The 56,028-nt window shown below is 53.1% G+C and carries 59 protein-coding genes, 1 tRNA gene and 2 pseudogenes (2 of these 62 running past the window's edge); 31 read left to right on the top strand and 31 right to left on the bottom strand.

Translation table 11 applies throughout. The features are described from left to right. The 4 genes from purS to ABKW30_RS24980 all read left to right on the top strand — a co-directional run. Positions 1-104, top strand: the end of a protein-coding gene (purS, locus tag ABKW30_RS24995) for a phosphoribosylformylglycinamidine synthase subunit PurS (protein WP_348601660.1). The gene continues 136 nt to the left of window position 1, outside the view; only the last 104 of its 240 coding nucleotides appear in the window; its start codon lies beyond the left edge, outside the window; it ends in the stop codon at positions 102-104. After that, positions 104-772 carry a phosphoribosylformylglycinamidine synthase subunit PurQ gene (gene purQ, locus ABKW30_RS24990; RefSeq protein WP_348601659.1) on the top strand — a complete coding sequence of 223 codons (669 nt, stop codon included), beginning with the start codon at positions 104-106 and terminating at the stop codon, positions 770-772. The genes purS and purQ overlap by 1 nt, the downstream gene beginning before the upstream one ends. A gap of 79 nt (positions 773-851) precedes the next feature. Further along, positions 852-1,511, top strand: coding sequence for a glutathione S-transferase family protein (locus tag ABKW30_RS24985; RefSeq protein ID WP_348601658.1), 660 nt, complete (start codon positions 852-854; stop codon positions 1,509-1,511). 64 nt (positions 1,512-1,575) lie between these two features. Further along, positions 1,576-1,992: a hypothetical protein gene (locus ABKW30_RS24980; protein WP_348601657.1), complete on the top strand. Its 417-nt coding sequence runs from the start codon at positions 1,576-1,578 to the stop codon at positions 1,990-1,992. Positions 1,993-1,997: 5 nt separating this feature from the next. Here the strand turns inward: ABKW30_RS24980 and panB are convergent, their stop codons facing one another. The 18 genes from panB to rpoZ all read right to left on the bottom strand — a co-directional run bounded on the left by panB (position 1,998) and on the right by rpoZ (position 18,600). Further along, a complete protein-coding gene (panB, locus tag ABKW30_RS24975) occupies positions 1,998-2,813 on the bottom strand; it encodes a 3-methyl-2-oxobutanoate hydroxymethyltransferase (RefSeq protein ID WP_348601656.1) in 816 nt (271 codons plus the stop codon). 19 nt (positions 2,814-2,832) lie between these two features. Further along, on the bottom strand, positions 2,833-3,678 hold the full coding sequence (gene panC, locus ABKW30_RS24970; protein ID WP_348601654.1) for a pantoate--beta-alanine ligase: 846 nt from the start codon (positions 3,676-3,678) through the stop codon (positions 2,833-2,835). Continuing rightward, a complete protein-coding gene (gene nadC, locus ABKW30_RS24965) occupies positions 3,675-4,544 on the bottom strand; it encodes a carboxylating nicotinate-nucleotide diphosphorylase (protein ID WP_348601653.1) in 870 nt (289 codons plus the stop codon). The genes panC and nadC overlap by 4 nt, the downstream gene beginning before the upstream one ends. Next, positions 4,544-6,103 (bottom strand): L-aspartate oxidase, encoded by a 1,560-nt coding sequence (locus tag ABKW30_RS24960; RefSeq protein ID WP_348601652.1) that lies wholly within the window; start codon positions 6,101-6,103, stop codon positions 4,544-4,546. Before ABKW30_RS24960 ends, nadC begins: the two co-directional genes overlap by 1 nt. A 17-nt stretch (positions 6,104-6,120) precedes the next feature. Beyond that, positions 6,121-7,203 (bottom strand): quinolinate synthase NadA, encoded by a 1,083-nt coding sequence (nadA, locus tag ABKW30_RS24955; protein WP_348601651.1) that lies wholly within the window; start codon positions 7,201-7,203, stop codon positions 6,121-6,123. A 792-nt stretch (positions 7,204-7,995) separates the two neighbouring features. Further along, positions 7,996-8,283: a PTS sugar transporter subunit IIB gene (locus ABKW30_RS24950; RefSeq protein ID WP_348601650.1), complete on the bottom strand. Its 288-nt coding sequence runs from the start codon at positions 8,281-8,283 to the stop codon at positions 7,996-7,998. Positions 8,284-8,311: 28 nt separating this feature from the next. Beyond that, positions 8,312-8,773 carry a PTS sugar transporter subunit IIA gene (locus ABKW30_RS24945; protein ID WP_348601649.1) on the bottom strand — a complete coding sequence of 154 codons (462 nt, stop codon included), beginning with the start codon at positions 8,771-8,773 and terminating at the stop codon, positions 8,312-8,314. A gap of 23 nt (positions 8,774-8,796) precedes the next feature. Continuing rightward, the gene (locus ABKW30_RS24940) at positions 8,797-10,200 is read right to left on the bottom strand and encodes a PTS transporter subunit IIC (RefSeq protein ID WP_348601648.1); all 1,404 of its coding nucleotides are present in this window, start codon (positions 10,198-10,200) and stop codon (positions 8,797-8,799) included. 180 nt (positions 10,201-10,380) lie between these two features. Further along, the gene (locus ABKW30_RS24935) at positions 10,381-10,899 is read right to left on the bottom strand and encodes a PaaI family thioesterase (RefSeq protein ID WP_348601647.1); all 519 of its coding nucleotides are present in this window, start codon (positions 10,897-10,899) and stop codon (positions 10,381-10,383) included. Further along, positions 10,889-11,668 carry a DNA repair protein RecO gene (gene recO, locus ABKW30_RS24930; protein ID WP_348601646.1) on the bottom strand — a complete coding sequence of 260 codons (780 nt, stop codon included), beginning with the start codon at positions 11,666-11,668 and terminating at the stop codon, positions 10,889-10,891. Before recO ends, ABKW30_RS24935 begins: the two co-directional genes overlap by 11 nt. Positions 11,669-11,686: 18 nt before the next feature. Further along, positions 11,687-12,625, bottom strand: a complete 939-nt coding sequence (gene era / locus ABKW30_RS24925; RefSeq protein ID WP_348601645.1) for a GTPase Era — start codon at positions 12,623-12,625, stop codon at positions 11,687-11,689. Continuing rightward, positions 12,618-13,334: a ribonuclease III gene (gene rnc, locus ABKW30_RS24920; RefSeq protein WP_348601644.1), complete on the bottom strand. Its 717-nt coding sequence runs from the start codon at positions 13,332-13,334 to the stop codon at positions 12,618-12,620. Before rnc ends, era begins: the two co-directional genes overlap by 8 nt. A gap of 7 nt (positions 13,335-13,341) precedes the next feature. Next, complete coding sequence (lepB, locus tag ABKW30_RS24915; RefSeq protein ID WP_348601643.1) at positions 13,342-14,115, bottom strand: signal peptidase I; 774 nt, start codon at positions 14,113-14,115, stop codon at positions 13,342-13,344. Positions 14,116-14,202: 87 nt separating this feature from the next. Then, positions 14,203-14,607, bottom strand: coding sequence for a holo-ACP synthase (gene acpS / locus ABKW30_RS24910; RefSeq protein WP_348601642.1), 405 nt, complete (start codon positions 14,605-14,607; stop codon positions 14,203-14,205). Beyond that, entirely contained in the window at positions 14,604-15,161 is a 558-nt protein-coding gene (locus tag ABKW30_RS24905) for a DUF2062 domain-containing protein (protein ID WP_348601641.1), read from the bottom strand. The genes acpS and ABKW30_RS24905 overlap by 4 nt, the downstream gene beginning before the upstream one ends. Positions 15,162-15,221: 60 nt before the next feature. Further along, positions 15,222-15,800 carry an orotate phosphoribosyltransferase gene (gene pyrE, locus ABKW30_RS24900; RefSeq protein ID WP_348601640.1) on the bottom strand — a complete coding sequence of 193 codons (579 nt, stop codon included), beginning with the start codon at positions 15,798-15,800 and terminating at the stop codon, positions 15,222-15,224. 39 nt (positions 15,801-15,839) lie between these two features. Further along, positions 15,840-18,044: a bifunctional (p)ppGpp synthetase/guanosine-3',5'-bis(diphosphate) 3'-pyrophosphohydrolase gene (locus ABKW30_RS24895; protein WP_008128658.1), complete on the bottom strand. Its 2,205-nt coding sequence runs from the start codon at positions 18,042-18,044 to the stop codon at positions 15,840-15,842. A gap of 157 nt (positions 18,045-18,201) precedes the next feature. After that, positions 18,202-18,600, bottom strand: coding sequence for a DNA-directed RNA polymerase subunit omega (gene rpoZ, locus ABKW30_RS24890; protein ID WP_348601639.1), 399 nt, complete (start codon positions 18,598-18,600; stop codon positions 18,202-18,204). A 301-nt stretch (positions 18,601-18,901) separates the two neighbouring features. Here rpoZ and ABKW30_RS24885 point away from each other — a divergent pair, with 301 nt between their 5' ends. After that, complete coding sequence (locus tag ABKW30_RS24885) at positions 18,902-19,477, top strand: NYN domain-containing protein (RefSeq protein ID WP_348601638.1); 576 nt, start codon at positions 18,902-18,904, stop codon at positions 19,475-19,477. Between the two features lie 66 nt (positions 19,478-19,543). After that, positions 19,544-20,197, top strand: a complete 654-nt coding sequence (locus tag ABKW30_RS24880; RefSeq protein ID WP_348601637.1) for a uracil-DNA glycosylase — start codon at positions 19,544-19,546, stop codon at positions 20,195-20,197. A gap of 13 nt (positions 20,198-20,210) precedes the next feature. Here the strand turns inward: ABKW30_RS24880 and smpB are convergent, their stop codons facing one another. Together smpB and dapA are read right to left on the bottom strand one after the other, a co-directional pair. Next, a complete protein-coding gene (gene smpB / locus ABKW30_RS24875; protein WP_348601636.1) occupies positions 20,211-20,699 on the bottom strand; it encodes an SsrA-binding protein SmpB in 489 nt (162 codons plus the stop codon). Positions 20,700-20,723: 24 nt separating this feature from the next. Beyond that, positions 20,724-21,605 carry a 4-hydroxy-tetrahydrodipicolinate synthase gene (gene dapA, locus ABKW30_RS24870; RefSeq protein WP_348601635.1) on the bottom strand — a complete coding sequence of 294 codons (882 nt, stop codon included), beginning with the start codon at positions 21,603-21,605 and terminating at the stop codon, positions 20,724-20,726. Between the two features lie 651 nt (positions 21,606-22,256). On the opposite strand from dapA, the gene ABKW30_RS24865 reads away from it, so the two are divergent. Both ABKW30_RS24865 and ABKW30_RS24860 read left to right on the top strand, forming a co-directional pair. After that, positions 22,257-24,299, top strand: a complete 2,043-nt coding sequence (locus tag ABKW30_RS24865) for a lytic transglycosylase domain-containing protein (protein ID WP_348601743.1) — start codon at positions 22,257-22,259, stop codon at positions 24,297-24,299. Between the two features lie 212 nt (positions 24,300-24,511). Continuing rightward, entirely contained in the window at positions 24,512-25,402 is an 891-nt protein-coding gene (locus ABKW30_RS24860; RefSeq protein WP_348601634.1) for an alpha/beta hydrolase, read from the top strand. A 67-nt stretch (positions 25,403-25,469) separates the two neighbouring features. Here ABKW30_RS24860 and ABKW30_RS24855 read toward each other — a convergent pair whose 3' ends face one another. The 3 genes from ABKW30_RS24855 to ABKW30_RS24845 form a co-directional block, all read right to left on the bottom strand. Next, the gene (locus ABKW30_RS24855) at positions 25,470-26,063 is read right to left on the bottom strand and encodes a hypothetical protein (protein WP_348601633.1); all 594 of its coding nucleotides are present in this window, start codon (positions 26,061-26,063) and stop codon (positions 25,470-25,472) included. 155 nt (positions 26,064-26,218) lie between these two features. Continuing rightward, positions 26,219-26,881 carry a BON domain-containing protein gene (locus ABKW30_RS24850; protein ID WP_348601632.1) on the bottom strand — a complete coding sequence of 221 codons (663 nt, stop codon included), beginning with the start codon at positions 26,879-26,881 and terminating at the stop codon, positions 26,219-26,221. A gap of 155 nt (positions 26,882-27,036) precedes the next feature. Then, entirely contained in the window at positions 27,037-28,086 is a 1,050-nt protein-coding gene (locus ABKW30_RS24845; RefSeq protein WP_348601631.1) for a porin, read from the bottom strand. 462 nt (positions 28,087-28,548) lie between these two features. Between ABKW30_RS24845 and ABKW30_RS24840 the strand changes: the two genes are divergently transcribed. The 7 genes and pseudogenes from ABKW30_RS24840 (at position 28,549) to ABKW30_RS24810 (ending at position 34,203) form a co-directional block, all read left to right on the top strand. After that, positions 28,549-28,878 carry a multidrug efflux SMR transporter gene (locus ABKW30_RS24840; protein WP_348601630.1) on the top strand — a complete coding sequence of 110 codons (330 nt, stop codon included), beginning with the start codon at positions 28,549-28,551 and terminating at the stop codon, positions 28,876-28,878. Positions 28,879-28,938: 60 nt separating this feature from the next. Next, complete coding sequence (locus tag ABKW30_RS24835; RefSeq protein WP_348601629.1) at positions 28,939-29,955, top strand: porin; 1,017 nt, start codon at positions 28,939-28,941, stop codon at positions 29,953-29,955. Positions 29,956-30,342: 387 nt separating this feature from the next. Then, positions 30,343-31,299: a site-specific integrase gene (locus ABKW30_RS24830; protein WP_348601628.1), complete on the top strand. Its 957-nt coding sequence runs from the start codon at positions 30,343-30,345 to the stop codon at positions 31,297-31,299. 80 nt (positions 31,300-31,379) lie between these two features. Beyond that, a pseudogene (locus ABKW30_RS24825) lies at positions 31,380-31,649 on the top strand (tyrosine-type recombinase/integrase); the annotation flags it as partial. A gap of 80 nt (positions 31,650-31,729) precedes the next feature. Then, positions 31,730-31,998 (top strand): annotated as a pseudogene (locus ABKW30_RS24820) (tyrosine-type recombinase/integrase); the annotation flags it as partial. Between the two features lie 394 nt (positions 31,999-32,392). Further along, entirely contained in the window at positions 32,393-33,055 is a 663-nt protein-coding gene (locus ABKW30_RS24815) for a hypothetical protein (protein ID WP_348601627.1), read from the top strand. A 239-nt stretch (positions 33,056-33,294) separates the two neighbouring features. Beyond that, positions 33,295-34,203: a LysR family transcriptional regulator gene (locus ABKW30_RS24810; protein ID WP_348601626.1), complete on the top strand. Its 909-nt coding sequence runs from the start codon at positions 33,295-33,297 to the stop codon at positions 34,201-34,203. 81 nt (positions 34,204-34,284) lie between these two features. Here ABKW30_RS24810 and ABKW30_RS24805 read toward each other — a convergent pair whose 3' ends face one another. Next, positions 34,285-35,034 carry a L,D-transpeptidase gene (locus ABKW30_RS24805; protein WP_348601625.1) on the bottom strand — a complete coding sequence of 250 codons (750 nt, stop codon included), beginning with the start codon at positions 35,032-35,034 and terminating at the stop codon, positions 34,285-34,287. Positions 35,035-35,219: 185 nt separating this feature from the next. Between ABKW30_RS24805 and ABKW30_RS24800 the strand changes: the two genes are divergently transcribed. Together ABKW30_RS24800 and ABKW30_RS24795 are read left to right on the top strand one after the other, a co-directional pair. Beyond that, positions 35,220-35,627, top strand: a complete 408-nt coding sequence (locus ABKW30_RS24800) for a VOC family protein (protein WP_348601624.1) — start codon at positions 35,220-35,222, stop codon at positions 35,625-35,627. A 24-nt stretch (positions 35,628-35,651) separates the two neighbouring features. After that, entirely contained in the window at positions 35,652-36,035 is a 384-nt protein-coding gene (locus ABKW30_RS24795; protein WP_348601623.1) for a RidA family protein, read from the top strand. 12 nt (positions 36,036-36,047) lie between these two features. Here the strand turns inward: ABKW30_RS24795 and ABKW30_RS24790 are convergent, their stop codons facing one another. Beyond that, positions 36,048-37,256 carry a GAF domain-containing sensor histidine kinase gene (locus ABKW30_RS24790; protein WP_348601622.1) on the bottom strand — a complete coding sequence of 403 codons (1,209 nt, stop codon included), beginning with the start codon at positions 37,254-37,256 and terminating at the stop codon, positions 36,048-36,050. Positions 37,257-37,458: 202 nt separating this feature from the next. On the opposite strand from ABKW30_RS24790, the gene ABKW30_RS24785 reads away from it, so the two are divergent. Beyond that, positions 37,459-38,016 (top strand): AAA family ATPase, encoded by a 558-nt coding sequence (locus tag ABKW30_RS24785; RefSeq protein ID WP_348601621.1) that lies wholly within the window; start codon positions 37,459-37,461, stop codon positions 38,014-38,016. Here ABKW30_RS24785 and ampC read toward each other — a convergent pair. Next, positions 37,983-39,146, bottom strand: coding sequence for a class C beta-lactamase (ampC, locus tag ABKW30_RS24780; protein WP_348601620.1), 1,164 nt, complete (start codon positions 39,144-39,146; stop codon positions 37,983-37,985). The two genes, ABKW30_RS24785 and ampC, sit on opposite strands and share 34 nt — an antisense overlap. Before the next feature lie 126 nt (positions 39,147-39,272). On the opposite strand from ampC, the gene ABKW30_RS24775 reads away from it, so the two are divergent. Then, positions 39,273-40,142, top strand: a complete 870-nt coding sequence (locus ABKW30_RS24775) for a LysR family transcriptional regulator (RefSeq protein ID WP_348601619.1) — start codon at positions 39,273-39,275, stop codon at positions 40,140-40,142. Between the two features lie 87 nt (positions 40,143-40,229). Continuing rightward, positions 40,230-41,168 carry a type II CAAX endopeptidase family protein gene (locus ABKW30_RS24770; protein WP_348601618.1) on the top strand — a complete coding sequence of 313 codons (939 nt, stop codon included), beginning with the start codon at positions 40,230-40,232 and terminating at the stop codon, positions 41,166-41,168. A 521-nt stretch (positions 41,169-41,689) separates the two neighbouring features. Here the strand turns inward: ABKW30_RS24770 and ABKW30_RS24765 are convergent. Further along, positions 41,690-41,781: transfer RNA gene (locus ABKW30_RS24765), tRNA-Ser, on the bottom strand. Positions 41,782-42,135: 354 nt separating this feature from the next. On the opposite strand from ABKW30_RS24765, the gene ABKW30_RS24760 reads away from it, so the two are divergent. The 3 genes from ABKW30_RS24760 to ABKW30_RS24750 all read left to right on the top strand — a co-directional run bounded on the left by ABKW30_RS24760 (position 42,136) and on the right by ABKW30_RS24750 (position 43,603). Beyond that, positions 42,136-42,822: a hypothetical protein gene (locus ABKW30_RS24760; RefSeq protein ID WP_348601617.1), complete on the top strand. Its 687-nt coding sequence runs from the start codon at positions 42,136-42,138 to the stop codon at positions 42,820-42,822. Between the two features lie 73 nt (positions 42,823-42,895). Further along, on the top strand, positions 42,896-43,264 hold the full coding sequence (locus ABKW30_RS24755; protein ID WP_348601616.1) for a hypothetical protein: 369 nt from the start codon (positions 42,896-42,898) through the stop codon (positions 43,262-43,264). 174 nt (positions 43,265-43,438) lie between these two features. After that, positions 43,439-43,603: a hypothetical protein gene (locus ABKW30_RS24750; RefSeq protein WP_348601615.1), complete on the top strand. Its 165-nt coding sequence runs from the start codon at positions 43,439-43,441 to the stop codon at positions 43,601-43,603. A gap of 267 nt (positions 43,604-43,870) precedes the next feature. On the opposite strand, the gene ABKW30_RS24745 is transcribed toward ABKW30_RS24750, so the two are convergent. After that, positions 43,871-44,458 (bottom strand): TetR/AcrR family transcriptional regulator, encoded by a 588-nt coding sequence (locus ABKW30_RS24745; RefSeq protein WP_348601614.1) that lies wholly within the window; start codon positions 44,456-44,458, stop codon positions 43,871-43,873. A 181-nt stretch (positions 44,459-44,639) separates the two neighbouring features. Between ABKW30_RS24745 and ABKW30_RS24740 the strand changes: the two genes are divergently transcribed. From ABKW30_RS24740 to ABKW30_RS24730, 3 genes are all read left to right on the top strand, one after another. Next, positions 44,640-45,860 (top strand): efflux RND transporter periplasmic adaptor subunit, encoded by a 1,221-nt coding sequence (locus tag ABKW30_RS24740; protein ID WP_348601613.1) that lies wholly within the window; start codon positions 44,640-44,642, stop codon positions 45,858-45,860. A 124-nt stretch (positions 45,861-45,984) separates the two neighbouring features. Then, a complete protein-coding gene (locus tag ABKW30_RS24735; RefSeq protein ID WP_348601612.1) occupies positions 45,985-49,203 on the top strand; it encodes a multidrug efflux RND transporter permease subunit in 3,219 nt (1,072 codons plus the stop codon). 621 nt (positions 49,204-49,824) lie between these two features. Continuing rightward, positions 49,825-50,094 carry a hypothetical protein gene (locus ABKW30_RS24730; protein ID WP_348601610.1) on the top strand — a complete coding sequence of 90 codons (270 nt, stop codon included), beginning with the start codon at positions 49,825-49,827 and terminating at the stop codon, positions 50,092-50,094. A gap of 56 nt (positions 50,095-50,150) precedes the next feature. On the opposite strand, the gene ABKW30_RS24725 is transcribed toward ABKW30_RS24730, so the two are convergent. After that, entirely contained in the window at positions 50,151-50,669 is a 519-nt protein-coding gene (locus ABKW30_RS24725; RefSeq protein WP_348601609.1) for a DUF1236 domain-containing protein, read from the bottom strand. Between the two features lie 229 nt (positions 50,670-50,898). Between ABKW30_RS24725 and ABKW30_RS24720 the strand changes: the two genes are divergently transcribed. The 3 genes from ABKW30_RS24720 to ABKW30_RS24710 all read left to right on the top strand — a co-directional run bounded on the left by ABKW30_RS24720 (position 50,899) and on the right by ABKW30_RS24710 (position 53,855). Next, positions 50,899-52,017 carry a pyridoxal phosphate-dependent aminotransferase gene (locus tag ABKW30_RS24720; RefSeq protein ID WP_348601608.1) on the top strand — a complete coding sequence of 373 codons (1,119 nt, stop codon included), beginning with the start codon at positions 50,899-50,901 and terminating at the stop codon, positions 52,015-52,017. 1 nt (position 52,018) lies between these two features. After that, the gene (locus ABKW30_RS24715) at positions 52,019-52,381 is read left to right on the top strand and encodes a DUF423 domain-containing protein (protein WP_348601607.1); all 363 of its coding nucleotides are present in this window, start codon (positions 52,019-52,021) and stop codon (positions 52,379-52,381) included. A 187-nt stretch (positions 52,382-52,568) separates the two neighbouring features. Then, positions 52,569-53,855 carry an epoxide hydrolase gene (locus ABKW30_RS24710; protein ID WP_348601606.1) on the top strand — a complete coding sequence of 429 codons (1,287 nt, stop codon included), beginning with the start codon at positions 52,569-52,571 and terminating at the stop codon, positions 53,853-53,855. A 54-nt stretch (positions 53,856-53,909) separates the two neighbouring features. On the opposite strand, the gene ABKW30_RS24705 is transcribed toward ABKW30_RS24710, so the two are convergent. Continuing rightward, positions 53,910-54,296 carry a hypothetical protein gene (locus ABKW30_RS24705; RefSeq protein WP_348601605.1) on the bottom strand — a complete coding sequence of 129 codons (387 nt, stop codon included), beginning with the start codon at positions 54,294-54,296 and terminating at the stop codon, positions 53,910-53,912. Then, the gene (locus tag ABKW30_RS24700; RefSeq protein ID WP_348601604.1) at positions 54,296-54,739 is read right to left on the bottom strand and encodes a hypothetical protein; all 444 of its coding nucleotides are present in this window, start codon (positions 54,737-54,739) and stop codon (positions 54,296-54,298) included. Before ABKW30_RS24700 ends, ABKW30_RS24705 begins: the two co-directional genes overlap by 1 nt. Positions 54,740-54,914: 175 nt before the next feature. Here ABKW30_RS24700 and ABKW30_RS24695 point away from each other — a divergent pair, with 175 nt between their 5' ends. Together ABKW30_RS24695 and ABKW30_RS24690 are read left to right on the top strand one after the other, a co-directional pair. Continuing rightward, the gene (locus ABKW30_RS24695) at positions 54,915-55,571 is read left to right on the top strand and encodes a TetR/AcrR family transcriptional regulator (RefSeq protein ID WP_348601603.1); all 657 of its coding nucleotides are present in this window, start codon (positions 54,915-54,917) and stop codon (positions 55,569-55,571) included. Further along, a protein-coding gene (locus tag ABKW30_RS24690) for an isovaleryl-CoA dehydrogenase (RefSeq protein WP_348601602.1) crosses the window boundary here: on the top strand, positions 55,537-56,028 show its 5' portion. 672 nt of this gene lie beyond the right edge of the window; only the first 492 of its 1,164 coding nucleotides appear in the window; its start codon is at positions 55,537-55,539; its stop codon lies off the right edge, out of view. Before ABKW30_RS24695 ends, ABKW30_RS24690 begins: the two co-directional genes overlap by 35 nt.

Raw genomic sequence — 56,028 nt, 5'->3', positions numbered from 1 at the left:
TTGAAACAAGCGACAAGACAAGCGCCGAGACAAAACTCAAGGCGATGTGCGAAAAGCTGCTCGCCAACACTGTGATCGAAGATTATTCGGTGGAGCTTCTTTAATGAAATCAGCAGTCGTACTCCTTCCCGGCCTCAATCGTGACCGCGATATGATTGCGGCGCTGACAAAAATCTCCGGTGTAGCACCACACACGGTCTGGCAGACTGATACGGAAGTGCCCGATGTCGATCTGATCGTCATACCCGGCGGTTTTTCTTATGGTGATTATCTGCGTTGCGGTGCAATTGCTGCGCGTATGCCTGTGATGCAGGCCATTCGCGAAAAGGCCAGCAAGGGCGTCATGGTTATGGGCGTTTGCAACGGCTTCCAGATTCTCGTCGAAGCAGGACTTCTACCAGGGGCGCTGATGCGCAACGCATCGCTGAAATTTGTCTGCCGACAGGTTAAACTCGAAATAAGCAATGCCAATACGCCGTTTACACGCGGTTACTCGCAAGGGCAGATTATCAGCACGCCTGTTGCACATCATGACGGTAACTATTTTGCCGACGCTGAAACACTTGCCCGCATTGAGGGTGAAGGTCAGGTGGTCTTCCGTTATGCCGAAGGTACCAATCCAAACGGCTCGATCAACGACATTGCCGGCATTATCAACAAACAGGGCAATGTTCTGGGCCTAATGCCACATCCGGAAAATCTGATCGAGGCCGCCCATGGCGGTACTGACGGGCGTGCACTTTTTGCTGGTATTCTCGGGGTTGCCGCCTGAGTAGAATCCTATACGTTTGATTGAATGCTGTTTCAGCGGGGAGTGCGTTGAAACAGCGTTTCAAACGGAGGAACCAGACATGAAACTATATTCGCGGCCACTATCCCCCTACTCCTCCATCGTACGCAGCATCGCTTACTATAAGAAGGCTCCGATCAAGGTCGTCGCTCCACCGCCGGGTTTTCCGATCCCTGAAGAATTCCGCGCAATTTCGCCCTTCAATCGTATTCCGGTTTTGATAACCGGTTCCGGGCTTACGATCATCGAAGCATCCGTTATCGCAGAGTATCTGGAAGAGCATTTTCCAGAACCATCATTGCTGCCTGCCGATTCCCGGGATCGCGCCATTGTCCGCATGACAACACGTATTGCAGAACTGGAAGTTCTGGCGCCGGTCATGGAATTGTTCGAACTTTTCTACCTGAAGTCCAAAGATGATGCGCGTATAACCAAGTTGTTCAAACAGATGGAAACCGGCCTGACCGAACTTGAAAAAGTCCTGGAAACTGGCCCCTACGCCTTGGGGGATCAGATGACACTGGCAGATGCGTGGCTCACCCCTACCCGTTTTGTTTTCAATAACTTCCGGAAAATGTCCGGTAGAGAAGATTTGCTCGATCCTTTTCCAAAGTTCGATGCCTATCAGCAACTGATTGTTCAGGATTCGGACCTATCACTGGTCTGGTACGAGATGTCGGACGGTCTCAAAGTATTTCTGAATGAGCTTGAACCCGCCTGATACGCTCAGAAAATTATTCCGCACCTGCGACCACCGGTACTTGACCGGGTACTGGAGATTGAAAATGAGAACACCGGCATTCGGCATCGTCGTCATCGTTACGCTTGCGGCGCTTGCCGGATGCCAGTCCAGCAGTAAGCCGGGCCCCGGTGGTTTGGCATTCTCCTCCAGTAAAGCGGCGCTTCCTACAATGGAACGTGTTGCCTTGGCGGCTAACAGCTGCTGGTTCAAATCCGGCGATTCAAGCTTCAAGCCATATCGTCTTGCTCCAGAGCTTAACTCCTTTTCGGGCAGGCCCCGTATTCTAGTGGTGCCTGCCGGCAACCCCGGAGGACGCCCTCTTCTCGTGATTCACGCTGAAGGCAATCCGGCAAAAGTTGAAGCGTTTGGCCCTTTGATGGGCAATTCTCTGGGCAATCGCATCGCTTCAGACGTGCGCCGCTGGGCCGATGGTCACTCGGATTGTAACGCCAAGGGGTGAACCAGTTATTTCAGCGGATAGACATTCTCATCGCCAGGAAACTGGCGTGAGCGTACGTCTTCAGCGTAAGACTTGACTGCCTGGTCGATTGCCTCACCCACAGCGCCATAGACTTTCACGAACCGCGGCGGCTTCGGATTATAGCCTAGCATATCTTCGAGCACGAGGATTTGACCGTCACACTCACGCGAGCCGCCAATTCCGATTGTTGGAATTGCAATTTCGCGTGAGATTTCAGCAGCCAACGGCTCGACAACGCCTTCGATAACTACCGAAAACGCTCCGGCATCTGATACTGCCTGAGCGTCCGCTTTAATAAGTGGCCAAAGCGCCGTATCGCGACCTTGGGTCTTGAAACCGCCAAGAGTATTGATGGATTGTGGCGTCAAACCGATATGCGCCATGACGGGAATACCGCGCTGAGTAAGGAAGCGAATGGTTTCAGCCATCTGCACTCCGCCCTCAAGTTTGACTGCACCGCAGCCCGTTTCCTGCATGACACGTGACGCGCTGCGGAACGCCATTTCGCGGCTTTCCTCATAAGAGCCGAATGGCATATCGACAGCGACCATTGCTTTCTTGGAACCCCGCACGACGGCTTTTCCGTGCATGATCATCATGTCGAGCGAGACACCCAACGTTGAGTCCATCGCGTATAAAACCATGCCAAGACTGTCGCCTACGAGAAGAATATCCGCATGCTCATCAGCAATACGAGCAGTTGTAGCGTGATATGAAGTTAGCGCGACAATCGGGATTGTGCCCTTGCGGCTTTTGATTTCCGGCGCAGTTACCCGGCGCGTGATGATCTGCTGGCTCATGTTTCTCCCCCGGTTTGGCTCAGCCAATAACCTGCTGATCAATCAGCCGTACTTTTCCAAATCGCACTGTCAAAAGGACGACAACAGGTTGTTTGAATTTGCCGGAAACCGGATCGAGTGTCGTTGCATCACGAATATCGACAGATTCAATATCGCCACGCTTTTCGGTTTCAAGCACGGCACGAACAGCGTTGCGTATTGCCGGCACAGATCGCTGGCCCTCTTTTACCATCTGCTCCGCTTTTGCGAGCGATTTCGCCAACACAACTGAGGCTTTGCGGTCTTCCGGCTTCAGCATCGCATTACGCGAGGAACAGGCAAGTCCATCATTTTCACGCACTGTAGCCACGCCGGTAATTTCTATCGGCATATCCAGATCAGCCACCATGCGCCGGATGATTGTCAACTGCTGGTAGTCTTTCTCGCCGAAGAAGGCATGGTCCGGCTGCACGATATTGAACAGCTTCGTGACAACCGTCGTTACGCCGCGGAAGTGTCCTGGGCGGATTTTTCCAATCAGGATGCGTGAGAGCAGCGGATTATCGACGATCGTATGCGCGCCTGGCCGGTAGATTTCAGCGACTTCCGGCGTGAATACATAATTCACTCCCTCCGCCTCAAGCTTGGCAAGATCGCCCTTCATATCGCGGGGATAGGCAGCAAGGTCTTCATTTGGACCGAACTGGGTCGGATTGACGAAAATCGAAACCACCGTGATGTCGCAAACATGTTTCGCCTCATGTACCAGCGCCATGTGACCGACATGCAGATATCCCATGGTCGGAACAAGACCAATGGATTTTCCCTGCTGGCGTTCAGACTTCAGCGCAGCGCGAAGCTGTGCAATTGTGGCAATGACTTTCATGTCAGTACGATGTCCAGTCCAATATCCAGCGTTGGCGCTGCCATTGTGATTTTCGATGTCGATATATAGTCGACACCAGTTTCCGCAACGGCTTTGATCGTATCGAAGCCGATACCTCCGGAAGCTTCCAGCTTGGCACGACCTGCGTTAATTTTTACCGCTTTTTCAAGCAGTTCCGGGCCCATATTATCAAGAAGAATCACGTCTGCATTTACATCCAGTGCTTCCTCGAATTGGTCGAGTCCATCGACTTCCACTTCGATCTTCACCAAATGTCCGGCATAGGCCCGCGCCGCCAGAATAGCTTTGGCTACACCACCGGCAACAGCGATGTGATTATCCTTTATCAAAACGGCATCGTCGAGCCCGAAACGATGATTTGATCCACCACCGCATTTCACCGCATATTTGGCAAAAGCGCGCATGCCGGGAATGGTCTTGCGCGTATCGCAAACCTTTGCATTCGTATGAGCGATCAGATCGGCAAACTTTGCGGTGTAGCTGGCAATACCGCTCAGATGCATGAGAAAGTTAAGTGCGACACGCTCCGCCGACAGGATTGACCGGGCATTACCCTCTATCAGCGCAATATGCTCTCCCGGCTTTACACGCGCACCATCTTTCGTGAGCGCCACAAAATTCAGCGAAGGATCGATCAACGCAAAGGCCGCGCGTGCAAAACCCATTCCGCAGATCGTTCCGGCCTCGCGGCTGGACAGCACCGCACGAGCTGTTGCATCTTCCGGAAGCGTAGCATTAGTGGTGATATCGCCCGCCCGGCCCAAATCTTCCAGCAAGGCGGTCTTTACTGCATCATCTACAAGCAGCTGCGGCAGCGACTGCGGATAAGGTTGTTGCGAGACCATCAGGCAAACTCCATCAATTCACTTACCGTCATCTCGGCATCTGCTAGCGTCAGAAATGTCCTATGCTGCCATTCAGGGCGCTTCTCAGGGAAATCCGTACGGAAATGCCCGCCGCGGCTCTCGAGCCGCCTGAGGGCGCTTATAGCAACGAGCTTCGCCGTGGCAAGCACATTGCGGAAGGCTGCATCGGTATTTTCACGTTCCAGTTCAACGATGACCTTCAGCCCGTTCATCATGCCGTCGCGGTCCCTGATAACGCCAAAGCTCGCGCTCATCGTTTCTCGTAAGGTCGTCATTGCGTCTGTATCGTCTTCCGCTGTCAGGTCGTCTCTATCAACGGAGCCTTTAGACCAGTCATCCGATTTGCTCTCGTTAACCTGACCGATTTGCGCTGCTATACGAGCCGAAAATACGACGGCTTCCAGCAGCGAATTGGATGCAAGCCTGTTTGCACCGTGTGCGCCGGTTGAGGTACATTCGCCGCATGCCCACAAGCCATCGATGGAAGTACGACCATCCGCATCCGTCATAATCCCCCCCATGAAATAGTGCGCCGCAGGAACAACGGGGATAGGTTCGATGACAGGGTCGATGCCAGCGTCGCGGCAATATTTATAGACTGTAGGAAACTCCTCGGCAAACGAGGCCCCAACTGCCCTGGTGCAATCCAGCCACGCGCCACGTCCGCTCATGACTTCGGCATAGATACCCCGAGCAACAACATCACGCGGCGCAAGCTCGGCATCGGGGTCAATCTTGAGCATGAAGCGTTCACCCTCACGATTGATAAGCGTAGCGCCATGGCCGCGCAGAGCTTCCGTAGCCAACGGTGCCGGGTCCTTGTTCACATCAAGAGCAGTCGGGTGAAACTGAACAAACTCCATATCGGCCATCTTGGCACCTGCACGAGCAGCCATGCCGATACCCTCACCTCGCGCCTCCGAGGGATTTGTCGTTACAGCGTAAAGGTGTCCAATTCCGCCCGTTGCAATTACCACGGTCCGCGATGACAGTTTTACCTGTGAGCCCCGCCCCGCTTCTGTGCGGGCTATGACGCCGGTAACACTGCCCCGGCTCGTCATGAGATCTTCAACAACATAACCTTCCATGACGCGAATTGAAGGCGTATTCTCAACGGTTTTAACCAGCGCCTGCATGATGGCGCGACCTGCCATATCACCACGGACACGGACAATGCGGCTTTCCGAATGGGCTGCCTCACGGGAAACCTGCAGCTTTCCTTCAAGGTCGCGGTCAAATGGCACACCATATCCGAGGAGGTCGTGAACGCGTGAAGCAGCCTCGCTTGCCATCAGAGATGCGACAGCCTCGTCAACAATGCCATCGCCCGCTGCAACCGTATCCGCGACATGCTTTTCCTTGGTATCACCCTCCGATACAGCAGCAGCGATACCCGCTTGTGCCCAAGCGGAAGAGGCTCCTCGCCCTATCGGGGCCGCTGCGAGAATCGTGACCGGCCGAGGCGCCAGTTTCAATGCACAAAACAGACCTGCAAGTCCGCCGCCAATGATGATGACGGGATCGGATTGAGTTGACATAAGCGTCGCCTCCGGCGTCAGTTGTTCAGATTGACCATGCGTTCAACAGCAAGCCGCGCGCGTTCACCGATCAACGGATCGACGTGAATTTCGTCGCGCATATAGACCAGGCTTTCAAGAATGTTCGGCAGGGTGATACGCTTCATGTGTGGGCAAAGATTGCATGGTTTAATGAACTTTACTTCCGGCACTTCCGACTCGATATTGGATGCCATAGAGCATTCTGTCACGAGCAGAACCTTCGCCGGACGATTATCCTTCACGTAATCAATCATGCCCTTGGTGGAGCCGGTGTAATCGGCAATTGCAACAACTGACGGCGGACACTCCGGATGCGCAATGATCTGAATTTCAGGATCGGCAGCGCGATAAGCAAGAAGTTCATCGGCGGTGAAGCGCTCATGTACCTCGCAATGCCCCTTCCAGGTAAGTATCTTCACATCGGTTTGAGCAGCAACATTCTGTGCAAGGAATTCGTCGGGAATGCACAGGACACGGTCAACACCGAAGCTTTCGACAACCTGCACTGCATTTGCGGATGTGCAGCAAATATCGCTCTCGGCCTTCACCTCAGCAGAAGTATTCACATAGGTGACAATCGGAACACCCGGATAGGTTTCCCGGAGAAGCCGCACATCGGCACCTGTAATTGACTCCGCCAGGGAGCAGCCAGCCCTCATGTCCGGGATCAATACGGTTTTGGAAGGATTGAGCAGTTTCGAGGTCTCAGCCATGAAATGGACGCCGCATTGCACGATAATCTCGGCATCGACCTTCGTGGCCTCCTTGGCCAATTGAAGGGAGTCGCCAACAATATCCGCCACGCAGTGGAAAATCTCCGGCGTTTGATAGTTGTGGGCAAGGATTACGGCGTTACGCTGTTTTTTCAGCCGGTTGATGGCGGCCACATAGGGCGCATAGACAGGCCATTCGAGGCGGGGGATATGATGAGCAACCCGCGCGTAGAGATGCTCGGTTTCCGCAGCCACCTCAGGCGTGTAGGTGAGATCCGGCATTTCAAGGATACCAAAACGATCCGCTGCAGACTGGCTTGAGGAACTGCTTTTTCCAGCAGTTTTGATGCGGGCAGTGTTGGTCATATCCATATTCCTCCTGGACATCCAATGCAGCTTAACCCTTTCCGGTTATTGCCGCCGATCACTTATACTCAATATGAGCATATTTATGATCAAAAGAAAAACGGCAAGGCCGTCAGTTCCTAAATAGGGGATTATTTCGCCGGCTTCAAGAGCCTGATTTTCAAACTTTAGTCTAAAGCTGCAGCAGGACGCCCTCGACTTTAAGCCAAGGGCCATCGTCGTCATTTCAACTCAGCTAGAGGTTGTATAATGACGATTACCATTATACCGGCGGCTTTCACGTTCTCTCCTGAGAGGGCTATCCCCGCCAATATGTTGAGTACAATTCGTGAAAACAGTCGGATTGTGATCCGTTGGCCTATCACAATACACCAGCGGGCTTACGTTGCCCGAATTTGCACAGCCCGTTAAAGTCAGCACCCCTACGGCCAGAACCTGCAAAGTTAACCTCATGATATTCCTTGATTTATGGCCCTTCAGCAATATGCGGAGTGCAATTGGTGAAAACCTTTGGGTTGAGATCGGTCTCTCTATCGCAGTAGACCAGAGGACTGACTTTGCCGGAACTTACGCATCCAGTGAGAGTAACCGTTGTCAAAATCAAAACTGAAAAAATGAGTTTCATCTCGTTTCTCCGATTACTCCCTGAACGCGTGAAGCATATTCTTTCTGGTACACTGCCCCATATTTAGGACCTAATCACATCTGTTCAATTGCTCGGGATCAATATTATTTCCTGAAAAGAAAACGCCGCCCGGTTTAATGGGCGGCGGCAATTGATGTTGCAAAGGCTTAGCTGCGCAGAATTGATTCAATCTTGTCGAGCACGTCATCCTTGCCGATACCTGTCAGGAATGCGAGCGTCGTGATCGCAGGCTTGCCAAGGTCTTTTGGCAGTTGCGCAGTCGATACGACTAGATCGACATCAGCTACATTGCTGGCAACTTCGGTCGTCTTACACTGCCGTGTTGCAATACTGATACCGCGTTTTTTCAATGCGTCTTCAACGGCATGGGCCACGACGGTGGACGTCGCAATGCCGGTGCCGCAAGCAAATAATACAGTTTTTGGCTTAGTCATGTATGCCCCCCTTATTCACGCTGGCAACTTAGCCGAGTAAGCGCAAAACGTCTTCCACGGATTTCGATTTAATCAAAGCATCAATCGTTTCCGGAGATTGAATTGTACCGGCGATTTGTTGAAGCATTTCGACCTGTTTGTCCTTGTCGTTAAGAGCCATGAGAAAGACGAGCCTGACGGGCAGCTTTTCATCCGGGTCTTCCATATTGGCGAACAAGACCGGCGTTGCCAGCGTGGCAAATGCCAGACCCGGCTTCAAGACATGTTCCGGGTCTGTATGTGGCACGGCAACATTACTGTCCGTCCCAAGCGGCAGCCCTGTCGGCAATTGGGCCTCACGTGCGAGCACAGCATCGGAAAAGCTAGGTTTAACATGCCCAAGGGAATGAAGCTGCTCTGCCAAAAGCCGTATCACCTCTTGATCGCTTTTGGCCTCGACCCCAAGAAGAATGGCTCCGGGGTCAAGGTAGTTCATCAGGGCTTGCGCCATTTGGTTACTCCACTCAATGCGACTCAGTTTGTTTCAGCGATCTCATCGTCTGCACCTGCCGCCCTCTCCCAGGCAGCTGCGTTGCGGCGATAGGCCCAGAATGCACCGGCGATGATCACGGCCATAACCGCAAGTCCGATTGCACCCAGATTATTGATGAGCGCCATGACCACATAAGGTATCCATAGGAAGCCATCGACCACGCTGGTAATCTGAACCGCATTTGGGGGCATCTGGAAGCCCGAAGACTGTGCAGCAGCCGTGAAGAGCGGTGCGAGCGCGTTGGCGACGTAGAAACCAACGGCCAGCGTAAATGTGCCGACGATAACCATACGGAAGACATTGCCCTTCAAAAGTGGCGCTGTCATTGCGACAATGAACGGAATAACTGCCAGATCGGCAAACAGGATCACACGGTTACCGGGCAGAATTATCGACAAGATAATGGCGATTGGCACAAGGATCAGTGACGATGAGATTGCCGCCGGATGGCCGATCAGGATAGCGGAGTCGAGACCAACGAGCAGTTCGCGGTCACCTGTACGCTTGCGAACAAACTCCTGTGCAGCATCTGATACCGGAAGCAGCCCTTCCATCAGGATTTTGACCATACGTGGCAGAAGTAGCATTACTGCTGCCAAGGTCATGCCCGTCTGGAGCACTTTGGTCAGAACAACACCGAAATCGCCCGCATTGTAGTAGGCAATAATGCCAAGCACCAAACCAATGATCAGGCCGAGAATGACCGGCTCACCGAAGACACCGAAGCGTTTTTCAAATGTTTCCGTATTGAGTTCAATCTTGTTGATGCCCGGAATGCGGTCCATGATCCAGTTTAGCACGATAGCAATCGGCAATATTTGCGCGGATGCCAGATGCGGAACTGAAATACCCGGAATACCGTAAAACTTCTGCACGGCCTTTGCCGACCAGTCAGCAAACAGCAAACACAGCGCAACCATTAGCGCGGCGACAATCAACCCGTAAACAAGGCTGTTCGTAGCAGCAACTGCCAGCGATCCGATAAAGGCGAAATGCCAGAAATTCCAGACATCGACGTTCAACGTGCGTGTCATGCGGGTCAAAAGCAGGACGATATTGACGGCAATCGCGATAGGAATAACCCATAATCCAACCGACGAGCCAAACGCGATAGCGGCAGCGGAAGGCCAGCCCACATCAACGATGTCACGCTGGATACCGGTATTGGTCACGATGGCCTTTGCCACATCGCCAATGGATGTGAGCATGAGCCCCAAGACAAGATTAATACCGATGAAAGCCACGCCAATGGTGACTGCTGCACGAAACGCCCGCCCAACCTTGGCACCCAATACTAAAGCGATGATGAATATAACAATAGGTAGCAGGACCGTTGGTCCCATAGTGTCAACTGCGGCCTTCAGGCCGGTCAAGAAACTGTCCATTACTTCCTCCCCCGCGATCCTCCTCGACCGCACCCCGCAGAACTTTTGCATTCTGCAATGCATTAATGTTCAGCACAGCTCTATTATCAAGTCAACGACTTCATAGGGAGATGCGCTGGCCCACCACATTTGCTAAGAAAAAGTTGCCAAATTTCAACAAATTTTATCGAACTTGCCCGGTTATTTCGTGCGAACGAAGCTTTCGAGCGGAAAAATGGAGCAAGTCTCGGTGCCATGCGCAAGCAGCTTGCCGTTCCTGTCTTTCAGAAATGCTTCGGAAGTTGCCAGTGTGCGTCCTCGATGGATAACCCTGCCCTCGCAAAACACCATACCGGTGTCTACGCTTAACGGGCGGACCAAATTTACCTTGAATTCTGCGGTCGTGTAAGCTTCGCCTGGCTTCAGCGTGGTCATGACACAGCACGCCAGCGCCGAATCCATAAGCGTTGCAATCCAACCACCATGTACTCCGCCCATCGGATTAAGATGCTCGATGGAGGGCAGCCCTTTAAACACCACGCGATCCTGCTCTACTTCATGCAGTGTGAACGAAAGTGTTTTGGCGATATGCGGTGCCGGGTACTCTCCGCGCAGCATCGCCTGCAATATCTCCAGGCCACTGCGCACCGCCAAATCGCCAAGCGGCAATTTTCCGACGCCCGCTGGGAAATCAATCGCATCTGCAACATCATGGCTCATGAGGAACGGGCCTTTCCGCGGAGGCGTCTTGTCCGCCACTGTTTTTCAAAGATCTGGCAATCGCATTGAGAAAGCCGTCCCGGGCTTCAGGCGGCTTTTGCGCTCGCGGTTCCCACACGTGCCTTGTGAAGAAAAAACTGGTCAAACGAAATGCATCGCTAATCTCTGTCATCGATACAGCGCGAACGTTGGAGCTAACCATAAAAGGCGGCATGACCAACAGCTTGTCTGCCCACGGTGCACCGGCATCGCGTGATACCGCCCTGCCCGATTTCGGCGACACGTAAGTCAGGTCATTGGCAACACCGGTTGCAGCACAACGCTTGAGATCAAGGCCAAAGCCCAATTCTTCCAGCATCACAATCTCGAAACGTAGGAGCAATTCACCAGCAATCATGGTGTCTTCGCAATGCTCAAGGATGACAGCGAGAATTTCGAAGAGGTTTTGGTGAGGATCGCGTTCCGGCAAAAGACGAAGGTGGGAGGCAGCAAGCTGCAAGCCATATAGGGCAACTGGTTGCTCAATCAGCCGCGCTGCGGAAAAGCTGACCGGCTCTACCTGCATCATGCCCAGATGCTCATCCATTCGGGCACGCCAGATCACGTCTACACGATTTCCCGCCTGCAATAATGGCTGCATGCGGCGCGAACGGCCACCGCGGACAAGCCCAAGATGCCGGCCATGCTCGCGGGTCATCAGTTCAAGGATAGCGCTGGTTTCCCCGTGCCGCCTCGTCCCGAGGATGATGCCTTCGTCTCGCCATTCCATAGCCGAGACTTGGCGCTATTATTGCGGAAATTCAAGCCCCATTTCACGGTAGCGCTCGGGATCATTGCCCCAATTGTCACGAACCTTGACAAAAAGGAACAGGTGAACCTTCTGCTCAAGTATTTCCATCAGTTCTTTGCGGGCTGCCTGACCAATCGATTTGATAGCCTGACCTTCGTGACCAAGAACGATCTTCTTCTGGCTATCACGCTCGACGTAAATGACCTGCTGAATGCGGACCGAACCGTCCTTCTTCTCTTCCCAGCTTTCCGTCTCGACTGTCGAGGAATAAGGCAATTCATTATGCAGGCGAAGATAAAGCTTTTCGCGGGTGATCTCGGCGGCAAGCATTCGCATGGGCATATCTGAGATCTGGTCTTCCGGATAGTACCATGGACCTTCCGGCAGATTTTCCGCCAGATACTTCAGCAAATCCTTGCAGCCGTAACCTTTAAGCGCCGAAATCATGAAGGTCTGATCGAATTTGACCTTCTCATTGGCCCTCTTGGCAAGTTCAAGCAGCATCGGCGCTTCGATGCGATCCACCTTGTTCAGAACGAGTATGACCTTGCGTTTCTTGTCACGCAGGCTTTCCAGAAGAACTTCGGCTTCGTCATCAATGCCCTGCTCGACATCAATCAACACCAGAATAAGGTCCGCATCCTTAGCGCCGCCCCAGGCAGTTGTCACCATTGCGCGGTCGAGACGACGCTTCGGCTTGAAAATACCCGGCGTATCAACCAGAACCATCTGCGTTTGCTCGTGGATGACAATTCCCCGAACCAGAGCGCGCGTCGTCTGCACCTTATGTGTAACGATCGAAACCTTGCTACCGACAAGCTGATTTACCAGCGTTGATTTACCCGCATTTGGCGCGCCGATCAGGGCAATAAAGCCCGAACGCGTTGGAACAGCCTGTTCGGCTTCACTCGCGGGCGTTTGTTCGTGTTCAGTCATTTCCTGTGTCTTCCTGCGTCTTCTGACGAACGCCTTCACGATAAAGCAATGCAATGGCGGCTTCCTGCTCCGCCAGACGTTTGGAACGTCCTTTGCCTGTTGCTGCTTCGAAGCCCTTCACATCAACCCGGATCGTAAACTGCGGATCGTGGTCGGGTCCGGTTCGTTCAACAACGCTGTATAAAGGTTGAGCACCATTTTGCTGGTGTGCCCATTCCTGCAATTCAGTTTTGGGGTCGCGCTGAGCGGAATTGCTTCCTTTCGAACGCGCGTCCCAATATCGCTCGATGAAAGGTTGCGCCGCTTCAAGCCCGCCGTCCAGATAAATCGTTGCGATCAATGATTCGATGACATCGGCACGCAGGCTTTTCAGCCGTTTGTCAGCCAGTCCTTTGACATCAGAGCCAGTCTTGATGAATTCATGCAAGCCGATTTCGTCGGCTACAGCAGCACAGGTATCGGCGTTCACCAGCGAATTCAATCGTAACGATAACTCGCCTTCCGCCGCGGTAGGATAAGCCCGGAACAACATATCCGCGATAACAAGCCCAAGCACGCGGTCGCCCAGAAACTCGAGCCGCTCATAATCCGAGCCTGCCGATGGCCGTGCACTTGAGTGCGTCAGCGCGCGTTCAAGCCGTCCGAGATCACGAAAAACATGTTTCGTTTTCTCTTCAAGTTTGTGTACGGCGTCAGCAGACAGGCTCATCGGCAGATCAATTTTTCTGCACGGAATTTGGCGCCGCGTTGACGCTGTGCAGCAAGCGGTCAAATCTCAATTCCGATGGCCAACGCCAGAGTTCAAGTGGGCTTGCCTTGCCTGCTATCGAGAAGAAGATAATGTTCGCACGCCCGATGAAGTTCTCAAGCGGAACATAGCCCACATCGAAACGGCTATCGCTGGAATTATCGCGATTATCCCCCATCATGAAGTAATGTCCGGCAGGCACAACAAATTCGCGGGTATCGTCGCCGACGCCGTTGGGCGTAAGGTCGAGCGTGTCATAGGTGATGCCATTCGGCAGGACTTCGCGATAGACATCGACCGGGCCTTGGGCCTCAGTAATATCCGGATTATCGATCTGACCTACTTTTTCCCGCGGCACAGCAACGTCATTGATGTAAAGCACGCCGCCGCGAACCTGAATCTTGTCTCCCGGCAGGCCGATCACGCGCTTGATGAAATCAAGGGATGTATCATTTGGCTTACGGAATACAGCAATGTCGCCACGCTGTGGGTCGCCACTCCATATGCGACCGGAAAACAGATCCGGCGCAAATGGAATCGAGTATTTCGAATAGCCGTAGGAGAACTTGGAGACGAAGAGATAGTCACCTTCCAACAGCGTCGGGCGCATGGAGCCAGAAGGAATATTGAACGGCTGGAACAGCAATGTCCGGATTACCAGCGCAAGCAGGAGTGCCTGCACGATGACGCTGACCGTCTCGCCAAGACCACCGGAATTTTTCACAACAGCTTTATCGCTCACGCTTCTTATCTCTCCAAAACAGAATGTGCCCCCTCTTAACCGCTGAGGGCTCGGGGAGCAATGCCGCTGATTGCCCTTTGAATACGGCTATTCTTCGATTTTCAACGCCTCGATAATCACGAATGCTTGTGCGAGAGGGAAATCGTCAGTGATGGTTACATGGATACGCGGCGCAAAACCGGCCGGAATGAGCTTCGCCAAGCGCTCTGCTGCGCCATTGGTGAGTTTCATGGTTGGCGCGCCGCTTGGCAGATTGACGACCCCCATATCCCGCCAGAATACGCCTTGCGCAAGACCTGTTCCGAGTGCTTTGGCGCAAGCCTCCTTTGCGGCAAAACGTTTCGCGTAAGACGCTGCACGCTGATTACGCCGCTCGGATTTTGCTTGCTCAATGGGCGTATAGACCCTGTCGATAAAGCGCTTTCCATGACGCTCAAGGGTTTTTTCAATCCGCCTGATATCGATCAAATCGCTCCCGACGCCGACAATCATGGGTTTTCAGTGATCTTTTGCATCTGGACAACTGGACGCCTGCTCTGAAAACTGGCTACAGTCCAGCGAATGGGAAAATAAGTCAGCGCTGCCGCAGCCAATCCCAGAGGCACTGCTCCGATCAGCATCGGCTCAATCAGTGGATGCCACAAAACACCAAAATCCAGGTGGCGCAACATCCCGCCGAGATGCGGCGGCAATGGGTCTCCGCTCAGACTTCCAGTCATGACGAAACGTCCGACCTCCAGCGTTGCAGCCCAAATAAAAGGCAAAATAAGCGGATTTCCCAAAGTGGTTCCGATAACAGCAGCTGCAATATTGCCGCCGATCAACCAGGCAATCGCCAATGCGACGGCAATATGTACACCCAAAATTGGAATAAAAGCCGCGAAAATCCCGCAGGCAAAACCAATTGCAATGGAATGTGGCGTTGCCCTCAGGCGCAGAACGCGTTTACCGAAATAGCGCAGGGACCGGCCAATCGAGCGGCGTGGCCAGAGCGCGAGGCGAAGCCGCTCACGAAAGCCTGGAACGTTACGCTGCCTGAAGAGCATTTGGTTCAGTCCTCTTATCCAAAGTGCAAGTCAGAGGACTCGTACTGGACATCTGTTCGATCATATATTGCGGCTACCCGGTTTAACGGGCGGAATTGCGGCAAGTTCCGGCGGAAGCTTGTCGGCAGGATAAGCCGGAACTTCATACTCCGCCAGTGCAATCAACGGGACACCGACATCACTTTTCCCGGCAGACCTGTCGATAATGCAAGCGGCTGCAACAACTTCTGCGCCTAACTCCTGCAAGCACGTCACGGTTTCGCGGATGGAAAGGCCGGTCGTCACGATGTCCTCAACGATTACGACGCGGGCACCTTTGGCAATCTCGAAGCGGCGCAGCTTGAAAGTACCATTTTCCCGTTCGACCCAGATGGCTGGAACACCAAGATGCCGTGATGTTTCATAAGCCGGAATAATGCCGCCAATCGCAGGTCCGACGACATAATCGATCGGTCCGAGATTAGCGTTTCTGATTTTCTCAGCCAGTCCACGGCAAACACGTTCGGTCTTGTCAGCATGCATGAACACGCGAGCCTTCTGCAGGAAGACCGGGCTCCGCAGCCCTGATGTCAAAATGAAATGGCCTTCCAAAACCGCACCGGCTTCGCGAAAAACGTCCAAAACTTCATTCGTATTCATGCTTTCCCCGCTAATTTGTTTGGGCTTTCGTAGAGTTGCTTATCCGTTGACGCGCTGGGCATCACTGACGCAATTGCTCTCTTTCAATTTCGACAATATTCGATTGAGGTGCTTCAGGTTCCAGACCTCAAGATCAACGATCATCTGGGTGAAATCCGGCGCCGTGCGAACCATCGATAGGTTGTGAATATTTGTCTCGTTCTCAGCGATGATCTGCGCGATCTCGGCCAATGAACCCGGTGCATTGATTGCTGAAATATTGATACGGGCAGGGAAACGGTCACGGCGGCTCTCATCCACATCCCAGCGCACATCGATCCAGCGTTCCGGCTGGTCATCATAAGCCATCAATGCAGAGGACTGGATCGGATAGATTGTCATGCCCGATCCCGGCTGGAGAATGCCTACGATACGATCTCCCGGCACCGCGCCTTCAGGCGAGAAATGCACGGGCATATCGTGGCTTGCACCGCGGATAGGCAAGGCTTGAGGCCCACCGGGTTCCGCGCCCTCAGGCATCTTGAAGATCATGCCGGATGTGTTGCGGAAGTTCACCCAGCCCTCTTCACGCTCGCTGGGAGTAGGCTTCACCTTGGCGTCCTGATATTCCGGATAGACGGCTTTCATCACGTCAGATGACGGCAGTTCGCCACGACCTACAGCGGCAAGAACATCATCTATTTCCTTGCGCGCAAGGCGCGGCAGTCCCTTCTTCAGCTCATCGCGCGAATAGACCTTCCCTGCCCGCTCGAAGGCGCGTTCAAGTATCTGCATACCAAGTCCGGAGTATTGTTTGCGTACCGCAAGACGGGTGGCGCGGCGGATAGCTGCTCTGGCTTTACCAGTTACAACGATGCCTTCCCATGCAGCGGGCGGTGTCTGAGACTTCGAGCGAATGATATCGACCTCATCGCCATTATGCAGGACAGTCATCAGCGGCATGATACGTCCATTGACCTTCGCACCGACACAGCTATCACCGATATTGGTATGAACTGCATAAGCAAAATCAATTGGCGTCGCGCCGCGTGGCAAAGCAATCAGACGGCCTTTCGGCGTAAAGCAGAATACCTGATCCTGAAACAGCTCAAGCTTCGTATGTTCGAGAAACTCTTCCGGATTATCGCCTTCCGCCAAAGCTTCGATTGTCTGGCGGAGCCATGCATAAGCATTGGTTTCTGTCGAGATAACATGAGGGTTTTGCGCACTGCCGCGATCCTTGTAGATCGAATGGGCAGCAACACCATACTCGGCAATGTCATTCATTTCCCGGGTACGTATCTGCAATTCCACGCGTTGCCGCGACGGACCAACAATCGTCGTGTGAATCGAGCGATAATCGTTCTGTTTCGGTGTAGAAATATAATCTTTGAAGCGGCCCGGGACCATCGACCAAGTGGTATGGATAATGCCTAGAGCATTATAGCAATCTGCCACTGTATCAACGACTACGCGAAAGCCGAAAATATCGGACAATTGCTCGAAGGAAAGCCCCTTGCTTTCCATCTTGCGGAAGACAGACCAAGCTTTCTTCTGCCGGCTTTTTACACTGGACTTAATCCCATTCTTTTCGAACAGGCTGGAGAGATCAGTCTCAATCTGCTGTAGCGTTGCGCGATTTTTCTCCATTAACTCCGCAAGCCGGTTGGTTACGGCGTTGAAAGCTTCCGGATTGATGTAGCGGAACGCCAGCTGTTCCAGCTCTTCACGCATATCCTGCATACCCATGCGGCCAGCCAATGGCGCATAGATGTCCATCGTCTCTTCCGAGATACGCAGACGCTTATCTTCCGGCACATGGTGCAGCGTGCGCATATTGTGCAGACGGTCGGCAAGCTTGACGAGAAGCACCCGCACATCATCCGAAATTGCCAGCAGCAACTTGCGCAGGTTCTCGGCCTGAACAGCCTTTTTCGAAACAAGATCAAGCTTCTTCAGCTTGGTTAGCCCTTCGACCAGCTTGCCGATGTCCGGGCCAAACAGCGTGTCAATTTCCTGACGCGTGGCTGATGTGTCTTCAATGGTGTCATGTAGCAGCGCGATAGCAATAGTTGCCTCATCGAGATGCATGTCCGTCAGGATAGCCGCGACTTCCAGCGGGTGAGAAAAGTAAGGGTCGCCGGATGCGCGTTTCTGGTGTCCATGCTTCTGCATGGCATAAACATAGGCTTTGTTAAGCAGCGCCTCATTGACGTCAGGCTTGTAACGCTGAACACGCTCGACAAGCTCATACTGACGCATCATGGACGGGCACCTCACACACGGAATTCAAATACATACTGAAGAGTATGCAGCCTATATGGTAATTGCGTTACCAAGACGCAAAAATAATGCGCCGCAGAAACTGCGACGCATCAAAAGCCGAAATTGGCTGATTATCGCGCTTTCACGCGATATTTGATTAGTAGTCGTCGCTTTTTTCCGGGGCCACAAGACCCTCGATGCCAGCCAGCAATTCTTCTTCCGACATGGAGTCGAAGGAAACGTTGTCATCGTCATCTGCTGCAATTTCAGCAACCTGACCTTCGATGGCGGCAATCGGTGCAGATGCTGCGGCTTCCGGCTCATCCACTTCAACATGCTTCTGCAACGAATGAATAAGGTCTTCCTTCAGATCGCCTGGTGAAAGCGTCTCATCTGCGATTTCACGCAGAGCAACAACCGGATTCTTATCGTTGTCGCGATCAATAGTGATCGCAGCGCCTTGCGAAATAAGGCGGGCGCGATGGCTGGCAAGCAGAACCAGTTCAAAGCGGTTCTCTACCTTGTCAACGCAATCTTCAACAGTGACGCGGGCCATGAACTGCCCCTTTCATTTTTAAACGAATTAGCGGATTACTGCGGACATAACGCGGTTGCGGGCAAAAAACAAGCAAAAGCGCGTCACAGATTTAACGTGTTGGTTTGCTAGAGCAGAAAATCAACTGAATTTTGAGCACTTCTGTCTAGTTATGTGTACAAAATTGCAAGCCGGGGTATTGGCTTTTCTGCGAACTCGACGTACTTAATATATTAGACTTTCGTATAAGATCAGATCGGGCTACTTTAGAAAACAAGCTCATTTGAAATTGACGCTCAGATTTTTGAAATGGAACCTTATTATGTTTGACCCCCGGGAAAAGATCGTCTTGTTCATTGACGGTGCAAATCTCTACGCAGCCTCCAAGGTACTGGGATTTGATATTGATTACCGCAAGTTGCTCACAGCTTTTCAAAAGCGTGGATACTTGTTGCGTGCTTATTATTATACTGCATTGGTTGAAGACCAAGAATACTCTTCAATTCGCCCTTTGATCGACTGGTTAGACTACAATGGATACAAAGTTGTAACAAAGCCTGCTAAGGAGTTTACCGATTCTGCTGGGCGCCGTAAGATAAAAGGCAACATGGACATCGAACTTGCTGTCGATGCTATGCAACTTACTGATACAGTAGATCACTTTGTTATCTTCTCCGGCGATGGTGATTTCCGTTCTCTTGTAGAAGCACTGCAGCGCAAGGGCCGCAAGGTCAGTGTTGTTTCGACGCTTTCGACCCAGCCACCGATGATCTCTGATGAATTGCGCCGTCAGGCGGATCATTTCATCGACTTGACATCACTACGCAGCGAAATCGGTCGTGAGGCTTCCGAGCGTGCACCACGCCAGCGTGTTGAAGAAGAACAAGTCGAATATTGATGCCTTCAACGGGATCAAGAAAATGCCGCATGGAAATCCGTGCGGCATTGTGCTTTCTAGCGACCTATGAGTGTCGAACCCTCCCCCGATTGCCCGATTTGCCAGCGTTTACATGACTTTATCGCCGAGTGGCGATTAAAGGAGCCAAGCTGGCACAACGCCCCCGTACCGACATTTCTTCCGGTCGGCGGTATTGATTCCGTGCAGTTGTTGATCGTTGGTCTTGCTCCGGGCGTACGAGGCGCTAACCGTACAGGGCGGCCGTTTACCGGCGATTACGCAGGCGATCTGCTCTACAGCACGTTGTCTGAATATGGCTTTTCTAACGGAACCTTTGCGGCGCGACCCGACGACGGGCTGCAACTTGTCAATGCGTCCATCACAAATGCTGTCCGATGTGTTCCGCCGGAAAACAAGCCGGTCGGCGGCGAAATCAGCAATTGCCGGCGGTTTTTGACGCCAACCATAGAGCAATTCACCAATTTACGCGCGATTGTGACGCTGGGCACGATAGCGCACCAGTCAACCGTGCGGGCATTTGGCCGGCCTGTAGCAAAGTTTCCATTCAGCCATGGCGGGCAGAACGATATAGGGAATGTCCGGATTTTCTCGAGCTATCATTGCTCGCGTTACAACACAAATACCGGACGACTGACGACTCCGATGTTTAAGAGCGTCTTCGCAGAAGTCAGACGCTATCTTGATGATATTGCAAGATAATTTTGATTGAAGTCTAACCGCGGTCGCGAAGAAGCCGCGACTTTTCACGGTTCCAGTCGCGTTGCTTTTCAGTTTCGCGCTTATCATGCAGCTTTTTGCCGCGGGCGACTGCAATTTCCAGCTTCGCCCTGCCCTGATCGTTGAAGTAAAGCTTCAGCGGCACGATGGTCATGCCTTCCCGGTCTATCGATTGTCCGAGCCGTGACATTTCACGCTTGCTAATCAATAGCTTACGGTGACGGCGTGGTTCATGATTAAAACGGTTGGCCTGAAGGTATTCCGGGATGTAGGAGTTAATCAGCCAAAATTCGCCATTCTCAAAACTCGCATAGCTTTCGGCAATATTCGACTGATTATTACGGAGGGATTTAACCTCAGTACCCGCCAGAACAATGCCAGCCTCCAGCGTGTCGAGAATCTCGAAATTGAAGCGCGCTTTACGGTTTTCGGCAATGATTTTGCGAACCGTGATGGGTTTTGAAGCAGATTTTGGCTTATTCATGCAATTTATATGGGATTTCGAACCTTAATTCACCAGTCCCGCATGTCGCATAGCCTGATCGATACGGGCAGCAGTTGCAGCCTCAATCTGGACCATTGGCGAACGAAGCGCGTTCTGAATCTTGCCTAGCTTGGAGAGTGCATATTTCGGACCGCTCGGATTTGGCTCAATAAACATCGCCTTGTGCAATGGCATCAATTTATCCTGTATTTCCAATGCTTTGGTGTAATCGCCGGCGAGTGTCGCCGCCTGAAACTCAGCACAAAGACGGGGTGCAACGTTGGATGTCACTGAAATACAACCTACGCCGCCGTGAGCATTGAAGCCCAACGCGGTAGCATCTTCCCCAGACAATTGAATGAAGTCCTTGCCGCAGGAAATACGCTGTTCCGAGACACGCTCGATCTTGCCCGTCGCATCCTTGACGCCCGCTATGTTCTTGAAATCATTGGCAAGCTGGCCCATCGTTTCCGGTGTCATGTCGATAATCGAACGGCCCGGAATATTGTAGATGATGATCGGCAGCGAGACAGATTCGGCAATCGCCTTATAGTGAGCGTAGAGACCGCGCTGGCTCGGCTTGTTGTAGTATGGCGTGACGACAAGAATTGCGTTGGCACCAGCCTTTTCAGAAAACTCAGCCAATTCAATAGCTTCGCGGGTATTATTTGATCCGGCACCGGCGATAACCGGCACTTTGCCAGCGGCTTCCTCAATACAAACTTCCACAACACGCTTGTGTTCGGCGTGAGAAAGCGTCGGAGATTCTCCGGTTGTTCCTACTGGAACAAGGCCATTGGTGCCCTCGGCAATTTGCCAGGAAACAAAGCTGCGAAAGGCTTTTTCGTCAAACGCACCATCATCAAGGAATGGGGTGACGAGTGCGGTGATTGAGCCTTTCAGCATGGGAAACTCCAGAATAACAAAAGATTATCCTCTCTCCGTAGCCGGAAAGAAGGTGGCGCACCATAGTCGGACGAGCCTTACGGCACAAGTTCATTTGCGTGATGAAAACAATCAACTTCGCACAACCATTTTACATGCTTAGATTGCTAATTTGCTCGCAAATTCGACAGTTTTCATCGCATTTTGCGCCTGTTTTCTTCGAACCTAATCCTAGAAGGGTGAAAACACTGCCAAAAGACGGCTTAAAACCTGCCAAAACCACGTATTGGGTACAAGTCTCAATAGAATTAATAAAACGACCGTTCAATTAAATTTATATTCATATGAAATCACGACTGGCTTCTGCCGCCATTTTGGGTTTTTCGTCACCTTGCGCCTTCACACTTGCGTGATCGAATTTGGCGTTTGTCATCGTCAATTACTTCTATGCCGGGAACATCTGGAGGAAAGATAGCTAATCGAGATGATGTCTATTCAAATCCGATCGTCCGGGATAACCTTTCGTTAATATCCCTTTCATACGTCCGCCACTATTATCTGGTCTACAGGTCTCTGGATCAGGGGCCATGGATTCAACCCTTTGAGTAACCGGTAGTCTGTATGCTGAGAACTTCTGTTTTGCGTCTTGTTCTTCTCGGATCCGCCTGTGCAATGGCGGTAACGACAGCCCATGCCCAAAATGCTGTACCAACGCCCACATTACGCCCATTTGCGCCGACCCAGACCCGCGCCAATCCGGCCATGCAGGCGATCACACATCCTGATCCGGTTACAACCTCCGGTATAGGCCAACCTTCAAAGCCATCGGCTATTGCCGGAAGCCTCAAAAGCGGCCTTGATGCCATTTCTTCCGGCGATGTTCGGCGCGCTGTCGGCATTCGCAATGGCCTGCCCGCGCAAGCGCTTGATCGTCATATCCTGACCTGGGCCATTGGCCTTTCCAATGCGCCAGGTCTGCCCTCTTCCGAGATTGCCAATGCCGCCGCAGAACTTCCGGGTTGGCCGGGCATGGCGACATTCCGCAACAATTCAGAGCGCGCGCTCTATAAGGAAAACCCGGCTCCCTCAGTCGTCATCAATGCTTTTGGAAATACTGCGCCGCAGACAGTTGAAGGCGTTGTCATTCTTGCCCGCGCACATGTAGCAAACGGGAATACCCGCACTGCTCAGATGGTGCTTGGACCGTTCTGGCGTACCAAGAAGCTGGACGACAATCAGGAAGCGATGGTCCTGAAGGAATTCTCACAGGTCATATCACGTTCCGACCATCTGACGCGCATGCTGACCATGCTTTACGAAGGCAAGGTCAAGTCTGCCGGTCGTGTGGCCAAGCTCGCCAATGCTTCATCACTCTATCAGGGCTTTGCTGCCGTACTGCAAAAATCTCCCGATGCTGGCAAGAAGCTGGCTGAGGTCGACGGATCGTGGAAGTCCAACGCAGCTTATATTTTCGCCAAGGCGCAATATCTGCGCCGGGCCGAAAAATACAAGGAAGCGGCGGATGTGCTCAACACTGCCCCGCGTGATGCCGCCTCGCTCGTAGACCCGGACGCATGGTGGACCGAGCGCCGTGTGCTTTCGCGCGAATTGCTGGATATTGGCGATGCCAAGCGTGCTTATCGCGTCGCCGCCATGCATAGCGCTGAAACACCCAGTGTTGCCGCAGATGCGGAATTTCATGCGGGATGGTATGCACTGCGTGCACTGCGTGATCCTAAAACGGCCCAGCGCCATTTCGCCCGTATAGCAGAGATTTCATCACGTCCAATGTCAGCCTCGCGTGCTTATTACTGGCTGGGCCGTGCAGCCGAGGAAGGCAGCACAGGCAGCGCCCGCGATTATTATGCACGCGCATCGCGCTACGGAACGACATTCTATGGCCAGCTGGCCGCAGCCAAGCTTGGCCAAAGCAGCCTGCAACTGCCCTATCCAAAGCCAACTGATGCCGAGCGCAACCGCTTTGCCGGACGTGAAGCTGTTCGCGCCATACAGAGGCTGGAGCAGACGGGCTATGATAGCCGCGCCGCCATGCTCTACACCAGCCTTGCACAAGAACTCGATAGCCCGGGTGAACTGGCTTTGCTGGCAGTAATGGCCGAACGCAAGAACAACCATTTCGTGGCTCTGCGCGTCGGCAAGGCCGCGGCACAACGCGGCATTGATGTAGGTGCCTTGTCGCACCCTATCGGCGCCATCCCCGGCAACGCCAATATTTCAGGCTCCGGTACTGCGCTGGCCTATGCAATTGCCCGGCAGGAAAGTGAATTCAACCCTGGCGCTGTTTCGAGCGCCGGTGCTCGCGGCCTTCTGCAACTGCTTCCGGGCACAGCCAAGGGCGTGGCAACACGGGCCGGGATGAATTATTCGCAAGCCCGCCTGACGACGGATGCGGCGTATAATGCCACGTTGGGAGCAAAATTCCTCGGTGAGCAGATCGCCAAGTTCGATGGTTCGTATGTACTTACCTTTGCGGGTTATAATGCAGGACCGACGCGTGCCAACGAATGGAAGGCCCGATATGGTGATCCTCGCGGCAAATCTGTCGATGAGGTTGTCGATTGGATCGAGCGTATTCCCTACACAGAGACGCGCAACTATGTGCAGCGGGTGATGGAAAACTATCAGGTCTATAAGGCACGGCTTACCGGCAAGGCCCAGATTGAAAGCGACCTGACAGCCGGACGCCGCGGCTGATAACAACTTTTGAGTTAACGAAAGTCTAGATGCCCCTCCCTGTCGCTACGCGACTTCCCTCCCCACAAGGGAGGGTTTATCAGTGCTTGATTTTGCAACCGTGACAGTTTCACATACGAGGTTTACTCAGCCGCAGCGCTCTTACCCTCCCCCTCGTGGGGAGGGAGGTCGCAAAGCGACAGGGAGGGGCTGTTAGAAATGGAGCTAGTATCGTGAGCGGTTCTTTCAAAGAAGTCTTTTTCGACGCACCAGACGGGTTGAAGCTTTATGCCCGCGTTTACTATCCCACGACCGAAAATGAAAACCTGCCGCTCATTTGTCTTCCGGGACTGACGCGCAACAGCCGGGATTTTCATGAGCTGGCTCTTACCCTTGCCAATCATCCGGACACGCCGCGCAAAGTGGTGACATTCGACTATCGCGGTCGCGGGCTTTCCGCCTATGACCCCGAGTGGAAGAATTACAATATCCGGGTCGAAGCAGGGGATGTTCTTGCGGGCTTGAAGGCTCTGGACATCAACCACGCGGTATTTGTTGGTACTTCGCGCGGCGGTTTCATCATTCACGTGCTTGCCGCCATCGCGCCGCAGATTTTAAGCGGCGTGATCTTCAATGATATCGGACCTGAAATTGCCTCGGAAGGATTCCGGCAGATCAATGAATATCTGTCTAAAGCCAAGCCTCCGGCAGATTGGCGACAAGCCGCAGCACTGCAAAAAACGGTTCACGGCAAGGCATTTCCGGCCCTTATCGATGCGGATTGGGATCGTTTTGCCCACGCGATCTATCGCGAGGACGAGGGCGTCATTCGCTCCGACTATGACCCTAACCTGTTGAAAACGCTGGAGGGAATTGATTTCAGCGTCAAACTTCCCGACCTGTGGGCACAGTTTGAGCTATTGAAGGACCTGCCCCTGCTGGTAATCCGTGGTGAAAACACTACTCTTTTGGCGCAGGAAACAGTCGATGAAATGACGCGCCGTCACCCTGCCCTGCAATTCATCAATGTTCGCGGACAAGGTCACGCTCCATTTCTGGAGACGGGACAGCTGCCTGAATTGATTGCAGCTTTTGCAGCCGGTGTGGATTTGCGTGGGAATTAGTCAGGTAGCAGTAATGTTGTGCGTGGTTCGCCCTTCGACAAGCTCAGGAGGGCGAACCACGCACAAGCTATTTTGCAGTTTTTTTGGCAGTTTTAGGCTTGGCTGATTTCGCCAAAGCCCCAGCCTGCTTGACCCAGTTCTCGCGCACGGCCCTGCCGGTAAAACCGATCTCAAGGCTCACCCAATCGGCCTGATCGACAGTCCATCCAGCAATCTGGTCATAATGAAAAATACCGAGGGCCAAGAGCTTGGACTCGATGACGGTGCCTATACCATCAATCTCGCTCAGTTTATCGGGCTTGCCCTTGCGCGCATTCTTTAGACGCGTTGGGCGATTGCCGTCGTTTTGGCGCGGGTTGCGGATTTCGGGCTGCGGTTCTGGTTTTCGCGAAGGAGATCTTTGCGCCGTCTTTATTGATCGCTGCGGAACGGGCTCTGCTGGAGGGATCATTGCCGCAGCCTCGACCGCCGACTTCTTTACATCGTCATTGACCGCAACGAGCGTGGATAGAGAGGCAAGCCGTGCATCAGCGGCACGGGTTGAACTATCCGCAACCGATGGCTTTTTCGGCGATAACCTTCTGAAAATATTACCTGAAATTGCGCCGATGATGAACGCTGCGGCAATGAGAAACAAGGCCTGAAGAATAAACATAACCATTGTTCGCTATCTCCCGCTCTGAAAAAAGTTCAACTGATTTTACCATCCGAGGTCGACCAGCCGACGTAGAATCCAACAAGAACAGCTACGAGCAGGAAGAGCCATAGCTGCGAAATCATATACCACATTTACAGGGCCCTCTCTCAGGAGCAGGTCTAACCACCTTGTCCAAGTGGCGCGACCAGCTTGACTTCACTTAAAGCCGCATCCCCCGGGAGCGGTTTCTTCAAGGCATCATTGATTGCAGCATAATCGGCAGCACTCCCCGCCGTGCCTCTGATCGTATAGGTTTTTCCCGAGATTTCCACTTCGCCATTGGTTAAATGTGCCGCCTGTCCCAAGGCAAATTGGACGAGTTCGAAGAATGCCGGCGGAGCGCCGCGCGCAACTGCCATTTCATCGAGAATTTCTATGCCGGGCATGGAAAGTTCCGCTGCGGCGAGAATTTTTGCACGCATATCGCCATAGGGAACATTGCCTGACAGCAGAATTCCATCATCTGACTTGGTGACAGCGAAGGAAAAGGGATCGGCCAAGGGCAAAAGCGTCGTCTGATTGTCAACGACACGAACGCCAGTAATGCCTTTCGTGATCTTCAGGGCATCCGCAAGCGCCTCCCCGGAGGGAGCAACGCCTTTCAAAATGAGATCGCGGCCGTCTACTTCGGCACTCGCCCAATCATTTTGTGTTTCGAGTGCTGTATTGGCAGCTTCGGTAATGCGGGCATCTATCGGCCCTGCAAGAAACCAGCCGGCGAGGACGGTGAGAAGCGCGACGGTAATAATGCCTGGCCAGAACCAGCTCTTCAAGGCGCGCATTTCAGACCTGTCCTTATATCAGCGAGTAGTACCGATGTTCTGCCTGATACGGACAACGATATCAACACGCAGAAGCAAGAGAATCAGGACCTGCAAACAAAAGAAAACCCGGCAGCTTGCGCTGCCGGGTTCCAATCAACCAATCCAGTAAAGGATTAGAAGTTACGCTGGAAGCGGATGATGCCTTCGAATGCATCGTCACCGCCGCTGATTGCCTGAGCAATGTCGCCACGACGACCGTCAAACTTGGTGTAGTTGATTTCTGGTGTGATTACGAAGCCAGGAACCAATTCGTAAGCTACGTTTGCAGCAGCTGCGAATGTGCCATCGTCTTCGTAAGCGCCCTGGATGTTGAAGGTTGCCTTTTCGGAGATCTTGGCAGCAACACCGCCCCAGATTGCGTAATCACCATCCCAACGACCGAAGTAGTTGTTGTCGTATGTGTCGCCATCAGACTTGTAACCGCCCTGGATCCATGCGGATACAGTGTCTGTGAACTTAACGTCTACGCGGATCTTACCAGCCCATTCTTCAGACTTTGAGTCGTAACCGGCAACACCGCCGATTGAACCCCAAGCCTGTTCGAACTTAGCACCGGCAACAACATGTGGCATGTAGTCGTCGATCTGGTAGCCATCGTTACCCTGTTCAACACCGATCGTAGCGGAGAAACCATTGCCGCCAGCAAATGTGTAGCTAGCCTGGTTGGTTACATAACCGCCTGGGTTGATCACGTCATCGGAGATGATGTCGCCGAGGTAGCCGAGATATGCAGTGAACTGCGAGTCAGTCGCACCAACACGGAAACCACCGAGTTCGATATAGCCGTTGTTCAACTGTACACGTTCAGCATTGACGCCGTCATCGAAGTTGAAGCGCAGCTCAGCGTATGAACGCAATGTGCCGAGTTCTGTTTCGTTACGTGCATCGACGCGGAGCGAGAAACGCGAACGCTTGAAGTATGTGTCGCGATCAAAACCGGTGTAAGCATCATCACCGGCATGTGCGTCATAACGCATGTAACCGCTGATCTTCAAGCAGGTTTCGGTGCCTGGGATGTAGAAGAAGCCAGCGCCGTATGTGTCGCAAACGCGAACATATTCGACAGGCTCTGGTTCAGCGACGACAACTGCGTCTGCAGCGCGTGCGCCGGATACTGCAACGAGGGCTGCAGCGGAGCCGAGAAGTAGGCTCTTAATGTTCATTTCTGACCTCCAGTCAAAGTTAAAAATGGGTCTGGGCATTCCAATTTGGCTGAAGGACAACCTGTCCCCATCCCCTAAGTGCAAGAAGAAATGCTTTAACGCCCTTCCTCTCGACAGACCATACTCGCCAGCGCTCGCGATTCAACCAAGAATGTCCACAGACACGCCTTGCGCAGCCTCTATGACCGGGCGCTGTTGCACAAAAGCCACGAAATCGCCGTCCGATCTTCAATATCTTTACCACTCATTAATATAGGTGACCGGAATTTTAATAAAATCCGCATGCACTTGCCGGTATTGGAACGGCGATTTGATCCGGAATCGGCTATTACCGGGTCTTGGAACGCGAGTCACTGAATCGAATCAAGGCTTTGACCGGCAAAATTGTCGAGTATCGCTTTGCTCTCGGGAATCATTCTGTGCGGTGTATTTGCGTTGCCATGCGTTCAATGGTGATCCCGCATGACATATGTTTACCTCGTTGCTGCCATAATCTTTGAAGTCATTGCCACGTCCGCTTTGAAACAGGCCGAGGGTTTTACACGTTTGTGGCCCTCGCTTATCTGCATCTTCGGCTATGGAGCGGCGTTCTATCTGCTTTCAATCCCGATCCGGACCATACCCGTCGGCGTTGTCTATGCCATCTGGTCCGGGGCTGGCATCGTATTGATCGCCGCTGTTGGCTGGTTCTGGTTCCGGCAAACGCTTGATCTTGCGGCAATCATTGGCCTGGCGCTCATCATCGCCGGCGTTCTCGTCGTCAATCTGTTTTCAAACTCTGTCGGGCACTGAACCCCAATAAAACAGGCCGTTTGGCTCTGATCTCCAGCGAATCTTGACTGGAGGTCAGAAATGAACATTAAGAGCCTACTTCTCGGCTCCGCTGCAGCCCTCGTTGCAGTATCCGGCGCACGCGCTGCAGACGCAGTTGTCGTCGCTGAACCAGAGCCTGTCGAATATGTTCGCGTTTGCGATGCATATGGTGCGGGCTTCTTTTATATCCCCGGAACAGAGACATGCCTGAAGATCAGCGGTTATGTGCGTGTTGACGCTGCCGGTGGCGATCTTTGGGGGCATGATGTTGATGAAGATGGCGATGAGGATAGTTATACAAACAAGTCACGCGCGACTGTACGTTTTGACGCCCGTTCGGAGACCGAACTAGGCACATTGCGTTCATACATCGAAACCCGTTTTGATTTTGATGAAGGTGCGCAGTCAGGCGCCAAGATTCCTCACGCTTACATCGAGCTTGGCGGCTTCCGTATTGGCACTACCGATACTGTATTCAGCAGCTGGACTGGTGGCGGCGAAGTCATCAATGACGATCTTGTTGATTATGATGGCGATCAAACCAATCAGGCCAACTACACTTTCACTTTTGGTAATGGCTTCTCAGCGGTTATCGGACTGGAACAGGGTGATAAAGCTCACTTGGTTGACGACTATCTGCCGCACGTCGTTGCCGGTGCGAAGTTTGAACAGGCTTGGGGTTCAGTTTCCGGCGTTGTTGGCTATGATTCAGTCGTTGAAGAATTCGCTGGTAAAGTTCGTTTGGATGTAAAATTCAACGATACTATCTCCGGCTTCGTGATGGCTGGCTATCAGTCTGATGACAAGAAAAACAACTACTACGGCCCATGGGCCGGCGATTACGCTGTTTGGGGTGGCCTGTCCGCCAAGGTTTCCGAAAAGGCAACAGTCAATGGTCAGGTTGCCTACGATGAAGCTGAAATCTTCGCAGCATCTTTGAACGTTGCATACGAAGTTGTTCCAGGCTTCACAGTGACTCCGGAAGTTGACTATATCGACGCTAAGGGCTCCGACGACGCATTTGGTGGCATCATCCGCTTCCAGCGCAATTTCTAATCCTTTGATTAGCTAAATATACCAACGCCGGGTTTTCCCGGCGTTGGCTTTTCCTCTCAGACCTTAAACCAACAAACCATTTTCAGCGTTCGCGGTTTCGAACGGTGCAAAAGCCCATCCAGAAACCATTTCGGTACGGGGCATGCACCAGCGGCGCACAGACATTTGCAGAGAAGGATTCCAGACCGGTCGTGGGCCGAGGAGATGAGAAATGGTTGGACAGAGACCCATTGGGTTGGAAATTGGTATCGCCGGTTATGGCTTTATCAAACGAAAGTCTATTAGCCTAAAGAGGCATGGCTGCACGGATTGCGCTTTTCGGGAAGACAGCTACAACTTGGCGTATATTTCCCGGTTTACTGTTTTATTGACCAGAGCGCGATTTTCATGACGATTTCATCTGTGGCCTCCTCAGCGGCAATTGCTCCGCCCCCCTGCGAACCTGCGTTTGAATCGGCATTTTCTGTCCGTTTTGACTACGATCTCAGCTACGCCTCTAATGATCAAGGCACACGCAGACTGGTCAAGGAACATTCCCTCAGCAATTTGACTGCTCAATATATCAGTATCCTTTGGGATGAAGGATCACATAAAACCAATGTGCGCTCATTCCTTGGAGAGATCAGCGAAATATTGAGTGGTCAGCGTTTCAGCGTGTTTTCGCAAGAGATGCTGGATTCTGTGATCGGAACCCTGCGCGAACGTGGCAACAGCAATGCGACCATCAACCGAAAGATGGCCGCTTTGAGCAAATTGCTCTGGAAAGCGTCAAAAATGGGCGATATATACAACTTACCGGAATTCCGGCGGCAAAAAGAACGCCAGGGTCGCATTCGTTTTCTCGAAACCGATGAGGAGGCACAGCTCTTTTCTGCCGTGCGGACGCGTTGCGAAGATAGTTACCGCCTGAGCGTATTTCTTGTCGATACGGGCTGCCGCCTCGGTGAAGCCATCGGCCTTTCCTGGAATGATCTTCAGGATGCCCGTTCGACATTTTGGCTAACCAAGTCGGGCCGCAGCAGAACAGTCCCCCTCACCGCCCGCGCGCAAGAAGCGACCAACATTCCGCATGGCAGATTGAAAGGGCCATTTGCCATGCTTAATCAGGTGCGTTTTCGGGCAACATGGAACGAAGCAAAAGCGGAAGTCGGCCTTGGCGCCGATGATCAGGTGGTTCCGCACATCCTGCGTCATACCTGCGCCTCGCGGTTAGTGCGCGGCGGCATCGATATCCGGCGCGTGCAAATCTGGCTCGGGCATCAGACACTTTCGATGACCATGCGCTATGCACATCTGGCAACCAATGATCTGGATTCCTGCGTGGCGGTGCTGGAGCGCGGTTAAAGCAACTTTTGCCCAAGAGCCACGTCCTCCCGAAGCACGAGGCCGTTACCGTGTGTCGGGAGTGTTCAAAACCAGATGCCCAGTTGAAAGGGCCATTTGCCATGCTTAATCAGGTGCGTTTTCGGGCAATCTGGAACGAAGCAAAGGCCGAGGTTGGCCTTGGCGCGGACGATCAGGTTGTTCCGCATATCCTGCGTCATACCTGCGCCTCGCGGTTAGTGCGCGGCGGTATCGACATCCGGCGCGTGCAAATCTGGCTCGGGCATCAGACCCTTTCAATGACCATGCGCTATGCACATCTGGCAACCAATGATCTGGACTCCTGTGTGGCGGTGCTGGAGCGCGGTTAAAGCAACCTTTGCCCAAGAGCTACGTCCTGCCGAAGCACGAGGCCGTTATCGTGTGTCGGGAGTGTTCAAAACCAGATGCCCAGTTGAAAGGGCCATTTGCCATGCTCAATCAGGTGCGTTTTCGGGCAACATGGAACGAAGCAAAGGCTGAGGTTGGCCTTGGCGCCGATGATCAGGTGGTTCCGCATATCCTGCGTCATACCTGCGCCTCGCGGTTAGTGCGCGGCGGCATCGATATCCGGCGCGTGCAAATCTGGCTCGGACATCAGACACTTTCGATGACTTGCGCTATGCACATCTAGCGACCAATGATTTGGATTCCTGTGTGGCAGTACTGGAACGCGGATAGGCAACTATCGTTTGGTTCGATCACGGCAGGGTGGGAATGGTTTCAACTGACCAAAGCTATGACCGGTTGCCCATATCTGGTCATCAAACCATGTGGCGATGCTGGAGCCCAGGTAAAACAGCTTTCGCCCACAGACCACGCCTTGCTGAATTGTCCAGCATATAAATCCGTTGCGGGGTGTCGATCCAAATGGTGGGGCCATTGAGTATGTTCTGGAGGCGCGTCGCCACGGGAAAGGGTATCGCCCGTAAGAATTGCTCCTTCCCTGCAATTGACGAGGCGCTGCCAGCGTCCGTCTGAGCGGGTTTGATTTTGCATCACGAGGCCGATAATAACTGACCGCGCATTCTCACCGAAATGCGATCCTTGAACCGGATGGCGATTTTGAATAAATTTGGCCTCCCTCAATTTAGAGATTGTGAGTTTCTCTATGGCTTTGTCCAATAAGCAACTGGTCGAGTATTCCAAATTTGCGATCGATCACACCAATCCGCTTCAATCGCAATGGCGCAAGGACCGGGCTTTGTTGGAGCTTGCCAAGTTTGCAACAATGGAAAATGGCGGACGGGCACAAGAATATCTGAACCATTATCTGGAAGGCAGCGGCACGCCAAAATATTTCAAGGCAAGCGACCTGCTTAGCGAAGACCCGAATGTAGCACAGGTGCTTGCGAGCGCCGTTTCGCTGGAGGCGGCCAAAGCTCCTTTAAAATCCGGACAGACCGGGATTGTCGGTCTGAGGCAGCGCGACATCAGTGTCTTAGACTGGAAATTGGCCCTTGGTTCTTTTCCACTGGAATGGACTTACATCGCCACGCGCGTCACCAACGGGGTGACTTTGCTGGAACTCACTGTGAAGGGTAGCAACGAGTATAAATGGCACCCTGATGATTCCAAACGTGAGACTCAGGTGCTCCATCAGGCGGCGGCACGTTTACAAAAACCCCAACCCAACGTGTTGGATGTATTGCAAAATACGAATCCGGCCAAGAATTTCTGGATGTTTGCGACGGAGAGCCGGTATTTCGTACCACTAAAATCATTCGCAATTTCCTGACAGTTCGAGGCGAATTGCCGTCAAGGCAAGCGATGCATTTGCAAATCTGCTTCAGATTGGCAAAGGCCATTACGGCAGCTTGTGGCGCTCAAACAGCTTGCCCGATATGTACTCCATTAAAACCCATGTCGTCCCGGCAAGCACCTCGCGAAGGTGTTACCAGTTTTGGCGCTCCCAGCAATTGCTGCACCCCATATGTTTGGTTATGACTGCTACATTGTCATAACTGAGGGTTATAGATGGATATCAATGCGGCGCTTCGAGCCTTCGTGAGGACAGTTGAAAAGGGATCGGTTACTGCGGCCGCCCGTGATCTGGCCATTTCTCAACCCGCCGTTACCAAACATTTGCGAAATCTTGAACGCCATTTGAATGCCCGCCTTCTTGAAAGGTCATCGAAAAGCATGCGCCCTACTGCTCACGGGATGACGCTCTATGAGGCTAGTCGCAATGCCTTGGCGTCTATTGATGCGGCGATAGAAGGTGTTCGCCGGGATATGGGAGAAATCGAGGGCAATTTGCGGGTTCATGCACCATCCTGCATCGGTGCTCGACATCTTCACGGAATGATCATGCAGTTTCAGGACGAGCATCCTGCGGTTACTGTTGATCTGGTTCTGGATAATCGAACGGTTGATCTCGTCTATGAGAATTTCGATCTTGCGGTTTGCTACGGCAAGATTGAAGGTCAGGAAACCATAGCCAGACGGATCGGGTGGGTTCAGCGCATATTGGTGGCATCGCCGGAATATCTGGAACGTGCCGGACCTATAGAAACTCTGGAGCAGCTTGCCACAAGCGATATCGTTGCAACGACGCTCATCCTTTCGCCGCGTGATAGCCTGACGCTATGCGGGAATGATAACTCCACTACGGAAGTCACTGTTCGTCCGGTTTTGCGAACGAACAGCGCCCATGTTTTGACGAGCAGCCTTCTGGCAGGTCGCGGAGTTGGTCCGGTGCAGGTAAACCTCGTATCGCATGAACTCGCAGAAGGCCAGCTTGTCCGGGTTTTACCCGACTATAAGGTGAAGCCGACAGAAGCCTTCCTGACCTATCCGTCCATGAAATTCATGAGGCCGGTTGTTCGCGCCTTTACCGATTTCATTATTCCAAAACTACGCGCCGTGGATGGAATAAAAGTGTGAGATGCAGGCTGCCTGTGGCTGGCCTGCACCTCGATTTTTTCATTCACTCTGCTCGTGCATGAGCCGATGAACAGGCCCGTATCAAGCCTGAGCTTGCGATGCGCCAAGCGGTGACTGATGAACGACGATTCTCGCGTGATAAGGTACGCGATCATAGAGATCGATTGCATCCTGGTTGATCAGTCGCACGCAGCCCGATGACGTTGCCTTGCCAATTGATTGCCATTGCGGCGATCCGTGAAGACGATAAAGCGTGTCTTGCCCATTTTGGAAGATGTAAAGCGCACGCGCGCCCAGAGGGTTTTTGATCCCCGGTTCCATTCCGCCGTTCTCGACAGAAAATTTCGCAAGCTCAGGCTGTCTTGCAATCATGTCTGCCGGCGGTTTCCAGCGCGGCCAATGCTGCCGCCAATGAATAATCCCCTCGCCCTCCCAGGCAAATCCATCGCGGCCGATGCCGACACCATAGCGCATGGCCGTACTGCCGCCCGCCTCCACGAGATAGAGGAAGCGCCCGGGCGTGTCGACGACTACAGTGCCTGCGGGCTCGCCGGTTGGGTTGGTTACGCGCTGACGGTAATATTTCGGGTCCATCTGCTGATAGGGTATCGCGGGAATGAGGTGCCCCCCATCCTGAACTGCGGCATAGCGCAATTCGAGTTCCGATGCGGGTGCCAGCCCTGTCGGCAGGGATGGTTTTACGGGACGCGGCTCGGGAGTAACCTTGCCATATTGGGTTGTTGCTGTGGTTGTACACCCGGCAAGGGCAGCGCTCGCCGCCATGGAACCAAAAACAAAGGTGCGGCGGGAAAATTGAATGGATTTAGTCATATTCCAACACGTTCATGGGCTAAGATTCGAACGCTAAGTAGTCGAGTTGGGGCCAACATGTCTACACATATAGAAGTGATCGGAACCATAACCAAAAGCTATAAGGTTGTGATCGACTCTGCACCTGAGATATTAAACAGCAATATTTCGAACATTGGCCAACGCTAATCCAAGGAATTAAAGCGATGTCGACACCAGCATCCGCGAACCTCAATGCGCCAATTATTCTTTCGGCAGAACCACAAATTTTCGTATCCGATGTTGAGCTTGCCTGTGCGTTCTATGTGGGCAAGCTGGGTTTTGAGGTAGCGTTCACCTATGGACAGCCGCCATTCTATGCCCAGCTTTTTCGCGGTGGCGGACGGCTCAACGTTCGCAAAGCAAGCGGACCAGTATTCGACAGCAGTTTCAGGGCAAGAGAACGCGATGCGCTTTCAGCAACGTTAACACTCAGCGATGCCAAGGCGTTGTTTCTGGAGTATCAGACGGCAGGGATTGTGTTTCATCAACCCTTGAGGACAGAGCCATGGGGCTCCCGCACTTTTATCGTGCAGGACCCGGATGGAAACCTGATCTGTTTCGCCGGAAAGTAGATTGCCAAAAGCGGAGTTTAGACAATGGAAAAACGCAAAATCAATGCAGCGGATACTCCGGCACCGGCTGGTGGATATTCTCAGGCCGTCGAAGTCCGTTCTGCTGAACGCACCCTATACATTAGCGGGCAAATACCCGTTGCTGTCGATGGAACGCTCCCGGCGACTTTTACCGAACAGGCCCGGCTCGCATGGTACAATGTCGAAGCTCAATTACGGGCCGCGGATATGTCACTCGACAATCTGGTAAAGGTGACGATATTTCTTTCCGATCGTTCATTTGCGATGGAAAACAGGGCCGTGCGAGCGGAAATCCTGAAGGATAGAGCACCTGCCATGACTGTGGTTATTACAGGCATATTTGACTCCGCGTGGTTACTCGAAATCGAGGCAATCGCAGCAGCGTGACGCCGGAGCAAATCAACGCTTTATCGGCATCCTGAAGGCAAATCTGGTCTGCTTGGCCGTGGAAGCAGCGGTTAGAGTTCCGCCGTGTTCACGCGCAATTTCATAGGCAATATAGAGGCCCAGCCCTAATCCCTGCTGGCTCGGGCGGGCGTCGCCCCGGAAAAACGGCATAAAGAGCTGATCCAGCAGCTCAGGCGGAATGGGATCGCCGCTATTGGTAACGGAAAGCTCGAATTCATCGCCGGAGGTGCTGGCTTCAACATAAATCGTGCCCCCGGTTGAGCCATGGGTGATGGCGTTTCCAAGCAGATTTGACAGCAATTGCCCCACCCGCCCCCGGTCGCATCTTACTGGATCTTCAAAATCCAGCTTCGCCTCGATGTGTTGAGTAAGCCCGACGGAAACAAGCTCATCGATGACCTGAACCAAAGTAGGTTTCAATGGCTCGTCCGAATTGATTACCAGCGCCAGGCCATTTCCAAGCCGCGCCCGGGCGAGATCGAGCACATTGTTGATGAGGCCGGACATGCGCACGATGCTGCCACGGATCAGCCCGACAACTTTCTCAGCCTGTTCGTTCAATGGTGTGCGCTGAAGCAATCTCGTGCCCGCGTCGATAGCCGCGACGGGGTTGCGCAGATCATGACCAAGAACGGCGATGAACTGTTCACGAAACTCGGAAATCTTGCGCTCATCCACAAGCTCGGCCTGCGTGGTAGCCAGTCGGTCGTTTGCATCAAGGTGAAATGCGATCAACTCTGCAAAGAGCTTGAACATCCCGATTGTCCCGGGATTTTTGAGCTGCATCGGCCGCGGGTCTATAGCGCACAACGTACCGAAAAACTTTCCATCCGGAAGAATGATCGGCATGGAAATATAGCTCTGAAATCCATATTTTGCGGGCGTGTGGTGGCCACTGTAAAGCGGATCGATGGTAACCTCATCGATGACAATAGGCACGCGCGAATCACGAATCTCATCGCAAAGCGTCGTTCGCACCTCAAGTTCGCCACCGGGCTTTAATCCGAAATTGATTGAATCGAGTACCTGACAGACAACCCATCGATCTTCTGTCACACGGGCAACAGCAGCAAAACCCATGCCCGTGGTGCGGCAAACCACATCGAGAATTGAAGGAACAGCGCCGATACGATTGACTGCATCAATGTCTGCCTGAAATTCAGGGTTCGGTGTAAAATCCAAGGTTGTCGTAGCGGTCAACAGTCAAGCTCCAATCCGTGCATCGAAACATGCAGGATTAGTCAGAACTATACGGTTTCACGCGGAAGCAGAAGTTGTTTTTCAACCGGCAGTGGAAGTGCAGCAGTTTGCCGCTTGGCGTGATCAGGGTCTTGGCGTATCACGCCCGATTTGCAAGAAATGTGCGACGGCGCAAATCAACGAAATATACTTGAGGAAACTCATGAAAAATCTGGCTGGTCACATCCTGATCCTCACCGGCCCCCCGGGTTCCGGAAAGACTACAACCGCCGCATCACTCGTTGCAGCCGTCGGCATTCCAGCCGTGCATCTGCACTCGGATGATTTCTGGCACTACATCAAAAGCGGGTTGGTCCAGCCCTATCTGCCGGAAGCACATGCCCAAAACCAGACCGTCATGGATGTTTTAGCGGGTGCAGCGGAAAGCTATGCCAAGGGTGGGTTCTTCGTGGTCGTCGACGGGATCATGGGGCCATGGTTCCTTGAGCCATTCCGCGCCTTGTCTGTGCCGCTGCATTACATCGTGCTGCGACCTGTTCTTGAGGAAGCGATCGAGCGCTGCCGTCGGCGGGGTGGAAATACGCTGACCGATCCGGGACCGATCAGCGCTTTACATCAACTGTTTTCGTCGTTGGGCGAGCTGGAGCATCATGTCATCGACACGGCTGATCTAAGTCGTGAGACAACGCTCGAGGCTGTTCAGGCCGCCCTTTCCAACAAGAGCTTCTACCTGCCGTCGAGCTTGGACAATATCTCGTGAGCCGCAGTGACGCGATCCACATTCGGATAATACTTGTTAGCGAGAATAACGATGCCAAGTTGCTTTTCCGGAACGAATGCCACGTAGGCACCAAAGCCGTTTGTTGATCCGGTCTTGTTGATCAGGACATCATCACGCGGCTCCAATGGCGGGTTGATTTGCTCGGCCGGCATTGGTTTCAAGGAAATCTCCTGCGAATTGCCCAGTCGCAGCGCATCCAGAGCAACGGGATAGGCATACTGCTCCCATAATAAATCCTGGGTCATGTCGCCAATTTTAAAGTAGCCGGCATGCGTGTTGGTAATCGCCTGCTGCAACTTGCCGTCGAGCTTGACCATGTTCATGTTCGCCTGCATGACACGGATCATGTCCGCAACTGTGGTCTTTACGCCGTAGGCTTCCGCAGACAAAACGGCCTTGGATACACGGGCAGGCTTATCCTTGCTCGAATAACCTTGAGCATAATCTTTCATCTTGCTCTTTGGCACATTGATATAGGTGCTGGTCAGGCCAAGATCGGGGAAGAGCTTGTCCTGCATGAGCGAGGTAAAATCCTGCTTCATGCTTTTCGCTGTGATGACACCCAGCATTCCTATGCTCGGATTGGCATAGGTGCGGGTCGTGCCAACCTTGTAGGCGGGCTTCCAATTCTTCAGATAAGTCATCATCTGATCATTGGTTTTAACCTCATCAGGCACTTGCAATGGGAACCCGCCTGGTGTGTGCGTGGCAAGGTGAAGCAATGGAACAGCGCCGAATTCCGTGCCTTTCAACGATGGCAGATACTTTTCAACCGTGTCAGAAAACGACAGCTGGCCATTGACCTGCGCATAGGACGCAAGTGTTGCAACGAAGGTCTTGCTGATCGACCCGATTTCAAAAATCGTCGAAGGCGTTACCGCCTTGCCCGTATCCTTGGAAGCGACGCCATAATCCAGAGTGTAGGTTTTGCCGCCAGCGATCACGCCAATCGCCATGCCCGGAATGCCGTACTTTTCCATGAGCGGCTGGATCGCCGCATCCACTACGGGCTTGATCTGAGCCGCATCATCTGCCGCATGGCTGATGGTTACGGAAGCGCAAGTGGCAAAAAGAGAGGCTGCCACGGCTGCTGCAATTTTAGACGTCATGGACGAATTTCCTTGTCTCTATTTATCGTTAGGGTCAGGACCCTATCGCCTTCGTATTTATTGGCACTGTGATCTCAAGACAAACGATGATATCTGGTATCAGACATAAGAAAAACTAGGTCAATCATGGTTCGTTCCTTCCTTCCACTAAATGGTTTGCGTGCCTTTGAGGCTTCCGCCCGGCATTTGAGCTTCACACGTGCCGCCATCGAGCTTTACGTAACGCAGGCAGCTGTGAGCCAGCAGGTCAAAAGCCTTGAAACGCGGCTTGGCGTTCAGCTTTTCCAGCGTCTGCCGCGCGGGCTGAAGATCACGGCCGAGGGCGAAGCATTGCTGCCTGTCGTTACCGGTTCTTTCGACCAGTTGGCGAACACACTTGAAAGGATCGAGGGCGGGCATGTGCGCGAGCTGTTGTTTCTCGGCGCAGTTGGCACATTTGCCGTTGGCTGGTTGCTTCCAAGACTTCCGGATTTCCAACGCAAATTTCCCTTTGTCGATGTGCGCCTGTCGACCAACAATAATCGCGTCGACCCTGCGGCTGAAGGACTGGACTACGCCATAAGGTTCGGCGACGGCTCCTGGCACGGAACGGAGGCCACGCGACTTTTCGAGGCACCACTTTCGCCCTTATGCATTCCCGAACTGGCGGAGAAACTACGCGAACCTTCCGACCTCGCCAGTCAGCCATTGCTGCGAAGCTATCGCAAGGACGAATGGAGCAGATGGTTTGACGCGGCTGGCGTCCCAGCTTCACCACAGGCGAACAAGGGCGTCGTTTTCGATTCGTCACTGGCCATGATGGATGCAGCGTTGCAAGGCATCGGCGTCGCACTCGCACCCCCGACAATGTTTTCACGGCACCTTTCATCAGGCGCTATCAAACAGCCATTCCAGACGTCCATATCGCTGGGAAGCTACTGGCTGACGCGGCTGCAATCCCGCCTCCCCACTCCCGCAATGCTGGCGTTCTCCGGCTGGATTACCGAGCAGGCTTAAAGGCAGTTGTAAGTTAATCGGCAGAATATATAGGTGGTTGCATCCTCGATAACGGTCGTCAAGACGCCTCCACGGATACCGACATCAATGGTCAGCAAATCTTTCGAAGCATACAGGACCAATACACAGCCCTTTTCGGTGCCACGCCTGATCATCGGAACAGTTCTGATCTTGCTGATCTGGTTTGGTATCGGAGTGGCAATAGTATTGCTCGCACTGGCAACCAATATTGCGGAAAAGCTGCCCTGGGATGAGAATGAATTCATCTTGGCAGCCGTGTTTATCAGTTTTCCAGGCATCTGGATTGGTATCTGGCTGGTGATGCGATTCCTGCATCGACAACCCCTAACCAAGCTCTTCGGTATTGAAGGAAAGATTGCGTGGGGAGATTACGCACGCGCATTTATCGCAACAATCGTCTGGCTGCTGATTGCAGAGGCGCTGATGTACCTTCTTTTTCAGGACCTTGAACGAACAGAAAGGCAACGTGCAGCGTGGTTTTTCTCGTTTATCCCGTTGATGGCAGTTCTCTTTATTCAGACGAGCGCAGAAGAATTGCTGTTTCGTGGTTATCTCATGAGGGGTATTGCAAGCAGATTCCGCTCCCCCTGGCTTTGGATTTTGATCCCTTCAGTATCATTTATCGCGCTGCATTATTCACCTGATCTGTCGCTCGCCAGTCTTTTCATCGTAGCAATCGACATTACGGCGTTCACTACTCTGGCAGTCGTGGTCACCTATGCTACGGGTAATCTTGGTGCAGCACTTGGCTGTCATATGGCAAACAACCTTTTTGTAGGCTTGGTCATTTCGCACGAAAGTGAGCTTTCCGGACTTGCTCTCTTTCGTGGCGTGCAGCTGGATCAGCCTGACTTATCGTCGACTGTGCTCATCGCATTTCCTGTCCTGAGCGTCCTGTTCATTGCTGTACAGACGCTCATGCTGCTCCACCCGAAATCTCCGCTCCGCTTAACGGGCTATATCAGGACAGCCCCAACTGTCGCCGCAATGGCTGACGGAGCTTGACGCCCTTCAGCCATTTTCCCTTGCCTGCAACTTTATCCACGAGACAAACAACGACGCGTTGGCATACGCCTCGGTCTTGCTTTGCTGTAGAGCGGACATGTCTGGGGCGTTGTTGAGCTGAAGCATAGTCTACGTTATCCTACACCAGAACGCTTCAGCAAATGGAGGTCAGAATAAACACTGGATACCAAATGACTGATCACAACGCATCATAAAAGGAGATATCCATGCCGCATGACTATTTATCCAGAGCCGGAAGCGTCAGGATTTTCCAAGTGGCGGGCATTGTTGGCTGCGTACTTCTGACAGGATGCACGTCCAATTCGGGCCGATCTGCCCCCTTCAAACTGTTCAATGATGACTGGCGGTATTCATGTGCATCAGGATATTATGATTGTGCACTGGGCAGCCGCGGTGAATCCGAAGGAGATCGCTAGATAGCCAGATATTTCAGGTCAAAGTACAGAGCTCACGCGCCAGACAATGGCAATCCATAAAATATCAAAATTTTATTGATGTTGTGGCGGAGAGGAAGGGATTCGAACCCTCGAGACCGTTTAACGGGTCTACTCCCTTAGCAGGGGAGCGCCTTCGACCACTCGGCCACCTCTCCGAGGACGCTGACTAAAGATGAAACCCATTGTTGGCAAGGCTTTTGTTGGAACAGCCCGCAAAAACTGCATTATCACGCAATTGGCAGCCGCTGCTCACCAGAGATCAACGCATCCGGTGAGACCGCAAGGTGGCGTTAAAATCAAAAACTGTCGCAATGTGTCTAAAAAAACACAACCGCAGATTGCTCAGACAGGCGCAAACTATCGGCCAATCAATTGTTATTGAATAATTATTCCGCTCGCACACATTCAACGTCCGCAGATAGATGCAGATGCCGCAAGGGATTCCCTTCACGGATATTCTTTGTACATAATCACGAATCAAATTCCTGCGCCGATATACGGAGACAAGCATGACGCAAAGTCGTTCTCTTTTGCTACGGGTAACGCTCGGAACAACCCTTCTATGCGCTACAGTTGGCAGCGTGCATGCGGCCGACAAGATTTCTTCAGACCCGGATAAGAAGCCATTCATTTATTTTGCTACTTCAGATCCATTTCTGAAACCCGGACAACAGCCCACCAAGAACGATGTCACGTTTTTCGGAGGTGTTTTCACAACAGACACAGCGGGCGGGGCCTTGCGGGCGTTCACCACCGACTACACGTCCAATTATATTATCGGCGCAACCTATGGGCGCGACGTCTTTGACCTTGGTGCAGGCTTTCTGCTTGGCGGCGTTGCGGGCGCTGCAATCCGCTTCGGCGAAGATGATGACACCTCGGCCGAGGTCTGGGCAGGTGCCCGCCTTAAGCATCAGGGTCTTGTCATCGGCGACCTGCTGATTTCTCCGGCTTTCACGGCTGGCCTGAGTGCTGTGACGGGAAAGACGGAAATCGAAAAGGGGCGAGAAGAGCGTTATGATGGCAACGCGACTTTCATTGGCTTCCTTGGGCCTGAATTGTCGTTCCGCTGGAGAGGAGCGCCGAATCTCGAACTTACATGGCAGTTGCACCACCGCTCGGGCGGTGGCGGCACATTTGGCGATATGGGCGAAACATCAAATGCCAATACGATCGGCATACGCTACAGGTTCTGATCCAAAGTCCTTCCCTGCCCCTCGACATCGCGGCGTCAGGTGGACTAGCCTGCTGGCTTTGATGGGGGATTTCATGAGATTTTCAGGCAAAGCCGGGGCGTTGTTGTTGCTGACGGGCGTTTGCGCCTGCACAACAACCGGAGGCAGCAAGGATCAGATCACCGCCGATGCCAAGGCGTTGGTGGTCACATCCTATCAATGTCAGGCCGCACTTGGACGCGAACCGCACTATTCGGCGATTGAAAGCAGTGAAACCGTCCTCAAAGCCATTGGCAAAACACCCGAAGATGCGGACAAGACCGTTCGTGGCTGGCTCAAGGGTGTAATCGCCTCACCAAAGCGACCAACCGACCTTGATTCGAAAACATGCAAGGACAAATTGCTGACCCTGGCTGAAAAGGTGCGGATCGGCTATGAATCTCTAAATCGGTTGAAAAAATAGCGTTGATTTTTCGGCTATAAATCGGCTTTGTTTTTGTAATTTTGCTGCGCCAGATAAGCAATTTTCGCAAGCATGCGCAGTGTAAATGAACGTCGCAAATCTTGAATTGAGAATCCGGAACGGGAACCCTATCTGCAGATTATAGGGCTACATACCTCAATTGGAGAATGCAGAATGACGACACCTACCGTTCCGCAGGATATCTACCTCCGTCACGAGAGAGAGTGGCAGATGCTGCGCCAGGCTATCGCCGAAAAGAAACCGGCAGTTGAAGAGAAGCGGCCAATCGAAAATTTGGCTCCAAGGCGCAAAACGCCTTTGACAGAGCAGCATCAGTAAAACTGTATTTTTCGCGAAATTGAAAAAGCCCCGCCCGGATTTCCGGTTCGCGGGGCTTTTTGTTGGATGGGGTCAGGATGCCGGCAATTTCAGGGGCTTATTGTAAAACAAGTAGTGCGTGGTTCGACAAGCTCACCATGAGGAAAGTGGTGTTTGGCAGGGAGACTGATTTTGCAATGATGGCGACAATCTATGCAATCAACCCACCTTCCTCATGGTGAGCTTGTCGAACCACGCAGAGCAGATGAGCAATATTGATGCGGCGGCTTAATTAGACCCCGGCCAGGACCGCATGGCGATATCAACCAGCCGGTGAATTTCATCACGACCTATGCCGCTGATGGCCTGTACGGCGGTGCCCTGCGACACGGTGAGGATATAGCGGGCCAGATCTTCAGGGTTGCTGTCCGGAGGCAGGTCACCCTCGCGCTTGGCGCGCTCAAACCGGCGGGTCAAAGCCTTCTGGCCAACCTGTCGCCGTTCGATGATTGTTTTTTGAACGGCCTCGGCGGCTTCGCTGCAACCCATGGCTGCGTTTATTCCAAGACAACCACTCGGATTGCAATCACAGGTCTGCGCATTGGCAAAGCCGAACAGCACATCGCGCGCCACAGAGCGCGCATCAGGCTGCTCCAGCGCTTTCCAGAAAAATGCCATGTAGTTTTGTTCGTAGCGCTCAAGCGCCATACGAAAAAGCTCTTCTTTGTTTCCGAAAGTACCATAGAGGCTTGGCTTGGTTATACCCATGCCGTCAGTCAGATCAGTGATCGACGTACCCTCATAGCCTTTACGCCAGAACAGTTCCAAGGCTGTCTGCAGAGCATCGTCTGCATCAAATTCCCTCGGGCGTCCCATGGACAGTACTCCCTAAAAGAATTATACCGTTCGGTATAAAATTCCATTGACAGCTGCTGTTCCGCAGCCTTATATCACCGTTCTATACCGATCGGTATGGAACGTCAATGATGATTCCGGTGATCCGGATTCCAGTTCACCATCCTCCCAAATGGTGAAAAATTCAAGCAGGATGACCACGATGTCAATCAGCACACTCAAAAGAAATCTCGCCATTGGCGGCCTTGTTCTGGCGCTTGGCGTAGCAGGCGGCACCCAGGTTTTCGACTTCAGCAAAAGCCATGCGGAAGGTGAAAAACAGGCACCGGTACAGGCAACCCCCGTTTCAGTCGCATTGGTGCAGCCCAAGCTGGTAAGCCAGTGGAGTGAATTCTCCGGCCGTCTTGAGGCAATCGATCAGGTCGAAGTACGCTCCCGCGTTGCAGGTGCTGTGCAGTCGATTCACTTCAAGGAAGGCTCTGTCGTCAAGCAGGGCGATCTTCTGGTCAAGATCGATCCGGCCACCTATGAAGCGGAAGTTGCACGGGCGAAGGCACAGGTCAGCGCTGCGGAATCAAGGCTGGCTCTGGCCAGGAATGAACTGGACCGAGGCAAACGCCTCATCGACTCCCGTACTGTATCGCAGAGCGATTACGATCAGCGCCAAAACGTTCAAGCCGGTGCATTGGCTGATCTTGAAGCGGCTCAAGCTGTACTCAAGACGGCAACGCTCAACCTTGAATATACGGATATCCGTGCTCCGATCAGCGGTCGCGTTGGCCGCATCGAGATCACCCAAGGCAATCTGATTGCCGCTGGCCCGGCTGCTCCCTTGCTCACATCGCTGGTGTCGATCAGCCCGATCTACGCAAGCTTCGAAGCGGATGAAAATGTTGTAGCCAACGCTCTGGCGGACCTTCCTGAAGGATTGAACAGCCGCGATTTCGTTGATCGCATCCCGGTCCAGATGGACGTGCAGGGAAAGGCCGACATCGATGGCAAGCTCCAGCTCATCAACAACAGCGTCGAGGCAAACAGCGGCACAGTTAAAGTGCGCGCAGTCTTTGACAACAGCAATGGCCGGTTGATGCCCGGTCAGTTTGCCAAGGTCCGCATGGGTCAGGCAACTGAAAGGCAGGAATTGCTGGTGGATGAAAAGGCCGTGGGTACCGACCAGAACAAGAAGTTCGTAATGGTGGTCAATCCGCAGAATGTCGCCGAATATCGCGAGATTTCGCTGGGTGGCAAGGCTGACGGGTTGCGTATCGTGACTGCCGGATTGCAGGCTGATGACAAGGTTGTGGTCAACGGATTGCAGCGCATTCGGCCGGGTTCGCTTGTTGCACCGGAAATGGTGGCAATGGGCGCAAACGCATCCAACCAGCTACAGGCACAGGCCGATCAGGCCAAGGTCAAACAATAAAGGCTGCTGCGCCATGTGCTCAAGGTGAGGCATGGCGCAACGGCATCTTGAAAATGCGTGTAACACCAGCCAGAAACCGAAAACGGTTTTTGGCTTTACGCGCTAATCATCAGGCGGAATCGCTATGAACATTTCCAACTTCTTTATTGATCGCCCGGTCTTTGCGGGGGTCCTTTCCTTCATCGTTTTCCTAGGCGGCCTTATCGCGCTGACAACGATGCCGGTTTCCGAATATCCGGACGTGGTTCCGCCATCCATCGTGGTGCGCGCGCAATATCCGGGTGCAAATCCGAAAGTCATTGCTGAAACGGTTGCAACGCCGATGGAAGAATCCATCAACGGTGTTGAAGGCATGCTCTATATGGGCAGTCAGGCAACCTCGGATGGCCAGCTGACACTGACTGTTACCTTTGCTCTCGGCACCGACCCGGACAAGGCACAGCAGCTTGTGCAGAACCGCGTTTCGCAGGCCGAACCCCGGCTGCCGGAAGAAGTGCGCTCTCTCGGCATCACCACGGTGAAAAGCTCGCCGGACCTGATGCTCGTGGTCAATCTGATTTCGCCGAATGATCGCTACGACATTACCTATCTACGCAATTACGCCCTGATCAACATCAAGGATCGCCTCGCCCGTATTGACGGCGTTGGCGATGTGCAATTGTTCGGGTCGGGCGATTATTCCATGCGCATCTGGCTCGATCCGCAAAAGACCGCGGAGCTTGGCCTTTCTGCTACCGATGTTCTGGCCGAAATTCGCGCGCAGAACGTGCAGGCGGCGGCGGGTACAATTGGCGCTTCTCCCAACGAGAATGACGTCAATCTGCAATTGTCGGTGAATGCGCAAGGGCGCTTGGCAACCGAAGAAGAGTTTGGCCAGATCATCGTCAAAACCGCACCAAACGGCGCGATTACGCATTTGCGTGATATTGCCCGTATCGAACTTGGTTCAGCGCAATACTCACTGCGCTCCCTGCTCGATAACAAGTCGGCTGTGGCCGTACCTGTATTCCAGGCACCGGGTTCCAACGCGATCCAGATCGCCGATCAGGTTCGCGCCACCATGGAAGAGGCCAAACTGACCATGCCGGAAGGCGTGGACTACAAGATCGTTTACGATACCACCCAGTTCGTTCGCGCTTCCATCGAAGCGGTGGTCCATACGCTGCTTGAAGCCGTTCTGCTGGTGGTCCTCGTCGTTATCCTGTTCCTGCAGACATGGCGCGCTTCGATTATCCCGCTGATTGCGGTTCCCGTATCGATTGTCGGTACGTTCGCCGTGATGCATCTCTTCGGCTTCTCGATCAATGCGCTCAGCCTGTTCGGTCTGGTTCTCGCCATCGGTATCGTCGTTGACGACGCCATTGTGGTGGTGGAGAACGTCGAGAGAAACATTGAAAACGGACTGGCTCCACGCGCGGCAACCATACAGGCGATGCGCGAAGTTTCCGGCCCTATCATCGCGATTGCGCTGGTGCTTGTGGCCGTATTCGTACCCTTGGCATTCATCACCGGTCTAACGGGCCAGTTCTACCGCCAGTTCGCGCTGACGATTGCCATCTCTACAGTCATTTCCGCGTTCAACTCACTAACTCTCTCTCCTGCCCTCGCCGCATTGCTGCTCAAGGGGCACGACCAGCCGAAAGATGCGCTGACACGGTTCATGGACAAGACGCTTGGTTGGTTGTTCCGTGGCTTCAACGCCGTGTTTACGCGCGGTGCCAACGGCTACAGCAAGGGCGTTCGCGGCGTTATTTCGCGCAAGACAATCATGATGGGCATTTACATTGTGCTTATCGGCGCGACTGCCCTGATGTTCCGCACTGTGCCGGGCGGTTTCGTGCCACCACAGGACAAGCAGTATCTGGTGGGCTTCACCCAGCTGCCGGACGGTGCAACGCTTGACCGGACAGAGTCTGTTGTCCGCCGCATCGGCGATATGGCACTTTCGATCCCGGGCGTGGAAAGCACGATCGCCTTCCCCGGCCTGTCGATTGCCGGTTTCACCAACAGCTCGAATGCTGGCGTTGTGTTCGTCTCGTTGAAGCCATTCGAGGAACGGAAAACGGCTGAGTTGAGTGCTGGCGCCATCGCCATGCAGCTTAACCAGAAGCTGGCCGGTATCCAGGAATCGTTCAGTGCCGTGTTCCCGCCTCCCCCGGTTCAGGGCCTTGGTTCAATCGGCGGCTTCAAGTTGCAAATCGAAGATCGTAACGGCCTCGGCTATCAGGCGCTGGACGATGCAACCAAGGGCTTCCTTGCCAAGGCGGCAACAGCGCCGGAACTGACAGGGCTGTTCACCAGCTACCAGATCAATGTGCCGCAGCTTTACGCTGATGTTGACCGTGCCAAGGCACGTCAGCTCAATGTATCACTTCCGGAAATCTTCAACACGCTGCAGATCTATCTGGGCTCGGTCTATGTCAACGACTTCAACAAGTTCGGGCGCACCTATTCCGTCCGTATGCAGGCGGAGTCGAATTTCCGTGCCAAGGCAGAAGACATTGGTGACCTGAAGGTCCGTTCCGGTTCGGGAGAAATGATCCCGCTTTCGGCACTGATCAAGGTGACCTCGACTGCTGGTCCAGACAGGGCACAGCGTTACAACGGCTTCCTTGCAGCCGATGTGAACGGCAATACTGCTCCCGGCTTCTCATCCGGTCAGGCACGCGCTGCGGTTGAACGCGTCGCTGCGGAAACGCTGCCTGCGGGCATCGGCTTCGAGTGGACCGAACTGACCTATCAGGAAATCATAGCGGGTAATTCAGCCTACCTGATCTTCCCGCTATCAATCCTTCTGGTGTTTCTGGTTCTGGCCGCTCAGTATGAAAGCCTGTCACTGCCACTGTCGATCATCATGATCGTGCCACTTGGACTGCTTGCCGCCCTCACCGGTGTCTGGCTAACGGCGGGAGACAATAACGTCTTCACCCAGATCGGGTTGATCGTCCTTGTCGGACTATCCGCCAAGAACGCCATTTTGATCGTGGAGTTTGCGCGTGAGCTGGAGTTTGCCGGATCGACGCCGTTCAAAGCGGTGATCGAGGCGAGCAGGCTGCGCTTGCGTCCGATCCTGATGACATCGCTGGCGTTTATCATGGGCGTCGTGCCTCTGGTTACTTCGACAGGTGCCGGTGCCGAGATGCGTAGCGCGATGGGTGTGGCGGTGTTTGCCGGCATGATCGGCGTGACGCTGTTCGGCCTGTTCATGACGCCGGTTTTCTATGTTCTTGTTCGCGCAATGACAGGGAACCGCCCGCTGAAGAGCCACCACGCCAGTACCTTCGAAGGTGACGCCAGCCACGATTCGGGCGCAATTGCTCACTCCGCAACCCCGGCTGAGTAACAAAATATACGGTGGCGCAGATAAATTTATTTGCCTGCGCCACCTCCTCTAAGCCTTTGGAACAATGGTTTTTATCCCACCCAAGGTTTTAAACCTCGCCTGTTACAACCTTTAAAAAGTGCTTTTTGGTTCTTTTGGGGGTGACAAAAGATTTCAGGATGTTACAGTCTCGTGACCACGCCGACATTCGGCCCTAACGATCATGACCTCAGTATTCCGAGGCCGTCAAATCGGGAGATGCACATGACAAGCGCTGCCAATGACAACCGCAAAATCAGTGACGGGTTTATTCCTCTGGTTGCGTTTCTGGTCGTTACCCAATTAGCTGCCACCGTTCTTCTGGCCCTGCCGAATTGGTACTGAGACCTCAAACAACTACGTCAAGTTTCTCGCTTCTGCCAATAATGGCAGGAGCGATTATCCTTTTGATGGTAGTCGGCCTTCTGCTCGTCTGAGTTTCGCTCACTGGCCTGCCCCTTTCCAATCAAACCGATTTCTCCATTCTTGTTGAAAAATGACAAACTGGTGCGCGGCTGGGCTGCTGTTCGTTTACAAAAAGCAGTGATATAAACGCTCCATAATGCATCGCATAACTGACTGCTGTTCGCAGTGGAGGATATCATGAGATTGTTGACTGGATCGGCGCTGCTCGCGGTACTTTTGATAGCCGGTTGCACGACAATGACACCCGCGGAACGCCGGGCGCTCGATAACCAGACCTGTTCTTCCTATGGTTTCAAGCTTGGTGGCGATGGCTTTGCCTCATGCCTGCTCAATCTGGAACTGGATCGGCGCGCCGCATCCCGCGCCCAGTTTGATGATATGCGCTTCAATAATCCGCCAATTATTTTTTATGGTGGTGGGCGATATCACCGCCATCACCGGCGATAAGACAACGCCGCCGGCTTGACCCGGCGACGCTGCGTCTCCCCTCAGAGCATTTTAATCTAACGAACCCAAACGATGCGGCGTGTTTCGGTTTCAACCAATGCCGGGCGATCATCCACGTAGATATATGAGTAACGTGGCTGATCAGGCACCTCGACCAGAGGGACATCCGCGGGCACCATTGTCCCTGTTGTCACGTCACCCTCGATCACTACCGGCTCGCTTGGATGTTTCTCCACATAGGTGAGAACCTCGTCGGGAAACTCACCTCCGCTACTCGGGCCACCTGTGTCGGAGAGATAGACAACCTGACGATTCTCCAGTGACACGATCACCGGACGCCCATCTACGTAGATGTAGCCGTAGCCCGGGCTTTCCGGAATTTCACGCACAACAACGTCTTCCGGTACGACATAACCCTGCGATAATTCATCATCGATAACGACAGGATCGGATGGATTGGCAATCACGTAATCACGCGCACTCTGTGGAACTTCAATAACCACAGCATCCTGTGCAAATGTGAGACTGGAGGTGGCGAACAATACCGCCGCAGTCAGTACAAGAACCTTTTTCATTTCGTGGCCTTTCTGTTTTATTCCAGTTGTCCCACTGGCTGAAAAACCGCCTGATACATGGTTTGGTTCCGAATTGACGGCACACGTCATGCGACAGGCTGAAACATAAGGCGTTGTCGCCAAAGGCCGGGAGCGGCAGGGCAACGATGGAAAAACGAAAAAATCTGATAAGTTTTGGAGGATTTCAGGTCAAGTTTTGCTGGTTTAGATAAAGAAAACTGCTATCGCTTTGCTCATGGACCCAAAGCTTGTTCCCCTGATAGATTCCCTGCCCTCCACTGTGCCATTCGTCGGACCGGAAGCGCTTGAGCGTAAACGCAATGGCCCATTTCGTGCCCGGCTGGGCGCGAACGAAAACGGTTTCGGTCCTGCCCCATCAGTGATTGCTGCAATGCAGGAACATGCTTCCGATGCGTGGAAATATGCCGATCCGGAGAACTTTGACCTGAAGCTGGCACTGGCAAACCATCTCGACATTGCTCCCTCAAATATCGTTGTAGGTGAAGGTGTTGACACGCTGCTTGGGCTCGCCGTTCGCCAATATGTCAGTGAAGGCACACCCGTGGTGACCTCTCTGGGTGCTTATCCCACATTCAACTTCCATGTGGCGGGCTTTGGCGGGCGACTGGTGACTGTTCCCTATCGTGATGACCGGGAAGATCTGGACGCTCTGCTTGATGCAGTTCAACGCGAAAATGCGCCGCTGGTCTATTTTTCCAATCCTGACAATCCCATGGGTACATGGTGGGATGCACCTGAGATCGAGCGTTTCATCGATGCGCTGCCGCCAACGACGATGCTTATCCTTGACGAAGCATATGGCGAGACAGCACCCGCAAGTGCCAAACCTGCAATCGACATTTCGCGCAGCAATGTTTTGCGGATGCGCACTTTCTCCAAGGCTTACGGGCTGGCGGGTATGCGTTGCGGCTATGCTATTGGCGCGGAAAAGCAGATCACCGCATTTGATAAAATCCGCAATCATTTCGGCATGAACAAGCTGACCCAGATTGCAGCATTGGCCGCACTGGATGATCAGGATTATCTGGAAAAGGTCGTTGGCAAGATCATATCCGGTCGAAATCGCATAGGTGCAATCGCTGCTGCGAACGGTTTGAAGGCTATTCCATCGGCCACCAATTTCGTCACCATCGATTGCGGGCGGGACGGCACTTACGCGCTTTCCGTATTAAACAAGCTCATTGAGCAGGACGTGTTCGTGCGCAAACCAATGGCACCGGGGCTCGACCGCTGCATAAGGGTCAGTGTCGGACTGGATGCCGAGCTTGATATTTTCGAGCAGCAATTGCCTTTGGCTTTGCAGGCCGCGCAGCAAAATGGAGAATAAAATGGAAATCAATCGGGTTTTTGCTGGTCTGGGTGGCTTGTTCGGCGCTGCGGGCATTGCTGCTTATGCCGCCGCAGCACATAGCACCAGCGGTCATATGGCGACCATAGCGCCAATCCTTTTGATCCATGCACCGGCATTCCTGTCGCTTTCACTGCTCGGAAAACTGAGCCGTGCATCCTATCTGGGCGGGTTGGTATTGGTGCTTGGCCTGCTGTTCTTCATCGGCGATCTGGTTTCCCGCGACTTCAACGGCGATCGGCTATTTGCCTTTGCTGCACCGCTTGGCGGTTCGCTGCTAATCCTCGGCTGGATTGTGGTGGCAGCCACAGCCTTTAAAGCGCTGGATTTCAAACGCGGCTGACAACGACATAACTTGAGTAGCATGGGCTTTTGAAGCCCGGTTCTTTGTATCCTACTGTACCAATTTGCCTGTTCGTACAGTCAGTTACAAATCCGCTCAATCGATACACAATTGCGATACCTCTTCGCCTTCTTGTGCACGGGACGCTGCATTCCAGCCTCGTTCCGTCATTTAAGGAGTTATATCCATGTCCTCCACCATGCTTGTGCCTACACGGCGCGGCTTTCTCGCCACGTCCGCCACTGCCCTGCTCGTCACCGCCGGCTCGTTCAATCTGCTTGGCTCACAAATGGCTTCCGCCGCCGAAAGCGATGCCATTCAACCTTTCACCGTCAATGTTCCTGAAGACGACCTTGCCGATTTACGCAGGCGGGTTCTCGCAACACGCTGGCCAGCCAAGGAAACTGTCAGCGACCAATCTCAAGGCGTGCAGCTCTCAAAGCTCAAGGAGTTGGTCGAATATTGGGGCACCGATTATGACTGGCGCAAAATCGAGAAGCAGCTGAATGCGCTTCCCATGTTCGTCACAAAGATTGACGGCCTTAATATCCAGTTTATTCACGTTCGTTCAAAGCATGATAGCGCGCTGCCCGTCATCATAACCCATGGCTGGCCCGGTTCCATTTTGGAACTGCTGAAAGTGATCGCCCCTCTCACCGATCCGACCGCCCATGGCGGAACCGCAGAAGATGCATTCGACGTTGTTATACCATCCATGCCCGGTTACGGATTCTCGGATCAGCCGACGGAACCCGGTTGGGATGCGGATCGCATCGGCCTCGCATGGGACGTGTTGATGAAGCGTCTTGGCTATAAGCGCTATGTTTCCCAAGGCGGCGATTGGGGCTCTGTTGTTTCTGATAAGATGGCCCGACAGAAGCCGGAAGGATTACTTGGCATTCATGTGAACATGCCAGCAACCGTGCCGCCAGAAGCAGCAAGAGCGATGATACTCGGCGAGCCTGCGCCAGCCGGATTGAGCGAAGCCGAAAAGGCCGCCTATGATGCCCTCAATACCTTCTTCTCCAAGAATGGTGCCTATGGCAGCATGATGACAACGCGCCCGCAAACGGTTGGCTACGGCCTGTCGGACTCGCCGGTTGGTCTGGCTGCCTGGATGTTCGATAAATTCAACCAGTGGACCTATAGCGGCGGCGATGCCGGGAAATCGCTCACAAAAGATGAAATGCTCGACGACATTACCCTCTATTGGCTGACCAACAGCGCAATCTCCTCAGCGCAGCTTTACTGGGAGAACAATGCCAATAATTTCAATGCTGTGGACATTTCGCTTCCAACGGCCATCACCGTGTTTCCGGGAGAGATTTACCGCACACCCAAGAGCTGGGCTGAAAAAAGCTATCACAACCTGATCTATTTTAATGAGGTTGATAAAGGCGGTCATTTCGCCGCTTGGGAAGAACCGCAGCTTTTCACCGAAGAACTGCGCAAAGCGTTCAAAACATTGCGCTGAATACTCAATGGCGTGGAGCCCGGCGGCAAAGCCGGGCTGTCAATCTTCATAGGATCAGAAAACTGCAGCAATAATAGCTGGCCAATTGTTGATGACCGCGATTGAACCTACGGCAATTGCAAGCATGCTGGCCAGCTTTCCAGTCGTCGGCAGGCTTTCGACACGCCCCACTAATTGCCCCCATGCCTGAGCAGAAGGTAGGCTATCAACTTTTGCCGAGAGTTCACCAAATGCCATTGCTGATGGGAGGGTATCAACCTTGCCTTTCAGATATGCAATATCACCCCTTAGACCCGCAATGTCCTGAACGACGGTGTCCAGTTTGACATCCATCTTCTCAAATGATTTTTCCAGCAAGGCGACACGAGTTTCCATGCCATTGAATGTGCCACTGCCATCATCCGACTTCAAGCGACCTAAGCGTGCAGCGGGTTGAGACATTAGTCGTTGCCCTTCAACCTGGCATTGCATAACTTGTAGTAACCGCCGCCCTTTTCGATCCAGCGCGTGCCACCCAACGTATTGGCATTCTTGTTGATATGGTACTGCTCGAGGCATGTGTGCATACGAGCTTTTGCGGGTTTTTCATTGGCGAATTTGGCGGCAATGGAAGACGGAAATGTGGTGGAACCAGAAGCGGCCTTCTCGACCGGATTGCCTTTCTTCGCAGGTTTTTCCTTCTCGGCTTTTTCCGGTTTTGCATCATCAGCCTTCGCTTCGGCATCTGCCATCGGCGCGGAACATTGTGCTTTCCGAAATTCGTTCCAGGATATGCCTCCCGCCTCGCCGGCGCTCTGCGCAGCCTTGTATTTGACACTGCACTCTTTCATGGTCAGAGCATTGGCAGGGAGACTGGAAAAAATCGACACAAAAATTGTAGCCATAGTGGCGGCAATCCGCCGGAAACATCGCACATTCGTCATGAAATCAACTCGCTGAAAATGAATATTCGGTTCGCAATAAATTTGACCCTACAGACATTGATCCAACCTCACTATTCTACGTTGGTCTAACAGGCGCCCTCTTGAATTAATTGAACGTTCGTTTTATTAACTGTTCATGGCCCGCACGACTGGATCAGATGGAGAGAAAACACGCAGCGCTATTGATGCGGCAGCGAAGCGTCTGATCGCGCGCATTGGTTATGAGGCCATGTCCATGCGCCAGCTTGCGGAAGAAGTCGGCGTACAGTCTGCTGCCTTTTACCGGTACTATCCAAACAAGCAGGAATTGCTTTTTTCAGTGATGCGCGACCACATGGACCGCTTGCTGGGTGCCTGGAAGCAGGAAAGCGGCAAGGCCTCCGGTGTACGCGAGCGGTTCGCTGCCTTCATCCGGTTTCATATCCAGTATCACGTGGAGCGTCGCGACGACGTGCATATTGCCAATATGGAATTGCGCAGTCTGTCCGTCGACAATCTAGCGACAATCGTTAACCTCCGTTCGACTTATGAAAGCAGCTTGCGCGATATACTCGACGACGGTGTAGCAACACGCGAATTCGACATTGCCGATATAGCGCTGACGACGCGGGCAATCATCGCAATGACTACGGGCGTCAATGTCTGGTTCCGCGCGGATGACCGGCTGACGGCCAGCGAAGTTGCCGAAAATTACGTCGAGTTGGGATTGCGCCTTGTTGGCGCCAAGAAGATCGAAACAATTGAAGCGGGAGGACGCAATGTATCAGTCGGGCCTAAAATTCGGAGTTTCTGAAGAGATCGAAGCATTGCGCGAGACCGTGCATCGGTTTGCGCAGGCAAAAGTCGCACCACTTGCCGAGGAAACGGATAAGAACAACCAGTTTCCCATGCATCTCTGGCAGGAAATGGGTGCGCTTGGCCTGCTTGGCATGACAGCCGACCCGGATTTCGGCGGTTCTGGAATGGGCTACCTCGCCCACACCATCGCGGTGGAAGAAATCTCCCGGGCTTCGGCTTCGATCGGGCTTTCCTATGGCGCTCACTCCAACCTGTGCGTCAACCAGATCAACCGTTGGGGCACCACCGAGCAGAAGGAAAAATATCTGCCGAAACTCTGTTCGGGTGAGCATGTCGGTGCATTGGCCATGTCGGAACCCGGTGCAGGATCGGATGTGGTTTCAATGAAACTGCGTGCCGACAAGAAGAATGACCGCTATGTACTGAACGGCAACAAAATGTGGATCACCAAT

It is taken from the genome of Phyllobacterium sp. SB3, assembly GCF_040009165.1.
Classification (GTDB): Bacteria; Pseudomonadota; Alphaproteobacteria; order Rhizobiales; family Rhizobiaceae; genus Phyllobacterium.
The sequence above is the reverse complement of the archived record's forward strand: the minus strand, read 5'-3'. Positions and strand labels throughout refer to the sequence as shown.

Bases quoted from the DNA above. Each gene is read 5' to 3' on its own strand.
- purQ (WP_348601659.1), top strand. From the start codon at position 104: ATGAAATCAGCAGTCGTACTCCTTCCCGGCCTCAATCGTGACCGCGAT.
- ABKW30_RS24985 (WP_348601658.1), top strand. From the start codon at position 852: ATGAAACTATATTCGCGGCCACTATCCCCCTACTCCTCCATCGTACGC.
- ABKW30_RS24980 (WP_348601657.1), top strand. From the start codon at position 1,576: ATGAGAACACCGGCATTCGGCATCGTCGTCATCGTTACGCTTGCGGCG.
- panB (WP_348601656.1), bottom strand. From the start codon at position 2,813: ATGAGCCAGCAGATCATCACGCGCCGGGTAACTGCGCCGGAAATCAAA.
- panC (WP_348601654.1), bottom strand. From the start codon at position 3,678: ATGAAAGTCATTGCCACAATTGCACAGCTTCGCGCTGCGCTGAAGTCT.
- nadC (WP_348601653.1), bottom strand. From the start codon at position 4,544: ATGGTCTCGCAACAACCTTATCCGCAGTCGCTGCCGCAGCTGCTTGTA.
- ABKW30_RS24960 (WP_348601652.1), bottom strand. From the start codon at position 6,103: ATGTCAACTCAATCCGATCCCGTCATCATCATTGGCGGCGGACTTGCA.
- nadA (WP_348601651.1), bottom strand. From the start codon at position 7,203: ATGACCAACACTGCCCGCATCAAAACTGCTGGAAAAAGCAGTTCCTCA.
- ABKW30_RS24950 (WP_348601650.1), bottom strand. From the start codon at position 8,283: ATGACTAAGCCAAAAACTGTATTATTTGCTTGCGGCACCGGCATTGCG.
- ABKW30_RS24945 (WP_348601649.1), bottom strand. From the start codon at position 8,773: ATGGCGCAAGCCCTGATGAACTACCTTGACCCCGGAGCCATTCTTCTT.
- ABKW30_RS24940 (WP_348601648.1), bottom strand. From the start codon at position 10,200: ATGGACAGTTTCTTGACCGGCCTGAAGGCCGCAGTTGACACTATGGGA.
- ABKW30_RS24935 (WP_348601647.1), bottom strand. From the start codon at position 10,899: ATGAGCCATGATGTTGCAGATGCGATTGATTTCCCAGCGGGCGTCGGA.
- recO (WP_348601646.1), bottom strand. From the start codon at position 11,668: ATGGAATGGCGAGACGAAGGCATCATCCTCGGGACGAGGCGGCACGGG.
- era (WP_348601645.1), bottom strand. From the start codon at position 12,625: ATGACTGAACACGAACAAACGCCCGCGAGTGAAGCCGAACAGGCTGTT.
- rnc (WP_348601644.1), bottom strand. From the start codon at position 13,334: ATGAGCCTGTCTGCTGACGCCGTACACAAACTTGAAGAGAAAACGAAA.
- acpS (WP_348601642.1), bottom strand. From the start codon at position 14,607: ATGATTGTCGGCGTCGGGAGCGATTTGATCGATATCAGGCGGATTGAA.
- ABKW30_RS24905 (WP_348601641.1), bottom strand. From the start codon at position 15,161: ATGCTCTTCAGGCAGCGTAACGTTCCAGGCTTTCGTGAGCGGCTTCGC.
- pyrE (WP_348601640.1), bottom strand. From the start codon at position 15,800: ATGAATACGAATGAAGTTTTGGACGTTTTTCGCGAAGCCGGTGCGGTT.
- ABKW30_RS24895 (WP_008128658.1), bottom strand. From the start codon at position 18,044: ATGATGCGTCAGTATGAGCTTGTCGAGCGTGTTCAGCGTTACAAGCCT.
- rpoZ (WP_348601639.1), bottom strand. From the start codon at position 18,600: ATGGCCCGCGTCACTGTTGAAGATTGCGTTGACAAGGTAGAGAACCGC.
- ABKW30_RS24885 (WP_348601638.1), top strand. From the start codon at position 18,902: ATGTTTGACCCCCGGGAAAAGATCGTCTTGTTCATTGACGGTGCAAAT.
- ABKW30_RS24880 (WP_348601637.1), top strand. From the start codon at position 19,544: ATGAGTGTCGAACCCTCCCCCGATTGCCCGATTTGCCAGCGTTTACAT.
- smpB (WP_348601636.1), bottom strand. From the start codon at position 20,699: ATGAATAAGCCAAAATCTGCTTCAAAACCCATCACGGTTCGCAAAATC.
- dapA (WP_348601635.1), bottom strand. From the start codon at position 21,605: ATGCTGAAAGGCTCAATCACCGCACTCGTCACCCCATTCCTTGATGAT.
- ABKW30_RS24865 (WP_348601743.1), top strand. From the start codon at position 22,257: ATGGCGGTAACGACAGCCCATGCCCAAAATGCTGTACCAACGCCCACA.
- ABKW30_RS24855 (WP_348601633.1), bottom strand. From the start codon at position 26,063: ATGGTTATGTTTATTCTTCAGGCCTTGTTTCTCATTGCCGCAGCGTTC.
- ABKW30_RS24850 (WP_348601632.1), bottom strand. From the start codon at position 26,881: ATGCGCGCCTTGAAGAGCTGGTTCTGGCCAGGCATTATTACCGTCGCG.
- ABKW30_RS24845 (WP_348601631.1), bottom strand. From the start codon at position 28,086: ATGAACATTAAGAGCCTACTTCTCGGCTCCGCTGCAGCCCTCGTTGCA.
- ABKW30_RS24840 (WP_348601630.1), top strand. From the start codon at position 28,549: ATGACATATGTTTACCTCGTTGCTGCCATAATCTTTGAAGTCATTGCC.
- ABKW30_RS24835 (WP_348601629.1), top strand. From the start codon at position 28,939: ATGAACATTAAGAGCCTACTTCTCGGCTCCGCTGCAGCCCTCGTTGCA.
- ABKW30_RS24830 (WP_348601628.1), top strand. From the start codon at position 30,343: ATGACGATTTCATCTGTGGCCTCCTCAGCGGCAATTGCTCCGCCCCCC.
- ABKW30_RS24810 (WP_348601626.1), top strand. From the start codon at position 33,295: ATGGATATCAATGCGGCGCTTCGAGCCTTCGTGAGGACAGTTGAAAAG.
- ABKW30_RS24805 (WP_348601625.1), bottom strand. From the start codon at position 35,034: ATGACTAAATCCATTCAATTTTCCCGCCGCACCTTTGTTTTTGGTTCC.
- ABKW30_RS24800 (WP_348601624.1), top strand. From the start codon at position 35,220: ATGTCGACACCAGCATCCGCGAACCTCAATGCGCCAATTATTCTTTCG.
- ABKW30_RS24795 (WP_348601623.1), top strand. From the start codon at position 35,652: ATGGAAAAACGCAAAATCAATGCAGCGGATACTCCGGCACCGGCTGGT.
- ABKW30_RS24785 (WP_348601621.1), top strand. From the start codon at position 37,459: ATGAAAAATCTGGCTGGTCACATCCTGATCCTCACCGGCCCCCCGGGT.
- ampC (WP_348601620.1), bottom strand. From the start codon at position 39,146: ATGACGTCTAAAATTGCAGCAGCCGTGGCAGCCTCTCTTTTTGCCACT.
- ABKW30_RS24775 (WP_348601619.1), top strand. From the start codon at position 39,273: ATGGTTCGTTCCTTCCTTCCACTAAATGGTTTGCGTGCCTTTGAGGCT.
- ABKW30_RS24770 (WP_348601618.1), top strand. From the start codon at position 40,230: ATGGTCAGCAAATCTTTCGAAGCATACAGGACCAATACACAGCCCTTT.
- ABKW30_RS24760 (WP_348601617.1), top strand. From the start codon at position 42,136: ATGACGCAAAGTCGTTCTCTTTTGCTACGGGTAACGCTCGGAACAACC.
- ABKW30_RS24755 (WP_348601616.1), top strand. From the start codon at position 42,896: ATGAGATTTTCAGGCAAAGCCGGGGCGTTGTTGTTGCTGACGGGCGTT.
- ABKW30_RS24750 (WP_348601615.1), top strand. From the start codon at position 43,439: ATGACGACACCTACCGTTCCGCAGGATATCTACCTCCGTCACGAGAGA.
- ABKW30_RS24745 (WP_348601614.1), bottom strand. From the start codon at position 44,458: ATGGGACGCCCGAGGGAATTTGATGCAGACGATGCTCTGCAGACAGCC.
- ABKW30_RS24740 (WP_348601613.1), top strand. From the start codon at position 44,640: ATGTCAATCAGCACACTCAAAAGAAATCTCGCCATTGGCGGCCTTGTT.
- ABKW30_RS24735 (WP_348601612.1), top strand. From the start codon at position 45,985: ATGAACATTTCCAACTTCTTTATTGATCGCCCGGTCTTTGCGGGGGTC.
- ABKW30_RS24730 (WP_348601610.1), top strand. From the start codon at position 49,825: ATGAGATTGTTGACTGGATCGGCGCTGCTCGCGGTACTTTTGATAGCC.
- ABKW30_RS24725 (WP_348601609.1), bottom strand. From the start codon at position 50,669: ATGAAAAAGGTTCTTGTACTGACTGCGGCGGTATTGTTCGCCACCTCC.
- ABKW30_RS24715 (WP_348601607.1), top strand. From the start codon at position 52,019: ATGGAAATCAATCGGGTTTTTGCTGGTCTGGGTGGCTTGTTCGGCGCT.
- ABKW30_RS24710 (WP_348601606.1), top strand. From the start codon at position 52,569: ATGTCCTCCACCATGCTTGTGCCTACACGGCGCGGCTTTCTCGCCACG.
- ABKW30_RS24705 (WP_348601605.1), bottom strand. From the start codon at position 54,296: ATGTCTCAACCCGCTGCACGCTTAGGTCGCTTGAAGTCGGATGATGGC.
- ABKW30_RS24700 (WP_348601604.1), bottom strand. From the start codon at position 54,739: ATGGCTACAATTTTTGTGTCGATTTTTTCCAGTCTCCCTGCCAATGCT.
- ABKW30_RS24695 (WP_348601603.1), top strand. From the start codon at position 54,915: ATGGCCCGCACGACTGGATCAGATGGAGAGAAAACACGCAGCGCTATT.